Raw genomic sequence first — 55282 nt, forward strand, 5'->3', positions numbered from 1 at the left:
CTTCACGCCTGCACACCCAGCACCTACTACCGTCACCGCGTCTGAACCTTACATTCCCCAACAGCCCCGCACGCCATCGCCGAGCGGCGGTTCAGTCCATCGACGTTTATCTGCCGCCGCAACACCAGCGCGCTCGATCAGCGTCGGCACGGCGTCAGATAAATGCTCTCCGATAGTACGCGTTCGACGCCCACACCCACGGCCCTCGTAGGAAACTGAAATGTTGGCCTTTGGAGATCAGTGAAAAGTGTGTGCCTTGGCTTTTGAGGCACCCAGGAGCGGTACTGAAATGTTCGCTGCTTTCCTACACCAGCCAGGGGTGTAGGAACTCATCGAACTTTTCAGTCAATCAATCATTCAAGTCATTCAAGTTTTCAGTCAAATTGCAGTAGCCGGGCTCCGGATCATCATCTTTTCAGTTGCCTGCCGCAGGTGGTCACGAGTGTCTCAGTTGCAGCGGGAGCACTCCTGACCCGCGCGCCGACCGATGACTCATGTCGGCCAACTGCCGACGTTACTGAGGGACCTTCATCGGAACGCGGCCAGGCGCATACGTCCCGGGGCATCCTGGCTTCGGCGCCGCCAGGCCCGACGCGACCTAAGACGTCGAACTCTGGTGAAGGTCTCGTGCGAATGCAGCTGCAATAAAGTCCACAAACGCGCGCACCCGCCCCGCGAACTGGTGCCGATGTGGATATACGGCATAAATGTCCGCGGGCGGAGTTTCGTAGTTCGCCAGCACTTGCTTGAGACGACCAGTGAGGAGGTGCCTTGCCAGATCCCACTCGGCGCGCAGCAAGATGCCGTGACCGTCCAATGCCCACTTCACGGCAATGTCCCCGTCGTTGGTGCTCATCGCACCTTGAACCTTCACCACCTCCTCTCGACGCCCAGAACGCAGACGCCAGACGCCATAGGCATCCTCCCCATGACGGATGCTGATGCAGTTGTGCGCTGCAAGCTCGCGTGGTGACCTGGGGGTGCCGCGGCGTTCGAGGTATGACGGTGAGGCGCACAGCAGCCGCCGATTCGGGGCAAGGAGCCGCGCCACGACGCGTGCATCCGGTGGTTCCCCGAATCGAATGCAGACGTCGAACGAATCGTCCGTCAATGGGGGAGGATTGACAGACAAGTGCAACTGGACCTGCACCTGGGGATGCGCCTTGCAGAACTTGGACACTAGAGGCGCGATCTGATTGCGCCCGAAGCCCAAGGTGGCGTTGATCCTTAGAAGTCCTGTTGGCTTGGTCGTCGATTGCGTCAACTGACGCTCGACGTCATCGATGTCCGCGAGGATGCGTCGCGCACTCGTTAGGTAGAGTTCTCCTTCGGTGGTCAGCCCGATCCTCCGAGTGGTCCTGTTCAGCAAGGTGACGCCAAGCCGTGCCTCCAGTTGGCCCAGCCGTCTCGACACGACGGGGGCCGTGACGCCCAGCTCCCGAGCCGCCATGGCGAGACTGCCGCTGCGCATCAGCAGGCTGAAAAATTCCATCTCCGACGACGCGGATGATTGACCTGACATTCGTAGCCTCCAGCACAACAATGCATTGCATTTTCCGGCGATCCTTAGGTGCTGGCCAGCTTTAAAGTTCTCTCGCCGGTTTCGAGACGGCATCTGTACCGACAAGCCAGAGTGCTGTTGTGCGGGTTTGGAGACCATGAATCAGGAGACATCGATGACCCGTCCGTTCAGCTCAAGCAGGCGCGCCGTCTTGGCCATCGCTGCAGCACTACCGCTCGCAGCATTGGCCCAAGCCCCCAACTATCCGACAAGGCCTGTGTCCATTGTCGTGCCGTATTCGCCGGGCGGAACGACCGATTTCGTCGCTCGCGTGGCGGCGACATACCTCGGTGCCGCTACAAAAGGTACCTTCATCGTCGAGAACAAGCCGGGCGCCAGCGGCACGATCGCCATGGCATATGCCGCGAAGGCCGCACCCGACGGTCATGTGCTCTACATGAACGAGATGACGTCGACTGCCGTCGGTGCGCTTATCCCCAATCTCAGCTTCGACCCCGACAAGGCCTTCACGCCCATCGCGATCCTGGCCGAGACCCCTTACGTGCTGGTGGTGAACGACAAGGTTCCCGCGAAGACCTTGAAGGAATTCATCGCCTACGCGCGTGCCAATCCCGGCAAGCTCAGCTACGGCTCGGGCGGCGTCGGCAGCGGGCCCCACCTGGCGGGCGAGCTATTCAAGTCGCTAGCTCAACTCGATATTCAGCATGTGCCCTACAAGGGTTCTGGGCCGGCGCTGCAGGATTTGCTTGGCGGTCAGATTGACATGCTGGTTACAGCAGCGCCAACCGTCGCGACGCTCGCCGGCAAGTTGCGGCCGCTAGCAGTCGCCAGTGACAAGCGCTTGGCCATCTTGCCCGACGTTCCGGCCGCCCCTGAAGCCGGGCTTCCTGGTTTTGTGGTCAGCAACTGGTTCGGCTTGGCGGCGCCGCGCGGCACGCCAGAGGCTGTCATCAAGACGATCAGCACGGCGGCAGACGCTGCCCTGAAGAATCCCGAGGCAATGCAAAAGCTTGTCACTGGCGGCGCAGAACCGCTCTACATGGGCCCGGAAGGCGCGCGCCGCAAGGTCGAGTCCGAGACTGCGAAATGGTCGGCCTTGATCAAGAAGGCCGGCATCAAAAACGACAACTGAAGCGCACTCAAGTCGAATCCACGCTCTCAAAGGCAAATCATGAAGATCACCAAGGTTGAACCCCTTCACGTCGGGCAGTTCATGTTCGTCAAAGTCTCTACCGACGAAGGCATCGTCGGTTACGGCGAAGCCGGTACCTGGGGCCACATTGAGGCCGCGGGCGCGTGCATGCTTCGCTTCGGGGAATATCTGGAAGGCAAGGACGCGTTCGCGATCGAGCACCACTGGAACGTGATGCACCGCTTCAGTTACTTCCAGGGGCTGGCCATCAATGCGGCCATCTCGGCCATCGACATGGCGTTGTGGGACATCAAGGGCAAGGCACTGAACGTGCCGATCTACGAGCTGCTCGGTGGCGCCGTGCGCACCAAGGCGCGCATCTACGGCCACATCTACGAGCACTCGATCGAGAAGATGCTCGAAGAGTGCCAGATCAAGATGGAAGCCGGCTTCACAGCATTCGGGCACTTGAATCCTTTCCTCGACGAAGGCAATGATCAGGTGTACTTCAAGACGCACATCAAGAAGATGCGCGATGCCATCGACAACACTCGTCGGATGCGCGAAGTCGTCGGCGATCGAGTCGACCTGCTGATCGAAATTCATCGCCGCCTCACGCCGGCCGAGGCCGTCGTCTTCGCGCGCGGTATTGAAGACACGCACCCGATGTTCATTGAAGATCCGATTCGTCCAGAAAGTGCAGATGCCATGGCACGAGTGGCCGAGAAGATCCATATTCCGATCGCCACCGGCGAGCGGTTCTCGAACATCTACGAGTTCCAGGCGCTACTGTCGCGTGGTGGGGTCGAGTACGCACGGGTGGACCTGTGCCTGTGCGGAGGCATCACCGGTGCCAAGAAAGTGGCCGCCATGGCGGAAGCCCACAACGTCCAGGTGGTGCCGCACAACCCGCTGTCGCCGATCGGCCTGGCCGCATGTTTGCAACTCGACGCCGCGATCCCGAACTTCGCGATCCAGGAGTACGCCACGGGCTTCGAGGCTGGCGTCTTCGAATCTCGCCCGGAGCACTTGGGCAGCAACGTCGTCGACAAGGTGCCGCTCCCGCTGAACGGCTTCGTGGACATCCCGACCGGCCCGGGCCTCGGCATGAACCTGCTGCCGGATGCGCAGAAGATCCGACCACCGTTGTCCAAGCCGATCACGATGCGGCCGCACTTTGACGGCTCGATGGTCGATCAGTGACCAGCGCCAGCTGAGTGCAATCCAAATGAGTGGCCAAGTGCTCGTTGCGTCTGCTGATGCCAGCGATTGGCCAAGATGGCCGGATCATCCGAAGTCACGAAAGGGATCTTAGTTCGATTCCGAACCAGGCAGACCTTGAGATCGTCAACGCTGTGCATCGACTGCGCGAAGATGCGCATAGCCAAGAGAACGGCCTCTCGGATTTTCAGTCGAAAGCTCGAACTATCGATGCCCGCGACAGTCTCAGTTGCGTGAGCCATCTCTACCGACCTTTGGGACGCTTGTTCCGTACGGAGGTGCTGCAGCAGCCAGAACTTTCTTAGCGTGTCGCGATGCTCGTCGAGGAGGATATAGCCAGGCGAAAGCATTTGCCGAAGCGCATTGGCGTACGCGCTCTCGACTGATTGGATCGCCGCTTCCAGGAGCGGATCCTGTCCGTAGAAGTAGTCTCCCGAGCACTGATGTTTGACGGGCGCTCGCGGGATGAAACGCTTTCGATCTACGTTGTACAAATTGATGGCCGCATCAGCACCGTCGAGGGTGAACGGACGCAAGTAGCATCGCGGGACAAAGTGTTGGTTCTTGTTGGTTGCCACTGCTTGCAGTCAGGAACGATCGAGATCGGCGGCGAGGGGCTCCCCCGCAATTCGGATATGCAGCGCAACCCCTCAGAATGACTTCCTCGACACTACGTCAATCATTGGCATCCGCCGGGCTGGCCTTCTTGCGTCGCGGCTTGTGTTCTCCTCGTCATTGTCTTGCATGGCAGCGTCGACCGGTTTGCCCGGCACTCTAGCGACGGAGGCGCTATGTCGGCGATTTCGTTGGATATCAGGATCGATTTCGTGATTATTGCCACATGATGTGGATCTCATATCGGCGCCCAAATCAGGGACATGCGACTATCGCGTTCATTTGCGCGACGTTTCGACTTCGGAGCTGGCTCAAGGGCAGTGTCATAGAGATCACGATATATGCATGGCGACCGTGGTTCGGCCAGGGCTTGGTCCATACGGCTGTCGTAGTATTCGTGATTGCCCGGTACGTAGACCACCGGCTTGGCGGCGAAGCGCGCCTCTGCCCACTCGACGGCGCGCCGGCCTGGCGAATGGATGTCTCCGGCGAGGACCACGACATCGAACTCGAGCCCCTGCGGAGGCTCGAAAGTCTCGAACTCCAGATGCAGGTCAGACAGGATGAGCAGCTTCAAAAGTCGTCTCCTGGCTCCCGCTCCCGCCATTGAACGCCGGGGTTGAGCCACCTATCCATCGTCAATGGATCGATGGCAAGCCACTTCCCGATCGGGTACTCACCCTTGACGGCATCCAGGATCTCTCCAGGTGGCGGAAAGTGCGTCAATGCCCAACGCGCGGCCATTTGGAGGTTGACAGGTACCGGCCCGCCGAAAAGCTCGTAGTGGGCGTACGGTTGAAATCCTATCTGGGCGATCAGTTCGCCAGCCTCAATCACAGCCTGCAAGCGCAACGCAGGCGTGGTGCTGTAGTTGGTGGGCATATGCCCTAGCTTCATGATCCTTTCATCCGACGTCCAAGGTCGTGGCGGGGGGAACTTCTCTTCAAGCGTCATTGCTGCTCCTCAGAGATCAATCCTTGCAATCAAGGGCGCGCACATCACACCTCGTGCCCAAACTCGAGGTGCGGGTCGGACTGAATCAGGGTCTTCATGGGAGAGATCTTTCGAAGTGAACGCACGTAAGGCCGCCTCGGCTTCACTGTCAAAGCCAACGAAGGATCCGCAGACGACCAAGTGGTCCTTGTGCCGGTCGAACTGCCATTCGGCATCGTCAAGGGCCACCCACGGCTCATCGACCGCGTCGTGAAGGTGGAGCCAGGCGAGGATCTCTTCTTCGCGATGGGCGAACGGGTGAGGACGGCCGAACGTCCTGGGGGGCGTCGCGCCGAGGATCCGAGCGCGGATGTCTTCCGCGAACGGCTTCAGCAGCGTCTCGTAGGAAAGCCGCTCGCGCCAACTCGAGCTGATGACGATCCTCACGTGCGGGAACTCGCGCAGTAACTGCTCCAGGCGTGGCAGGAAGCAAAAGTCCGAGCCGTCGTTGGGCAGGTGCCCCTCCCCCTCCGGGTGCAGCACTCCGTCAAAGTCGAGAAACAGGATCACCTGGCGCGTGTCCATCCTCAACTCCTGACCACAAAAACAGAGATCTCATCACCGTCGCCATCCTTAGGCCTTTGAGAGGTCGCTGGAGCCACCGCGCGCGGCCTGGGGGCATCGAAGTCGTGATCCTCGAAGTGACGACGCCCCTCGTAGGCGGCCGCACCCAAGGCGCGCTCGCTGACCATGCGGATCTGGCGCGGCGTCATCCACGCCAGGCGGCAGATCTGAAGGTCCGTTGGCCGAGCGAACGTTGCCCGCACCTCTTCCCGCGGCACCATGCGTTCGAGCGTCGCCTGGAAGATGCTGTGCGCGAGCACCAGACGACCGTCGACGTCCGGCTCCTCGATGAAGAACTCAAGAAAGCGCGAGCGCACCGGCTCGCTGATGCGCTCGGCGTCGTTTGCCGTGGCCACATAGACCACGTGGCTCGCGTCGAACTCGAAGTCGACACTGACATCCTTCACCTTCGACGCCGTGGCCGGCTCGAGCAAGGAGAGCAACGCATCAACCGGGCGGTAGTGATTCCCTCCATGGGCGCCCTTATCGAGCTCATCGAGCAGGACCACAGGGTTGGCCCTTTTGCCAAGAACGATGAGCTCCCAGAGGGCGCCTACGGCCGAATTTGCCCAGTGCCGCTCCGAGCCGCGCAGGGCCGAGTTGGACTGCGGGTTGTCAAACGGCTGCCGGTGGATCGTGGTCTGCAGGACCTCTGCCAGACGCTGCGTGAAGTGCGTCTTTCCGACGCCTGGTGCGCCAAGCAGAAGGACGGGCTGAGGCGTTGCCGGACGGCCCGACAGATCAGCCAGAGCCATCGCACGCTGGATCGCATCGACAACTGCCGCAAAGTTTGGCATCTCAGCAGCGAGCCGCTTGAGATCTTCCCGCCAGGTCGCAACACGCGCGACCGAGCGCCACGGTCCATTGGCCATGGCCTTGGCAAAGTGCTGAAGATCTCTGGTGATGATCTCTCGCTCGACTGCGGAGGGGTGCTTCTTCAACGACTCGAACCGTTCACGTGCCGCATCCCAGTCGAATACCGCGACGGTATCCGGAGGCGCCTGCGGCACCTCGTTTGGGACGGTCAGCGCTTGTGCCGCCTGAAATGGCGTCAGGTTTCTAGCGACTGGGGGCGGTGGAGGCGTTGGAGGCCGGGAGCGCCAATCCTCTTCCACCCTTGCCTTGTGAGCTGCATCTGCTTGAGCTCTTTTGCGTGCAACCTCTTCACGCAGCAGTCGATCGAGTTCGAGTTGTTCGATCTCGAGTTGCTCTAGCACCCATAGCGGCAAGAGGAGTTCAGAAGGCTCGGAAAAGTCGCCGGCGGCTTTGTGAACGCCGAATCCCGGGGGAACTTTGCTTCGTTTGTTCTTGCTGACCATTCGGGGCTCCTTGGCGGAGCCGACTGGTCAGCTCCTTAAGACGGGGACACGAGGTGGAGGAGAGGCGACGTCGCCGCTACTGCCCTATTCGAGGCACGGGTCGAGGAACCCGAGCAAATCGACATGCGCACAGCCATGCGCGCGTCGATAGCGACGCGTTTGGCGGTGAGGGTCGAGAACTGCAGCATGGCGCGGTCTTGGTAAGGCTTGGGGAGCTGGGTGCACCAAAATTCTATCGCCCCTCAAGCCAAAGCCGCAAGCTGCTACCTCCCAGGTCCCACCTAACGTCAAGTCGGTCGCCGCAATAAGCGGCACCCTCAGCCGGTCTTGAGCCCAGGTGCCCTCATACAGCCCCAAGCACGGCAAGCTGAGCTACGGATCTCTCGGATCTTCTTGTCGCGCGCCCAGCACCCGAATCCTTTCGACGGCAAGTAAGGTCTGCGCGGGCACGATCCCAAATGTCGGATGGCGCTCGTACCCAACGTACAAGGCCCTGCAGATCCGCTTTTCGAACGCCATCCGCTCCCGACGCCTCTGCACACTGGGCGGTTCGGGGGAGCTCAGCCCCCACAACGAGCTACTTTGAACTTCCGCGCATTCCAAGCTCGCTAGCGACCGCCCCCCATTCACCCGCATCAAGGTCGTTCCATGTTTCGGACAGAGGCGAACGAACCCAAATCGGCACTCGATCCGGTAGTGAACGACACGACTTTCGGCGACACACGCTCGGCAAAGCGAGAACAGAGGCACCTTGCTGTCGCCCGTCACAACGCCATCTGGCCGTGCCTGGGCAATGAAGCTGCATCGCCAAGCCATCAACTGGGCGAGTTGATCGGCTGTGGTCGCGAGGAAGCGAGCCGACGACTCCAGTTCCCAAGGCCAGCCGAAATCCGGATCCAACCCGCTGCCCAACCCGAGCAGTCGACGGAAGCCGGTCCATGGAATCCGATGGGCCTTTGCCACCCGTTGCAACCACGAAGTCGCTGCCTCCTTGGGTACTGGTACAGGAGTCAAATAGAGACTACCGTGATGAGGAAACGGACGGCCCTTCATCCGTCGCCGAGCGGCCTCGGCGTAGAGGTTGTCAGCGGGCGTCATTCTGGTTGCCCCAGAAACAGCAGGCTCACCGCATGCGTCACGTGCGGCACTTCGACCGTGGATGACTTGGTCAATGCGGCGATCTTGATCGCCTCCCGCCCGATCTTCACCAGCAGCCTCGGACTCGCACCTTCTCGCCTGGCCAAGAACTCAAGCACGGCCTCCACAGCGTCAGCGGTAAACGGTATCGGCGATCCCGCCAAGACCGCGCGGCCGAAGGCTTTCGTCTCGTTCCCCTTGAAATCGAATCGCAGCGTGAGTTCGCCGCTTATCCGAGAAGCCAGCTGCTCATCTGACTTCTGCAGTGGCTTCGCTGATTCGATGCCCGCGAGGATCAGGCAAACGTTGGTCTCGTCAACGAGACGCTTCAGGAAATCGCGGATCTCTCGAAGGTGGGCAACCCGGTTGCCTTCGCAGACGTGTTGGACCTCATCGATGAAAATGACCCTGACGTGGGCGGAGCGAATCGCTTCGAACAGAACGTCCACGCGTTCCACGAAAGTCCGCGACGAGGAGATGGGGTAGTCGAGTGCTAAGAGAAGCTGGCGCACGATCGAGTACATGGTCGGACCAGGCAGGAGGGTGATGAGCAACGCAGAGCGCGTCGAGCGCAACCCGGGTCTCGCAGACAATCTGCGGCAAGCCTCCTTCAAGGCTGTGGATTTTCCCGCGCCAGCAGCCCCGAAGAGCCAGACGCCTTCGGCAGGAAGTCCGTGCGCGACGCTCATGGCTGCGTACTCCACTCGTTTGAGAAAGAGTTCGAGGGCAGGCGTCTCGTGGAACTTTTCTGCCATCTGAAGAACCTGAACGGCGGCTTCGAGCCAAGTCGCGCCATCAAAGACAGCCTTCGGTTTGATTTGGGTTTTCATGATCACTCCTTAGAACAAGATGGCATCAAGCACGCCCTGGTTGGAGTTGACGGCGGGCACCGTCGAGACAGCCGATTTCGCCGCAGGGGCCTTTTGGCTCGACTGCTGCATGCGCTCGCTCTTGATCGCCAGCGCGGACTTCTTCTTGCCCAGCCGTCCCGCCTCGAGCTCCTCTTGAATGCGGCGTTGCAGACCTATCAGGGCTGACAGCCGAATCCGCTCACGATTTCTTCTCAGTTCACGACACAGGAGTTGATGCTCCGGCAGCGAGATTCCACCCGCGTAGCCGGGCCACGTGCAATGCGCCCGGATGGGTTCGCGAGTTAGCGGATCCACCACTGATACCTCACCCAGATCGCCAGGGTTGACGAACACGGTGACCTTGGCGCCGTGCCCAATGCGTCGCACCACGGCAGCGAGTTCATCGCTCACGTAGTGGAGGTTCTCCCACCGAATCCCTTCTTGGTTGACGCTGCGCTCGATAGGCATCGCCGTCAGGAGGTCGATGGCTCGGGAATCACAAGGGATTGCAGGTGGGTGATCGGCCAGCCAGGCGGACATCTCCTGCGTGGGGGTCGTTCGGTGCCCTGGTCGCGGAACGCCATTGATGACATTCACGAAGAAGTGGACCAAGATGCGGATCAACGCGCTCAGCGGGATGACCGCCTTGACGTCTGCCTTGTACGATCGAAAAGACTGCACGTCATCGAAGAGCCGGCCGGGCAGCTCATTGGCGATGTACTCCAAGATATATCCATGCAAGCGTTCCACGAAGGGCTTGCCCCAAGGGGTCCGACGCGGCAGGAACTGCACCGCGGAGCCCATCGCGACGGCTGCACGGACAAAGCCTTCGGCGGTCAGATTGGTTCCGCGGTCGGTGGCGATCGTGCCGAAGGGGCCGGTGTACGGCCAAGCATCCAGTGGAAGGTCGGCCTTCTCGAGGTAATGTGTCTTTTCAGTGAGCAGGTTCCTGAGGGTGGCCAAGCTGGTGAAGGTCGAGACGTCGCCACACCACAGGAAAAATGACGGAACAAACCCCGTCCCCCGATCTCTCAAGGATGTCAGGCGCGGAACTCCAAGCGCCCGCGTGAAATCGTCACTCACCACCATCAGAGGCAGGTAGCAGTCGTCCATCTCGCCGATCTCCATGGGATCGACATCGATGTATGCGCCGCGGGAAACGCGATGCGATCGTCTTGCCTCGTCTAGTCCTTGCCGCCGCTCGGTCCGCTGAAAGCTGTCCAACCGAGCAACACGCCGCTCGAAGGTCCGCAACGAGGCAGGCAGTCCTTTGAATGGCCCATTGATCCGCTCATCGTCTTCGCGCAGGCGCAGATAGTGACGATGAGCAGAGGCAATGCTTGGCTGCTCCTGTTTGAGGTAGTGCTCGTCGATCGCGGTATTGAGGAGCCCTTCATCTCGAGCGTCGATACGGTAGCTTCCGGTCGTTGTCCCCTTTCGCTGAGGTGTGCATGCGTATAGAACGTCGCGGTGGCGGCAGACCCTTTGATGGATCACGATAAGTTGCCACGTGGTGACAGCCTTGAAGCCGCCGGCCTCGCAGGCCTCGGAGACGAGAGACTTGACCGCGGGAGCGTCTTTTCTCAGGTGAAGCCCGGACTTCTTCCAGGTCATATAGGCGAACATCCGACGCGCTTGTTCCCGACATTCATGCTCTGTCAGACCGATGAGCATGCTCTCGTGTCCGGTCGGGGGCTTGTCGATGACCTGGATCGAAGTCGAGGTCGCAACGGTCGTGATCTGAGTGATCTCGCCGGCAGCGACCGCATTCCTGAACTCCTCGTGGGTCCACTTGAAGAGCTCCCCAGTTTCAACGGCTTCGAACTGCACCAAGCCGCTAGGAGCGGAGTGAAAGAGCAGTTGCTGTCCCTGCATTGCGATCATCGTTCCGGTAACGGGTTGAATGAACATGACAGATCTCCTTGGGATTTGGGCAGGCGCGCCTGCAGGGAGACGAGCGCCTGCGCAGTCATTTCTGAGAAACGCCCGGGTCGTCGTGCGAGCACGACCACACCGCGGCGCGCGATCAGGATTCGGAGTTGCTCGACGAGCAAGCAGCGCACGCGACCGTCCGTGAGCCGGCGCAGTCGCAACTGCGCACCGATCGAGAGGGTCACGTGGTAGATGCCGTCGTCGAGCGCGACGACTAGGCCCACCATGTGTTGACGAGGTCAGCGAGCCTGAGCGCAGGCCGTTCGGGCGTCGGCAGCCACAGGTGCGAAGCTCGGGATAGAGGCGCCTTCTCAAGATCCACGGCCAACTCTTGGTTGGCGATGGCTGCATAGACCTTGTTCCACTGAGCGACATCCACGCGATCAAACAGTTGACCCAAGGTGATCGTGCGTCGGCCGATGCGTGAGAAGGCATCTGTGGCAATGCCTTCCGGTTCAACCGCCCAGTAGCGTGAGAGCCGCGAGACGTTGCGCGCGAACACGCTATTGGATCTCCATTCCACCAAGCCGAACCGGTATCGACCTTCCACTTGAAGGTAGCTACCGATGGCTTCGTACTTGCGTCGCAGGACATGCTGCCAATCAAGCATTCCCGCCGGCTTGATTTCGAGGAAGGTCGGCGGACCGTCGTAGGGCCACGCCAGCGCATCGGGGCGGTACTGGCGCTTCTGCATGGTTGAGTCGATCCAATCGATCGGAGCCGGTTTGGCAACGATCCTTAGCAGATCGACAGCCATTCGCAGCGCTTCGAATGTGACGCGCTCGTTCACGCTGGCGAGTTCCGCGTGGACATCCCGGCCAAGCGCCAGGATTCCTGTGGTGGCCCAAGACATGCGGCGCACTTGCGCCAAAGCTGCTTTCATGGGTTTCTCCGGAAAAAGTTGACCCACAGAGAAAGCGCAGCTAGATTTCAGTTCTCTAGGCTGAAGGCTGCCGCTAGCTTTCTCTGATCTAGGCCCCAGCAGCAGCTCCAACTGCGGCTGGGGTCCGGTGAGGATGCTGGTGAATCGCCGTAGTGATCTACCTCCTTTCTTGCCAGGGGGTGCGATGAACGAAGCCCTCGCCTCGCGGACCTGGGATAGATAGGCAAGGGGCTGCCAACACTGAAGCGAAGGCCTGCCCTGGCCAGTTGCTTTCGACAAGTCGACGTGCCCTCGAGGACTGAGCTGCTTGGCAAGTCATGCGCCCAGTATTTCGTGGTCGCCAGTGGCGTCGCAAGTAGCTAAACGCCTCTACTGCTCGACAAAAATGTTGGACTCCGCTGAGGCAGTCTGGCACGGACAATCGGAGAATTCTCCGACTGGCACCGCCGTCTGAACTACGCAGACGTACTGAAAGCGTGGACAAGAAAACCGGAACATTCCGGTTTTTTTCATAGTTGTTTTCTCTTGTAAGTCCCGTCACCGAGGCGTTTCATGACCAAGAGGAACTTGCTCCTTTTGCTTGTTCAAGCCGGTGGGCTCGCGGAGATGATGCTCTGCAATGCTGCCGCGGCTGCGGGGCTTAGGAACACCACGCAACTGTTGATCTGTCTGCATCTACTCGACGCAACCGGCCACCACACTCAGCGTGCAACGGCGTCGGAGCTTGCGATTCGCATGCGAACGCCAGCGGATCGCGTCCGCAAGCAGGCTAACGCGTTGCTCGCAAGCGGTCACATTCGGCGCCTCACTGACGACGACCGTATGCGCGGAGATTGCCATGATCTGCGCAAGCGGCCTTACGTATTAACGCAGCAAGGTTCATGCGCTGCGGCAAGGGGGCTGCATGCAGCGAAAGAGATCGATGCGATCTTCGCGGCGCTCATGCCAACACACTTGGCTGCCGGCCTAGTAACCTTCGACGCTTGGGTCGAAGCTCCGCTACGGCGCGCAATGCTCGACACCCCTGATTCCCTCAAGAAGGCGCTTGATTCAGGTCGCCTGATCACAAAGCGCCGCGGCCTCCTACCAGCCAGCGGCCTTCGAGCCTGAGAATGGCCTCGTGATGTCCGGTCTTAGGTCGCCTTGGCATGCCACCCCGCTTGTCGGTGGCTGGCCGCCTCGTCAGGGTCTATGTAGGGAGCAGTGGGTGCTTGGTCGCCATGCTCCAAAGTGAAGGCGTCAGGCGCGGAGCACATTTCGCGTTTCTGGGGCCATCGAGGCGAGCCAAGGACCGGTGATTGCGTGTTTTGGGTACTGGCGTCGGCTGCCGTGAGGTCCATGCGCCTGGCGAGCGACATGTGGAATCCAAGCAGGCGCTTGTCCGCTTCCAGCCAGCTCCACAGGGCGGTCAAGCGAGCGGCCCCACCTGAGCCTGAACCGCACTGCGGAGGCCGTGAGAAACGGACAAGCCCCTTCAAGCAGCAGCAATCGACCCGCTCGCGGCTTGCCGCATGCGCCGTGCAGAGGCGACCTTGTCGATGACGGAGCGATGTACCACGCATTCACAACTCGGGTCTGCTCGCGTCAGCACGCCAAGAGAAGCCTCCGGTCCGATGACGAGGCTTTCCATCTGAAAGCGCTGCGTGAACTCAGCGTCTGGGTAGAGCAGCGACTTCAGCGCCTGCGTCACCACAAGCGCCGCCGACGCGGTGGCCACGAACGGAACTGACGGGTTGAATCCCTCCTCAATGCCCAGTCCCAAGGAGCGTGACTGGGCCTCGCCGATGGTCGCGCAGACGGTCTTACCTTGCGCCAGCCGTTCACTCAGCCAAGTGCGCTTGGATTCCTCCGCGTCTGAAACATCCTGCTCCGTCAGAGGCCGGCTCAGGTCGGAGCTGAGCGATGTCATGCTGAGCCCGGTCGCCCTCGCTTGAAGCTTGCGTTCGTCGCCGACCGGCAGGCGAAACGAGCACCGCATGCAGGCACCGTGCGGGCGGTCCAGACGATGTGTCATGACCGCCGCGCCGACGGCATTGATGCCTCCGTCGACGAGCACAGAAGGCCAAAGCAATTGGGCGTCGTGCCGGGCGCCAATGTCGTCCAGGCCGTTCAGCACCAACTCGACGGACATGGCGCGCACAAACTCACCCGAGCGCGCGTCCGCCACCAAAGCCTGTTCTCCGGTACAGCGAAGGCCACCAGGACGGTTGAGCCACGCGGCCAAACGCTCGGCCTTCGAGGTGGCGAGCCAGGATTCATCGTCGAGCACGGTGCAGGTGCCCAGGTTCTCGCGCCCGTAGTCTTGCTTGTCGATGATGAGAAGGCGGCCACGCACCGCGAGTTGCGACAGCAGTAGGGCGATGCCGTTGCCGATGGCACCTGCGCCGACCATCACGGTGTCAGGAAGCGAAATCGCGGTGGATAGCGGCGGGCCGAGACCCGTTGGCGACGTGCTCAGCTCGAACAGCGAGAACTGCGTTGCATCGAGCAACGGTGCTTTGTTACGGGGAACTGCGTACACGCGCTTGAAGACCTCGGTGACACCAAAGGATGCCGCCATCAGCGCCGCCATCGGATTGCTCTGGTCGCCGTCCGGAGGCAGGGGCGTCGGCCCGGATGACACACGCGCCACCCACCCGTTCGAGTTGATGGAGGTCCATGGCAGACGAGGGTCGAAACGAGCACCAATGTTGAGGATGGCAGCCGCGGACTCCAGTGCGACCGGAGCGCCTTCGCCTACGATAGTCACCGTGCCTTTGGTCCAGACGCGAGCGGCAAGCTGCCGAACCTCCGTCTCGAAAGCTTCGAGACCGCCCGGCAGCACCACGGTCAAAGGCCCGACGATGCGCGACAGTAGTCGCAGGCTGTTGAGCAGGCACCAGCGCCCGTTCTGGGTGGCGAGCATCTGGCGCTCGCCGGTCAGGATGACCGGCCGAGAAAAGATGATGGCCTCGTCAAGCAGCGAACTTCCCAGGCCTTCAGCAACACCCAGGGGCCGACTCGACGCCACATCGCTAGCGGAATTCATGCCGGCACCTCCAGGTTCACAACATCCACCGTCGCGGCAGAAATCTCGATGCGCCGCGCAACCTCGGCCGTGCCGAGACGTCGGTAGCCGCCACCATCGAAGAGATGGACGCCGCACTCCTCGAGGCCCGAGACCGTACGCTGGGCGTAATGGGGGCACACGACCGACAGGAAGTCCTGGCATCGAATGCCGTACTTCCGATCGACGTCGGACAAGTCGACGAAACGTCCAGGGTGCGAGTGAATTTGGCCCACCAGGTAGGTGCCGAGTTCGTCCGCCAGGTCGGTCAGCCGCGACATTGCATTCCAAGACAGCCGCAGTTGGACTGGCGACGCATGAAAGCCGCCGCCACGCAGCGCCACCAGGTGCGTGACCCGCGCCTGGTTGCCGTCTGAGCTGCCGAGCCAAAGTGCGAGGCCCTCGTTGCCGATGAGACCGTGTGGCCGCATCACGTCGACCGACACATCAAGCAGGTCGGCCGGCAAGGTCCAGGTTGTTTCATGCATCACGGTCCCCTTCCTTGAAACGAGTTGTCCAGCGATGACTGGACATGGAGCAGTGCGTACTGCACCGGCGCCTCGACCTTCGGGAAGGCGTTGGCGGCGGAATGGGCCCACTCGCTGTGCAGACCGTGCCCTTCCGCGGTCCACGGCAGGCAGGCGTCCAGGCAGCCAGGCCGAAACCCGAAGCACTTCGGCCACGCCGCCGGGTTGTTCTCCCCTCCGGTCGTCATGTCGATGAACTTCAGCGACGGCGCCTTCATCAGGTCGTTCCAGCGCAGCCGGGCCTTGAAGAGCTCCTCGGGGTTGCTCAGCGGATGCATGATCGCGAAGACCCCGAGCGGGACGGAGATGTCCCGCTCGAGGCTCCAGCGACATGCCTCTGGCAACGCGAGGACTTCTTCAAGCTGCTGCTCAAAGAGCGCCAGCTCGAAGTCGGTTGCCATGGCCGCTACCCCTGGATGAACTGCTCAAGCAACTTCAGTTCAAGCTGGTGCTTGCCCTGGGCCAGATTGCCCAGGGTTTCGGCCAGGTTGCTCTGAATGACGCCATGGGCGGAGAACGCGTATTCCTTGCGTCCACCGTCCACCGGGCCTTCGACGAGACCGAAGTGGTTGAGTACCACCGGCTTGAGGGTCCCCAGCGTTTCCGTCAGGAGTGCTTTGGGGTCGACATAGGGCTTCGGCGAAGCCAGGTAGCGCACACGCAGGACCAGCGTGTCGTGATGGTGAGCGACATCGTCGCCCGCAGATTGGACTGCTTGCATATAAACCTCATGAATGTTGAAAAACACTACGCCGGCTGCCAGGCCGGCACGGACGTTCCTTGACATTGCAGAGGTCACTGCAGACAATCGCTCCCGCCTACCAAGCAAGGATGAACTGTTTACGCAGCGAGTCGTCCGCGGTCGAGTACTCCGGTATTCGGCCGCTTTCTACTTCTGGGGCATAGAACTCCGTTCATGGCTTGCTACTTGGGCAACCCGGCACGTGGCCGCGATGCGTGACGTATCGTTCATGCGAGTTGCTCCTCGAAGTACTGGCGCACAGAACCTGCATCGCTTACCAGGCTTGAGAGCAGGCGCCAGTTGCCGGTTTCGTGCCGTAGCCGGCCGGCGATGATGGCCGGATGGACGCCCGCCTCACGGGCGAGGTCGAGAGCGTCGCTCAGTTGGTGCGAGGTGGTCACCGCAGCCTTGGACCACAGCTTGGCTGGTACTAGAGCCTCTTGTGCGCCCGCATCGGCCTCGTCTTCCTCTGTCTCACCCTTTCGGGTCTTGTCTTCGAGGTTGTCGGCGATGAACAGGTGATTCCCACGCAGGTGCTTGGCAACGTGCACGAGCTCATGAAGCAGCGCGAACCAGAAGTTGTCCAATCGGTCATGTCGAAGCGTCAACGCCACGATGGGCTGCTCGCCATCCAGCATCGCGGCTCCATCCAGGTAGGTCTTGGAGAAGTGCTTCTCGAAGACTAAGCAGATGCCGTGTTTGCTGAGGAACTCGTGCGCCAAGCGGGGGCCTCCGTCGAAGGCGGAGAGCTTGGCCAGGTCACGCAGCCATGCGCTCGTGACGCTGCCAGGCTTGAACGGTGCGCGCGGCGGTGACTTGCGGGCCTTGTTCACCACCAGCACGCGCCAGACCAGCAAGGCGTGTTCGTCCATGGTGCGCGAACCGCTCTGATGAAGCGGTGCGCGCAGCAGTGCTGGCGCGTGGGCATTTCCGCAAAGCGGGCGCAGCAGCGGCGCGACCAGTTCCTCGGCGTTCTCGCGCAGCTTGGCCAGGCCGTACTTGATGCCGCCGAAGCAGCCGCGGTCCATCATCTCCACCAGCGGGAATTTGGTGTAGTCGTAGTCCGGGGCCTCGCCGCCGACTTCTTCACCGAGGTCGCCATCGCCAATCAGCGATGCCGCCGGAATCCCTAGCCCCTTGTGCAGGCGACGCATCATCGCCACGGTCAGCTGACGCCGGCCGGCCAGGACGTCCGACACTCGTGGCATCGACCCGATATAGGGCACCAGGTCTTTTTTGGTCAGACCCTGTTGCTCGAGGCGGAAGTTGATGGCCTCAATGGGGTCGGTGGGCGGGCGTTTGGCGTGCTCAGCTTCGTAAGCGCCGATGACCAAGCGCAGCAATTCGAACTCGTTTTCCTGTTCGGAACCTGGGTTGAAGTCGCCATCCATCAGGGAGCCCAGGCGCTTGAGTGATTCTTGGTACTCCCCTTGGGTCCTGATGATGCGCACTTGTGAAGTCATGGTGCTGCCTCTCCGTGTGCGGGTTATTTCTTCGACGAGCGGGTCGCGGCCTTCGCCGGCTGGCCGTCGACCCATGCGTTCTGGACAAGGACGATGCCCTTGTCGCACCTGACCTTCGTGTCCACCATGTACAGACCTTGGAGCAATCGGAAGACGACGCGCCCGCTCTTGGCAATTTGGGCGGTGATGTAGCGCTCCTGCAGTTGCCGCAAGTTTGTCCAGGTCGCTGCTTCCACTTCACCCCGCCACGCGGCGACGTGCCCGCGGCACTCCGGGTGCGCGGCAGCGAACTCGTTCAGGATGACGACGCCGTAAAGCTGCATGATGGTTCTCAATATGGGGAATCATACTACAGCCCAAAATGGAGAAGCAATATCGGCTTGGGCCTTCTGGGAAAAAGGGAAGTTTAGATTTGGGCCGGCGTCAACTGCCACGGCGCTTGGGGGCGGCATCAGGCTCGGTGCTGGCGCCTGTGGGGCGCGCTGTCCGATGCGCATCTACTACTGCCGCCACAACTGTGGCGCGCTTGGCGACAGTTACTAGTGGCGCAGCGCGCGGGGGCGAGGCGCCCTCTCGACATACCGACCGACTACTCAGTCCGAGCGGATAGCTGATTGTCTCCTCGCCTTCTGGCGGTGTTTCTGTGAAGTCGATAGGAAACGGGCGCGGACAGCCGCGAGCTTGCGAAGTTAGTGCGCGCTTGCACGGTGCCTCCGTACCAACACATCAGTCGTTGGGAGCACGAGGAGTTTCTCGGCCAGCGAGCCCTCCGTCGGCCGCGGGGGGCGAGGCATCTTGAGCTCCGCGGCGACAGCGTTCCGGTTTCCGGCGCGAACAAGCTCGTTGAAGCGCTGCTCCACCTCAGACGCGGTGCGGCCTGATGCCCTCGTCCATGCCAAGAACTTTCCCCATTCCCGGCCGTCCAGTTCTGTATCGGAGTCCCTTATGAACTTCGACTTGGACATACATGCCTCCTCGTTCGACAGGTCTAAAAAAGCGGGTTGCGACGCGCGAACCAACTCGAGGGACGACTGTAGTCGGGGTTCAAGCGCCCGTGGCAACCAATGGCAGGCAGCAAAACTGGGAGCGTCGTGATGAACTTCCGGGTTTGGGCGATTCCTTCCCTGGCTTGGGGTCCCACTTCGGGCAACTCGGCTCCGGGACCCCTGGCGCCGATACCCGATTAAAAGATGGACAGTTCCGTTCGCGATCCGATTGCACCATCTTTTCTGGACCGACCTGGGCGAACGTTCCACGCGCCGCCGGCGGCCGAAGGTCGAACAACCGGCCTCCTATGTCACCGCGGCGAGGTCTTGTCGTTGGAGTTTCTGAATTGCCAGTCGAGTACCAGGCCACGCATTTCTCGCGGAGCATGGCGATCAAGGTGGCCCCTACTCGGGAGCGACTTTGCCAGCAGCAGCTTGCAGCAAAACTCGCCCCGGCCGAGATGAACCCCGGCATAGCCCCCGTGGCCATCGGTCTCCTGGAAGTCCCACTCCTGCCGAAAGAGCAGTCCCGGACCAGTTCGTCCATGATGGCACTCGAACGATCTGCGCGCGCGACACCCGGATCGATGATTGGCGCGAGCAGAAGGTGAAACTGTACTCGCCGCGGGTCCAGCGTTCATCGGCCCTTGGACGGCGGATGTTTTCACCATCCGAGAACTGGAGCACAAACAGTGTCGCGTCGGCTCAACTACTGTGTCGCATGACACCCGTGTCACGCGACACCGATCCTTCAATTGGCTCATAAGACGCGACAAGGACTTACCCGGCTTTGGTGACGCAAGTCGAGCGTGATTGCGACAGTATTTGTCCGCTCACCACGGGTTTGCGACACTAAAAGCGTCTCGAGCCCCCTATCCGAAGGTTGGGAGCCCTCACGCCTCTCCGCGAGAGGTCCATCAACGGATCGTCGGAGAAATCCGAGAAAAATCAGGCCGGTTCTTGAAGCAAGCACTACCATTTTTGAAGCAACTGGGTCTACTTTCCGAAATGAAGCGAGTAACGGTTCTGGACGTCGCACGTCACGCTGGAATTTCCCCAGGAACCGTGTCCAGGGTGCTAGCGGGAAAGAACTGGGTTTCTGACGTGCGCCATCGACGAAGACCTGCCTGAAGCCGCCGACCTGGCCTAGAACGAGCAGGTCCACATCTGGAACATCAACAACGGCGAACGCTTTGTGACCTATGCGATCCGTGGCGAGCGCGGCACCGGCATCATCGCGACTTGCGCTACATGAACCGCATCGCGTACTCAACTGCGTGAACAAGTAGCCTCTCTCAGACCGCGATGCGCTCGAACAGCGCCTCCCGGTCCGTCGCCACGTCGGCACGCCCCGTCGCCACCACCTGCCCGCGCTCGATCGCATAGAAGCGTGTGGTCAGCTCGATCGCGCGGCGCACGTTCTGCTCGACCAGCACGATCGGAATACCGTCGCGCCGGAGCCCCTCCATCAGTTCAAAAATCTCGTCGACGATCTTCGGTGCCAGTCCCTCGGTCGGCTCGTCGATCAACAGCAGCTTTGGCTGTCCCACCAGCACGCGCGCCATGGCCAGCATCTGCTGCTCGCCGCCGGAGAGCGTGGTGCCGAGTTGTGTGCGGCGCTCGCCGAGGCGAGGGAAGCGAGTGTAGATCTCGTCCAGCCGGCGCCTGGACTCGGTGCTCGACCGGCGCGGCACCTGCATGAAACCGAGCATCAGGTTCTCCTCGACCGTCAGGCCGGGGAAGATGCGCCGGTCTTCCGGCACGAAGCCGATGCCCTGGCGGCAGATGATGTTGGACGCGCTGCCGCCGATGTCGGTACCGTCGAAGGCAATGCGTCCTTCGCTCGGCGCCAGCCAACCGGCGATGGTTTTCATAACCGTGGTCTTGCCCACGCCGTTGCGGCCGAACAGGCCGACCACCTCGCCGGCCTTGACGCTGATCGAGATGCCCTGCAGCACATGGCTCAGGCCGTAGTGCGCATGGACGTTGCTGAGTTCAAGCATGGTTCGCGTCTCCGAAGTAGGCAGCCTGCACCGCCGGGTCGCTGCGTACCTGCTGCGGTGGTCCTTCGGCCAGCTTCTGGCCCTGGTGCATCACCACCACGTGGTCCGACAGGTTCATCACCAGGTCGACGTCGTGTTCGACCAGCAGGATGCTCAGCGATTCGGCCGCCAGGCCGCGGATCATGGCCGCCGTCTCCTGGGTGTCGGTGTGGCTCATGCCCTGCGTCGGCTCGTCGAGCAGCAGCATGCGCGGCCGTGCCGCCAGCGCGACGGCGATCTCGAGTCGGCGCTGCTCGCCGTGCGACAGGAAGCCCGCGAGTTCGTCAGCCTTGGCTTGCAGGCCGAAGCGCTCGATCAGCTCATCCACGCGCTGCAGCGCCGCGCGACCCGAAGCGACCGGCCTCAGCAGCCCGCGGCCCTTGGCGAGAAACTGCGCAGCCAGCCGCAGGTTCTCGCGCACCGGCAGCTCGAAGAACAGGTTGGTGATCTGGAACGAGCGCGCGAGGCCCGCCGCGAGCATGCGATCCGGGCTCGCGCCCGTCACCTCGTGCCCGTCGAACACCACGCGTCCGGCGCTCGGCCGGAAGGCGCCGCTGATCAGGTTGAACAGGCTGCTCTTGCCCGCGCCATTGGGGCCGATCACCGAAGTGATGTGGCCGCGCCGGGCGTCGAAGCTCACGCCGTTCACAGCCACCAGCGAGCCGAAGCGCACGGTGAGGTCACGCACCGAAAGAATGGCGTCGACGCGCGCCGCCGACGCCACTGATTGACGCACCGCGCTCATGATGGGTTCTCCTTGCGCGCCCAGCGCCGTTCGAGCGCCGGCACCAGATAGCCGATCAGGCCCTTCGGAAAGAAGATCACCGCCATCACGAAGATCGCGCCGATCACGAGCTGGTGGTGCGCGGTGAACGAGCCCACCACCGACTTCAGCACCGTGAGGATGGACGAGCCGTAGAGCGCGCCGATCAGCGTGCCGGTGCCGCCGACGATGACGTTGATGACCGCGTTGCCCGACACCTGAAAGAACATCAGCTCCGGCGAGACGAATCCGCGCAGCATCGGGTAGAGCGCGCCCGACAGGCCGGCGACGTTGGCCGCCAGAACGAACGCTGCGAGCTTGTAGCGCCACGGATCGAAGCCGAGGAAGCGCACACGGTGCTCGTTGGCGCGAATGGCGGCCAACTGGCGGCCGAACGGGGTTTCCATCAGGTAGGTCAGGCCGGCGTACAGCGCGGCGATGAAGACCAGCACGAACAGGAAGAATCCGCCCGGGCTGGCGGCATCGACGCCGACCAGGCCGAGCGAGATCTGCGGCACCGGCACGCCGATGAGGCCGTCCGATGCGCCTAGTTCGCGCGTGTTGAACACCACCTTGGAGACCACCTGCGCCAGGCCGAAGCTGATCAGCGCGAAATACACGCCCTTGGCGCGGATCGCGATCACGCCGCCCACCAGGCCGGCCAGCGTGGTGCTCGCCAGCACCACCGCCATCGCCAGCCAGAACGAGGGCAGGCCCTGCTTGAGCACCAGCGCCGAAACATAGGCGCCGAAGCCGAAGAACAGCGCCTGGCCGAGCGGCAGCAGGCCGGTGCGGCCCAAGAGCAGGTCGACCGAGAGCGCGAGACCCCCGAAGATCAGTGCCTCCGTACCCAGCCGGAAGAAGAACACGTCGCCCTGCACGCCCGCGATGGCGGCGAACACCAGCGCGAGGCCGAAGAACAGGAACGCGAGCCAGCGGATCGGGTTGCGCCTCTTTGCCGGCGTGGTAGTCAGCACGCCTGCCGTTGCCGTCAGTTCATGCATGGCCAAGCCTCCCGAACAGGCCTTGCGGCCGCCACATCAGCGTGAGCACCATGATCCCGAACAGCAGCGGATCGCTCCACACCGGCGAGATGTACAGGCTCGAGATGGACTGCACCTGCGTCAGCAGCAGCCCGGCGACAACCGCGCCCTTGATCGACCCCATGCCCCCGATGATCACCACCGAGAACGCGATGAGCACGAAGTCGCGGCCCATGGTCGGAAACACCGAATAGATCGGCGCCAGCAGCACGCCCGCCAGCGCCGCCAGCGCAACGCCGAACGCAAAGGTGCCCGCATACACCACGCCGACCGGCACGCCGAGTGAAGCCGCCATGTGGCGGTCGAACGCCGCGGCGCGCACCATCGCGCCGAGCCGCGTGCGGAACACCACCAGCCATACCGCGCCGATCACCACCGCACCGAAGGCCATCAGGAACAGCCGGTAGTTCGGGAAGAAGAGGCCGAACATCTCGGTCGCGCCCGCGATCGGCGACTCCAGCCGCAGCGGATTGGCACCGAACGCGAGCTTCAGCACGTCTTCCAGGATGATGGCCAGGCCGAAGGTGAGCAGCAGCGTGAGCGTGTGGCGTTCCCGCGAATGGAACACCCGCTGGATCAGCACCCGCTCGCAGGCATAGCCCACCACCGCCATCAGCACCGGCGTGAGCGCGAGCGCCCACCAGAAGGGCAGGCCGACGGCCAGCAGCGCCACCGCGGCGTAGGCGCCGATGGCGTAGAACTCGCCGTGCGCCATGTTGATCACGTCCAGCAAGCCGAAGATGATCGTCAGTCCCAGCGCCATCAGCACCACCGCGACGCCGATGGACGCGCCGTTGATGGCCTGTGGCGCCAGGACAAATTGCAACCAGTCGAGCAGTTCGCCCATGGTGTGTCTCCTGAAACGAGGCGGACCGGCTCAGAACCGGGTGCAGGTATCGGCGCCGATCGCCGCGACCGCGCCGACCTTGCTAACGATCTTGAATTCACCGCCAACCACGCGCACCGCATACATCTCCTGCATGGCCTGGTGGTCGCCGGCGCGCAGGGTCTTGGTGCCCTGCGGCGTCTGCCATTCGATGCCGCGCATGGCCGTGCGCACCTTGTCGGTGTCGGTGCTCTTCGCCTTCTCGACGGCCGCCTTGTAGAAGAACAGCACGCCGTAGGAATCGGCGCCGTACAGGTCGGGCTTGGCCTTGGCGGCGGCTTCGAACTCGCTCACGAACTTCCTGTTCTCGGCGCTGTCGATGCTGGGCGAATAGCCCACGCCGGTGACGAAGCCGTCGGCCGCCTTGCCGATCGCGGCCAGGTTCTGCGAGGTCACGGTGCCAGAGGCGCCCACGATCTGCACGTTGCGCGACACGCCGAACTCGGCGAGCTGGCTGAACAGGCGCACCGTGTCGTTGCCGGCGACCGAGGTGTAGATCACGCCCGGCCGCGACGAGCGCACCTGGCCGAAGAAGGGCGAGTAGTCCTTGTTGTCGAGCGGCGCGTAGACCTCGCCCACCGTCTTCGAGCCCTTGGCTTCGGCCGCCGACTTGAAGGCCGCCACCGTGCTGCGGCCCATCTCGTAGTCAGGGCCGAGGTAGAACACGTTGGCCTGCGGCTTCTCCTTGGCCAGCCACTCGGCCAGCGCCGCCGACTGCATGCCGGCGCGCGCATTGACGCGGAATACATTGGGCGAGCACTTGTCGGTGGTGATCGAATCCGCGAACGACACCGTGGTCGCGATCAGCTTGTTGTTGCGCTCGGCCAGCTGGCCTACGGCGAGCGTCGAGCCGGAGTTGACCGTGCCCGTCAGGAAGTCGACCTTGTTGACCTGGAACAGCTTCTCGGCCTTCTGCGTCGCGACGGCAGGGTTGGCCTCTTCGTCTTCGTAGATCAGCTCGAGCTTGCGGCCCATCACGCCGTCGCCCGCGTTGATCTGCGCGGCCGCGAGGTCGAGGCCCCACTTGACCTGCTGGCCGATGCCGGCATAGGTGCCCGACAGCGGCGTGACCACGCCGATCCTGATCGGGGCGGTCTGCGCCGCGGCGACGAGCGGTGCGGCCAGTGCGGCAAGGAAGGCGGTGCGTGCGAGTGTCTTCATGTCTGTCTCCTTGGGGTGGTTCTTAAACAAAATGGGAATCACTTGCCGGTGAAGTTGGCGCGCCGCTTGGCATGGAAGGCCTCGACGCCTTCGCGAAAATCTTCGGAGCTGCGCAGCCGCGAATAGCAGTGGCCTTCGAGTTCGATTGCGATCGACAGCGGCGAGTCCTCGGTGTCGTTGAGCAGCTTCTTGGCGGTGCGCTGGGCCAGCGGCGAGAAGCTGCGCAGTTCGTCGACCAGCGCATCGGTCGCGGATTCGAGTTCAGCGTCGGGCACGCATTCGGTGGCCACGCCCCAGTCGAAGGCCTGGCGGCCGCCGATGCGGCGCGAGCGCATCACGATGTCCTTTGTGCGCGTGATGCCGACCATCTTCTGCAGCCGCGCCGAGCCGCCCGAACCCGGGATCTGGCCGAGCTTCTGTTCGGGCAGGGCGTACAGCGTGGTCTCGGTGGCGAGGCGGAAGTCGCAGGCCAGCGAGATCTCGAAGCCGACACCGAAGCAGTAGCCGCGGCCGGCCGCAATCACCGGCTTGCTGCAGCGCGTCGGCGCCGCCACGTTCCAGGCCAGCTTCGACACATGTTCGGGCGACGCTTCCAGAAAGCCGCGGATGTCGCCGCCGCTGGAGAAATGCTCGCCCTCGGCGCGCAGCACGATCACGCGCACCCGAGCGTCGGCATCCAGCGCCTCGAAGGTGATGCGCAGCTGCTCGCGTCCGCGCATGCTGATTACGTTGAAGGGCGGGCGCGCGAGCACGATGTCGGCGCGTTCGCGCTCTGCATCGATGTGCACCGAGAAGCCGTCGAGATCGACCGGCAGCGTGAGCGCCGGATGGCCGAGTTCATTGAGTTTCATCTGGCGTTTCCTTGGGGTGAAGGGGAGGGGTCGGTGGCATGGGCGCGGCCTGCTCGAACTCGCCGGCGACGAGCTTGCGGCGCAGCACCTTGCCGACAGGGGATTTCGGTATTTCGTGCACGAACACGTACTCGCGCGGACGCTTGAAGTTGACGAGGTCGGAGACACGGCAATGGGCGTCGAGCGCGTCGGGCGCGACCGGTGCGCGCATCTTCACGAAGGCCACCACCTTCTGGCCCCAGCGCTCGTCGCGCAGGCCGGCCACGGCCACTTCGTCGACCGCCGGGTGCAGCGACAGCACCGACTCGATGTCGACCGGCGAAATGTTCTCGCCGCCGCTGATGATCATGTCGTCGACACGTCCGGTCACGTACAGGTCGCCGTCGGCATCGACATAGCCGGTGTCGCCGGTGAAGTACCAGCCGTCGCGCAGGCTTTTCGCGTTCGCGTCAGGGCGGTTGTGATAGCCCTCGAAGGCTTCGTCGCCGAGGAGGTCGGCAATGATCTGGCCCTCTTCGCCCTGCGCGACGTTCCGCTCCGGCGTCTCCGCGTCGAGCGGAATCACCCGCAGTCGCGTGTTCATGCCGGCCCGGCCCGCGGCGCCCGGCTTGGCCACCGCGTTCTGGCTGATGGCGAAGGTGTAGATCTCCGAACTGCCGTAGTGATTGACGAACAGCTCGGGCCGGAACGCCGCGTCGAGCCGCTGCAGCAGTCCGTCGTGCATCGGCGCACCAGCGAAGCCGAGCTTACTCACGCTCGTCACGTCAGTCTGCGCGAAGTCGGTATGCGACAGCAGGTCGTGATAGAGCGTCGGCACCAGATAGAGGTGCGTGATCCGCTCCCGTTCGATGGCGGCGAGCGCCGAGCGCGCATCGAACTTCGGTATGCAGACGAAGCAGCCATCGAGCAGCGCCAGCGCGAGCAGCGAACGCACGCCCATGGTGTGATACAGCGGCATCACGCCGAGCGTGCGTTCACTGATGGCGTAGCGGTTCTGCGCGACGTGGGCGAGCGCGGCGATGCGCTCGGCGCGCTGGCGGCGCGGCACGCCCTTGGGCTTGCCGGTCGTGCCCGAGGTGTAGAGCATCAGCGAGAGGTCGTCGGCTGCGGCGCGCGGTATCGGTTCGCACGGCGCGGCGAGCCATTCCTCGAAGGCGATGGTCGCGCCCTGCACCTCGCCGACGCCGATGCGGATGCGCTGTGCCGTCAGTGCGGAACCCGCCAGCGCGGCTTCGGCCGCCGGCTCGCAGACCAGTGCCCGCGCGCCGGAATCGGCCAGGCAGTAGTCGATGTCCTCGCTCTTGGCGCGCCAGTTCAAGGGCGTGATCACGATGCCCGCGAACTGGCAGGCCCAGTGCAGCGTGGCCATCTCCCAGCGGTTCTGCATCACGACCAGCAGGTGGTCGCCGCGTCGCAGGCCGGCCCGGGCCAGGCCCTGCTGTACGGCGCCAACGCGCAGCGCCCAGTCGGTATAGCTCAAGCGCAGCGCGCCGTCCACCAGTGCCGTGGCGCGTGGGCTGCGTTCGATGCTTTGGAGCAGCGTGCGGCCGAGGTCAAGCATGGGTGGCTTCCTTCGCCGCGTGGCGCGCGCGTGCCACCTCGAGCACGGCGGCGACGATCGGCGTGTAGCCGGTGCAGCGGCACAGGTGGCCCGAGAGCATCTCGCGCACCTCGCCCTCACTCGGTTGGCTCACACGGCCGAGCCAGTCGGCGCACGACATCAGGATGCCGGCAGTGCAGAAACCGCATTGCAGCGCGTGATGGCGCTTGAAGCCCGCCTGCAGGTCGTTCAGCAGGCCCTGCGCGTCGGCCAGGCCTTCCACCGTGTCGACACGCCGCCCGTCGGCCTGCACCGCCAGCGTCATGCAGGCGCGCTGGGCCACGCCGTCGATGCGCACCGTGCAGGCGCCGCAGACGCCGTGCTCGCAGCCCACGTGGGTGCCGGTCGCGCCGAGCGCGTGGCGCAGGAAGTCGCTCAGCAGCATGCGCGGCTGCACCTGGGCGCTGCGCGCGCTGCCGTTGAGATGGAGGCGCACCGGATGCAGTGCGTCGCGGGCCAGGACGGTCATGAGGAACTCCGGTTCGATAGGGCTTGATCGGCGGCGCGCCGGCCGAGGCGTCGCACCAGTTGGCGGCGCAGCGCGGCGCTCGCCTGCGGTTCGTCGCGCGCGTCCAGCGACCACGCAAATTCGTTGAGTGCGTCGTCCAGGGCGCTGCCGTCGAGCAAAGGAAAGTCGCGCGCGGTCGGCCGGTCGGCGACACCGCCCACGGCAATGCGCAGGCGCTTTGCATCGGCCATCGCGGCCACCGCGCAGACCGCGAAATCGCCGTGGCGCATCGAGAACTCCTCGAAGCCGTGGCCCGCGCCCGGTTGGCCCAGCGGAAAGCGCACCGCCTCGAGCAGCTCGTCGTTCGCGCGCGCCGTGCTCAGCATGCCGGTGAAGAAGTCCTGTGCCTTCACGCGTCGCGTGCGCTTCGCGTTGCGCAGCACCACTTCGCCTTCGAGCGCCAGCAGGCACAGCGGCAGCTCGGCCGAGGGGTCGGCGTGCGCGATCGAACCCGCGACGGTGCCACGATTGCGAATCTGGAAATGCGAGATGTGCGGGAAGGCCAGCGCCAGCAGCGGCAGCTCCTGCCTCAAGCCGGGGCGCCATTCGATGCTGGCCTGCGTGGCCGCAGCGCCGATGCGCAGCCAGCCGCCCGGCTCGGTGCTCACCTTCGCGAGCGGCGCCGAGCGCGAGATGTCGATCAAGAGCGACGGTTGTGCGAGGCGCATGTTCAGCACCGCCATCAGCGACTGGCCGCCCGCGAGGATGCGCGCGTCGTCGCCGTGCGCGGCGAGTGCGGCGACTGCCGCGTCCGCGCTGTCGGCGCGCAGGTAGTCGAAGGCTGCCGGTTTCATGCGTGCTCCTTCGCACCGATGCCGAGACGGCGCCGCAGTCGCTGCCACGCCGTGAGCGGTGCGGCGCCCGTCGCCTGCCGCCCGAGCGATTCGAACAACTGCGCGAGCACGATGCGTGCGGCGCCTTCGAGCATGCGGCTGCCAACTGCGGCCACCTTGCCGCCGACCTGTGCTGCGTAGTCGTAGTGCAGGCGCGTGCCGCTGCCGCTGCGCGCGAGACGCACCGTGCCGCTGCCGGCGCCGGTGCCCAGCGAGGAGCTGCCTTGCCCGGCGAGCCGCAGGCTGTGCGGCGGGTCGATCTCCGACAGCGCGATCTGTGCCTCGTAGCGCGCCTTCACGAGCCCGACGCCGACCGTGACGTCGGCGCGATAGCGGTTGGCGCCGATCGCGTCGAGCGCATGGCAGCCCGGAATCACTTTGGCCAGCGCCACCGGGTCGAGCAGCACCGCGAACACGCGTTCCGGCGGTGCGGCGATGTCGACCACGCCGCTGGCGCGCAGCGCAAGGCCGTCGCCCGCCGGCAGCGCGGGTGCTGCTGCTTGCGCCATCGAGGCCGGCGGTGCGGGTTCATCCGCGCCGATCGCGGCCAGCACGCGCGAGGGCGTCAGCGGCAGCCGCACATCGTCCACATCGCGCAGCGGTCGCAGCGCATCGGCGAACGCATTGGCAATGCACACCGGCGTGCTCATGTTGTTGCCTTCGCCCAGCCCCTTGGCGCCGAGCGGCGTGAAAGGCGAGGGCGTCTCCATGTGGACGATCACCGGGTCGGGCACCTCGCAGGCCGTGGGAATCAGATAGTCGGCCAGCGTGCCGGATTGGAAGCCGCCGTCCGCCGCGTAGCGGAACTCCTCGTACAGCGCGGCGCCGAGGCCTTGCGCGAACGCGCCGCAGATCTGCCCGTCGGCCAGTGCCGGGTTGAGGATACGGCCGGCGTCGTGCGCCGTGATGTAGCGGTCGACGCGCACCCGGCCAGTGTCCGGATCGACCTCGAGGCCGCATATGTCGAACACGAAGCCATACGCGGCCGAGGTGTTGACGCGGTCGTTCGCGTCCGGCGCGGCCAGTGTCTCGGGGGTCCAGAAAGCGGTCTCGCGCAAGCCGGGCACCATGCCTTCGGGCAGCAGTGCGGGCGCCCAGTGAGAGCTCGCGGCGAGGCGGGTAAAGGGCTGGCTGCGCTCGGGCTGTCGGCTGTCCATCACCTGGCCCTGGACAAACACGATCTGGTCGAGCGCACAGTCGAACTGCGCCGCCGCGATACGCGCCAGCTTGTCGCGCAGCTTGACCGCGGCCAGGTGCACCGTGCCTGCGACCGCGCCGGCGAAGCGGCTGGAGTAGTTGCCCGCCGCCACCGACCATGCGTCCTTGGCGGTGTCGAACTCGACGTTGACGACGACCTGTTCCGGCTTCAGGCCGAACACGTCGGCCACGACCTGTGCGCACACCGTCATGTGGCCCTGCCCGGCCGGCGCCGAAGCGATGCCGACGTTGATACCGCCCAGCAGGTCGATCGACACCGTGGCGCTCGCGATCGCGCCGTTCTTCGGCCCGGCCTTGGCGCGCTGCGCGGGCGTGAGCACCGTGCTGATGTAGCCCATGTTCGACACCGATGGTTCGACGATGGCCGCGCAGCCGATGCCGTAGAGCTTGCCGGCCGCGCGGGCCGCATCGCGCCGCGCGACCAGCGCGGGCATGTCGGCCGCGGCGCGGGCCAGGTCCAGGGCCTGCACGTAGTCGCCGGAGTCGAGCACCGCGCCCGCTGCGGCGTGGTACGGGAAACGGTCCGCCGCCACGAAATTGCGACGCCGCAGCTCGAACGCGTCGATGTTCAGCTCGACGGCGATGCGGTCCATCAGGCGTTCCAGCGCGAAGTACACCTGCGGACCACCGAAGCCGCGCACCAGGCCAGTCGGCGTCTTGTTGGTCACGACCACGCGGTTGCGCACCTCGAGGTTCGCGATGTCGTAGGCGCCGGTCAGGGCGCCGTGCATGCGGTAGAAGGTGGCCGGCTCGGGCGCGCGCAGGTAGCCACCGACCTCGTCCATCTGGTCGTAGCGCAGTGCCAGCACGCGGCCCTCGGCGTTCACCGCGGCCTCGATCGTGGTCAGCCGGGCGGTCGCCGAGGTCGCGGCGGTCAGGTGCTCCAGCCGGTCCTCGACCCACTTGACCGGGGCGCCGGCCTTGCGCGAGGCCAGGCACATCAGCACCACGTACGGAAACACCGCCTGCTTGACGCCGAAGCTGCCGCCCGAGTCGCGCGGGATGCGATGGCGCAGCTTGTTGCCCGGCACCTGCAAAGCCAGTGCCATCACGGCATGCAGCGAGAACGGCCCCATGAAGTTCGACAGCACGTCGTAGCCCTCGTCGCCCGGCAGGTGCTCGGCGACGACGACACCGCATTCGATCGGCGTGCAGGTGTTGCGCGGGTAGTGCACCGTGAGCGCCACGCGGTGCGGTGCGTAGGCAAAAGCTGCGGCGGCATCGCCGTAGGCGAACTGCCGGTCCGACACCACGTTGCTGCCAACGCCGGCGTGCAGCAGCGGCGCGTCGGCTTCGATGGCGCGTTCGATGTTCACCACCGCGAGCAGCGCGCGGTACTCGACGCGAATGGCGTCGAGCGCGTCCTCGGCGAGATAGCGGTCTTCGGCCACTACCACGGCGACCGGCTCGCCGGCATAGCGCACGCGGTCCACCGCCAGCGCCCAATGCTGCATCGGTTGTTTGACCCCGACCACGAAAGGCTGCGACCAGCGCTCGACGTCTTCTCCCGTGAGCACCGCGCGCACGCCGGGCATCGCCAGCGCCGCGGCCGCATCGACCGCGACCAGCTCGGCGTGGGCATGCGGCGAGCGCAACACGGCGGCGTGCAGCGTGCCGGGGGTCACGCCCAGGTCGTCGCCGTAGCGGCCGCGGCCGGTTAGCAGGGCTGCGTCTTCGAGCCGCTCGATCGGCTGGCCGAGGAGGGGCCGGCGCAGTTGCTGCGCGAGGGCCGGTTCGCTGTGCATTTCGCTGGTCTCCTGCTTGCTTTGTCTCTGTGCACAGAGCGTAGGCAGGGCCGTTCATCAGCGTGAACGCCAGCGTCCAGTGAAGGACCAATTCGTCTGATTTTGGTTCGCGAAGTCCGGCGATTTGCCTGCTGCAGCGCGGAAAGCGGCTAGATCTGGGGCTCGCGCGTGGTCGAAGACTGCGCGGGGGGATCGAACAGGTTGACGACGCGTCGGTAGTCGGTCGGCGTGATGCCCTGGTGTTGACGGAAGAAGCGCGCGAAGTGCGTCGAGGCCGAGAAGCCAAGGTCATGCGCCACATCGCCGACCGGCTCGCTCGAATGCGACAGCCGCTGCACCGCGGCCTCGAAGCGCAGCACGTTGGCGTACACCGCCGGCGTGACGTGGGTGTCGCGCTGGAACAGCGAGAAGAAGTGTGCGCGCGACAGGCCGGCATGCGCTGCCAGGTCTTCCATGTCGAAGTCGCGCGAGAGGTTCGCGCGCATGTGGGAGATCACCTTGCGCGTGCGCGGGTCCATCGCCGTGGGTGGCCGGGTGCGCAGCAGGCCGGCGAGATCGCGCCAGCCCGAATAGCTGTCGATGACCGAGATCACCAGGTTGAACAGCAGGTCCTCCAGCCGCGCGGCGGCCACCTCGTCGGCCCACCACAGTTCGAGCACGAACTCCTCGACGATCTTGCGCGTGCCGGGCCGGATGCCGACACACGATTGGGGAAAGAAGCGGGGGTGCGCCGACAGCGACAACGAACGCTGGATGTCCGCCAGCCACGACGGCTCGATGTACAGTGCCAGGATCAGCGTCTGCGCCTCAGGCGGCGCCTCGTGGATGTAGGCGTGCGGCTCCCAAGCATTGACCAGCACCGCCGTCTCGTCGGTCAGCGGCTGGCGCTCACCGCGCACGGCGAAGGCGCCGTCGGCCCCACCGGCCTTGATGAGGATGTGGCAATGGTGGTGCGCGTGCGGCACCAGTGATGCCGTCATGTCCAGCAAGGCGACGCGGCCGAAGCGGCCCTGGAAGATCTTGATGGCTTTGGACAAGGGAGCGGCTCGGATGGGTCAGGTGGACGCTGGCAGCATAGTTCGCCCGGAATCTTGCGCCATCGGGGGAATCCGCACCCGCTGTGGCGACATTCGGTCCGACAGGCGGACGCACGACAACCCGGCGGCAGTGCCGAGGTCCGCAGCGAGGTGGGCACAGGCACCACCGTCATGCTGCGGTTTGCGCTGGCGGCAAAACCCGTTGACACAAGATCTCGCGCGTTTCGCTTGGTGGAGGTCCGCTGAGGTCACGGTCAGGCTGGCCCCGTCCACTCATCTGGTCGATCCCAGCCGCCTATCCCGCTGCCGTCGGGTCCCATCGCACGGCGCATGGCTGGAGGTATTGGGCCGGTCCGGCTGGCGGCGGCCCCGCCACCCTGCCCTACTCGCTCTTGCCCTGCCTTCCCAGTGCCTGCGCCTGGGCGGGCCTGGCTCCCATCCCCGCCGAACCCTTCGCATGGCGTCGCGCCAGCAGGCCGGCGTATCGCCAGACTCAGCGCAGTGCGACAGCGCACGCCTCATTTCACCATCCGAGAAATGGAGGACAAATAGTGTCCTCAACTACTGTGTCGCATGACAGTTTTCGCCCGGCGGCCCGCGCTTTGCGGCGACACGGATTTCCATCCATCCTCGTTTCCTATCGAACTGGGAGCCATGTGGCCGCGCTGTGACGGTAGCCTTAAGGCTGCGACCATCGGGGTTCACGCTTAACGAACTGGATCCGTTGTTGTCGCCCAGCTTCTCGACGGATGCCGACAGAAGTTTGCCGTTTGCTAACGAGGCTCCGCCTCAGACCGACGAGTGATACGGGTGCGCTCGCGGCGGTGGGGGCCGCGGTGTAAGGTGGCTCCGGTCGAGCCGGCTGGGCCAGGCCCAGAGATGTACGAGCTCGAAGCTCAATGGGGTCCGAAGACCCCGTGGACGACCGGAGCCGGCCATGAAATTACCACACAGCGTCTGCGAAGTGCTGCGCAACCACGTCGTGCTCGAAAGCGAGTGCATCGACCGCATGTATCTCAACGTCTACGTGCCGCAGTTGCAGCGCATCGGTGGCGTCGTGTGGTACCTGCGCGGCCATCTGGGCCAGCGCTTTGCCTCGACCGCCGGGGTGGCGCCCAAGACCGAGGCGTTCGTGGCCAGCATCGAGCGCTTTGTCGCCGATCAGGGCGTGGAGCTAGTGAGCTTCGGCAAGCACCAACGCAAGGACGACGTCACGCAGCAGTACCTGCAGCAGTTCGATGCCGACGAAGGCGTGCTGTACGTCGGGCGGGCGCAGGAGAAGGCCCGCGTCGTGCGCACCGAACGTCGACGCAGCGCCACCACCGGCATGACCTACCCGTGGGTGGTGGACGGTTCGGCCATGGTCAACCACTACTACTTCTACTGCGTCGACGAGGACTTCGGTCCCTTCTTCCTGAAGTTCTGCTCGTACTTCCCCTACAACGCCAAGCTGTGCATCAACGGCAACGAGTACGCCAAATGCCAGCTGCGCAAACGCGGCATCGAGTTCGAGGCGCTCGACAACGGTGTGCTGTCTTGCGCCGACCCCAAGGCGCTGCAGCGCATCTGCGATGGGCTGGACGACAAGAAGATCGACCGGCTGCTGCGCAAGTGGCTGGCGCGACTGCACCATCCGTTCGATCGACACGATCGCAGGGCTGGCTACCGCTACGGCGTGTCGATCCTGCAGGCCGAGTTCGCGCTGGCGCAGGTGCTCGATCGGCCGGTGGCCGGGCGCATCTTCTTCGAGCAGGTCATCCGCGAGAACCTGGACATCGGGCGGCCCGGCCAGGTGCAACTCATCTTCGATCGCCGGGTGAACCGGCGCACCCCGGGAGGGTTCCGCACCCGGGTGATCACCGAAGGCGTCACGCCTTCGCTGCATGTGGACTACAAGCGCTCACGTATCAAGCAGTACCACAAGGAGGCTCAGGCCTTGAGGACCGAGACCACCATCAACGACACGCGCGACTTCGGCGGGCGGCTGTTGAAGAACCTGAGCGAGTTGCGCCGCATCGGCTTTGCCGCAAACCGGCGGCTGCTGCAGATCGAGCAGATCAGCCACGACTGCGCGCTGGGGGACGATACCTTCCAGCACCTGCAGCGACCGCGTCAGATCGAAGGCCAGCGGGCGAGCGCGCTGCGCTTCGGTGACGTCAATGCACAAGCCGTACTCAACGCGGTGCTGATGTTCGTGTTCGTCGCGCGCGGGTTCACGAACAAAGACCTGCGCCAGCACTTCGCCGTCCTGCTCGGCAAGCGTGCCGACGAAATCTCGCCGGGGCGGATGAGCTACGAGCTGCGACGCCTGCGTCTGCACGGCCTGATAGAGCGACTGCCCAAGACCCATCGCTATCGGCTCACCGACGAAGGGCTGCGAACGGCGCTGTTCTACACCCGCGTGTACTCCCGCATCTTGCGTCCGGCAATGGCTCCCGTCGTACCCGCAGCGCCGGGCAATTCACCGCAGGCCTTGCGGCAATTCCACGCCACCGAAGCTGCCGTCAATTCATGGTGCGACGAGGCCCACATTGCGGCGTAGAAAACTTGACGCAATCAATACAAATTCAGGTTGGTCAAGGAATCTAGTGCGGTGTAGTTGCATTCCTCCTTTTGCTCTGGCGCTCTGAGGTCTTGCCATTCGGCGATCACCTTCAGCGCGCTACAAGCATCGACGGTTCGTTCGACCAACGTGGTCTTCCGGGGAAAGGGGTTCTCCTTCTGCCATTGGATGAACTGCTCTGGATCAGCCCGACCGGTAAAGCGGTCTGCCGTTCGAAGGTGATCGCCCTACACCAATCCAAGGCGCTCAAGAGCGGGGGCGAGCTTTAGCAGATCAACCGTCGACGTCCCTGACTCGATGGCCCTGCGCTGACCGCCTTCCTTTTCCTCGCGCATCACACTGCTGGCAATGACAGAGCGCACCTCGTCCTGTGCCACGACCACCACGCCGTCGCGGTCGCCGACGATGATGTCGCCGGGACTGATCAGCACGTCGCCGATCGAGATCGGAACATTCACCCGGCCTGGCTGGTTCTTCCCGGTGCCCTTGATGGACAGGCCGCGACAGAAAACCGGAAAGCCCAAACCCACGATCAAATTGGCATCGCGCACGCAACCGCTGATCACGAGACCGGCGATACCCAGCTTCATCGCTTGGGCCGTGAGGACGTCGCCCCAGGGGCCGGCTTCCATGAAGCCCTTGGCGTCGACCACGAGCACATCACCAGGCTTGGCTTTCTGCACCGCGTAATGAAGAATCAGATTGTCCGCGGGGCGCGCGTCGACGGTCAGCGCCGGCCCCGCAAGGCGAGATGCAGGGTCGATCGGCTTCATGCCGCTGTCCAGGGCGCCTTTGGCGCCCTGCGCCTCGTAGATGGTTGCTGCACCCAGGTCGCGCAGCGTCTTGAGCATGTCGGATGAGATGGCGTTCGTCATAAATGGATGAGGAAACAGGGAGGGCGGCCTCAGCAAGCCGGATAGCCGGGCATTTCGAATCCCGCGGCTTGCAGTTGATGGAGCACGCCGTTGGCGGCGTCGTCGCTCAACCCGGTCAGCGGCGGGCGGACGATGCGCCAGCTGGGCGCGGTCGAAAACACCGAGACCACCTGCTTCATGGCGGGGATCATGGGAACCGCCTGGAAGATCTTCCGGATGGTGTCGGCTCGCGCCTGCAGGGACTGGCCGTCTGGGCCGTTCCACGCCTGGTAGAGCGCATGGATGCCCGACGGATTCATGTTGACCGTGGCGCTGATGCAGCCTGCGCCGCCGATCGGAAGGGCTTTGGAAAGAAACGCCTCGCTGGCGGGGAACACGTCGAATCCGCCCCCCGCGAAAGTCTCGATCATTGCCTTCGAATTATTCCAGTCGCCCGACGAGTCCTTGGCGCCGGCGACGACGGTCGGATAGCGCTTGAGCAATCGTTCGATAAGACCGAGCGTGATCGGCGCGTACGACATCTGGGGGATGTGGTACAGGTAGACGGCCAGGCGTTCATCGCCGACACGCTCGATGACCTCCGAGTAGTAGGCGAAAAGCCCGTCGTCGGAAACACCCTTGAAAAAGAACGGCGGCAGCATGAGCACACCTGCTGCGCTGTTCGCGACGGCATGGCGCGTCAAGGCGACCGCGTCGACCAGCGAGCAGGCACCCGTGCCCGGCATCAGTTTGGAGGCGGGGATGCCGGCCTCGAGCAAGGCATCGGTGAGCGCGATCCGTTCCGGGACGGAGATCGATGCGGCTTCCGAATTGGTGCCGAAGATGGCCAGCGCAGCGCTGTTCTCCAGCAGCCAGCGGCAGTGGGCGACGAAGCGCTCGCTGTCCGGCTCCAGGCTGGGTTTGAATGGCGTCAGTACAGGTGCGAGAACGCCGCGCAGTTGGGTTGTCATGATCACTGCGGCGTGATCTTGGCTTCCTTGACGATCTTGGCGTAGTTGGCCGAGTCGTTCCGGATGTAGGCCGCGAAGCCTTCGGCCGTGTCTCCCACTGGAATCAGGTTGATCTCCGTGAGCTGCGCACGGAAATCCGGTGTCATGGCCTTCTTGACCTCCGCATTGAGCCGCGCAATCACCTCGGGCGGCGTGCCGGCGGGTGCGACCACACCAAGCCAGGTGTAAGCCTCGTAGCCCGGCACCCCGGCTTCGCTGATGGTGGGAAGCTGAGGCAACGTGCTCACCCGTTTCGAAGTCGTCACGGCCAGGCCGACGAGTTTCCCCGACGTCACGAACGGGACCGCCGTCGGGGAAGTTTCGAACATCATGTCGATCTGCCCGCCGACCAGATCTGCCAGTGCCGGCGCGCCGCCCTTGTAGGGGACGTGCATCATGCTGGTGCCGGTCTTCATCATGAAGACCTCGGCGGCGATCTGCTGCGCCGCTCCCAGACCGGCCGAACCGAAGGTCAGCTTGCCTGGCTTCGACTTGGCAAGGGCGATCAGCTCCTGCACATTCTTCACGCCAAGGGAAGGATTTACGACCAGCACGTTGGGCTGGTCCGCAACGCGGATGATCGGCGCGAAGTCCTTGATCGGATCGAAGGGAATCTTGGCGTAGAGATGCACGTTGGCAGTCAACGCGGCGCTCGCCATCAACAAGGTGTAGCCGTCGGGCGTCGACTTGGCGACGTAGTCCATGCCGATGTTCCCCGAGGCGCCGGCGCGGTTGTCGACGAGAACCGGCTGGCTCATGCTCTCGCTCAGCTTCTTGCCCACCAGCCGCGCCACCATGTCCACGCTGCCGCCCGCGGGAAACGGGACGACCAGACGGATGGGCTTGCTGGGATAGCCTTGAGCAAAGGCGCTGGCGCTGGACCATGCCAGGGCCAGAATGAATACGCGGAGTCGGTTGAGCATGCGATGTCCTTCGAGAAAAAACATTGGAGACGGTGGCTTTCAATCGTTAGCCGCGTCGCGCAAGGCGGGTGCGCGCAGATGAAAATCGGTGCTGTCTTGAAAGCGGGTCGCGATGGCGATCAGCTGCGCGTCGCGACCTTCCAGCGCCCCGATCTGAATGCCGATGGGAAGCCCCTGGCGGTCGACTCCCGCGGGCAGCGAGACACCGCACATGTCCAGCAGGTTCAGTAGTCGCGTGTAGCGCACCGGCGCCTGGTCGTGATCGACCTCATCGATCGGGATCGCGGTGGACAGCGTCGTGGGCGTCACCAGTGCGTCGACCCGCGACAGCAAGGTCGCAAACTCCTGCTTCCACGCGGTGCGCTGACGCATGGCACGGACGTATTGCACCGCGCTGACACGCATTCCGGCCGCGAGGCGCGGCCGCACCGAACTGTCGACCGGCGCGGCTGGGTCGGCAGTGAGTTCGCCGTAGTCGACCGCGCCTTCGGACAGCATGATCGCACTGGCTGTCTGTGCGAACGTGTCCAGCGAGCGGGGCATCTCGACGACGGTGAGCTGCGCGCCGCCGCGATGGAACACATCGAGCGCTGCCTCGTAGGCCGCACGGATGTCGGGCGCCACGCCGTCGAGATCGGTCTCGGCGAGGCGGCCGACGCGCAGTCCGGCGAAGGCGCCGCCCTTCTCGCGCGCGGGCTCCTCTGCAGCAACGCTGGCGTCATCGGCCAGCACTGCATACAGCAATGCGGCGTCGGCGGCCGAACGGGCGAAGACGCCAATGCTGTCCAGCGTCGTGCTCAGGGGCAGCACGCCCGCGGTGTCGATGCGGCCGGCGGTCGCCTTCAGGCCGGTAATGCCGCAGAAGGAAGCCGGCACGCGCACCGATCCACCGGTGTCGGTGCCGATGGACAAGGGCACCAGGCCGGCGGCCACCGCCACGGCCGAGCCGCTGCTCGAGCCTCCGGGCGTGCGATGCGTCTTGTGATCCCACGGGTTGCGCGGCGTGCCCATGTGTTCGTTGGTGCCCCACGCGCCCAACGCGAACTGGACCATGTGCGTCTTGCCGACGATGATCGCGCCCGCGGCATGCAGGCGTTCCACGATCCGCGCAGACCGTTGGGCACGGCGGCCGGCGAAAAGCGGCGAGCCGCCGGTGGTCACCTTGCCAGCGATGTCGATGAGGTCCTTCACCGCAACCGGGATGCCATGCAAGGGGCCGAGCCAGCAGCCGGCCCGCATCATCCGGTCTGCGGCATCCGCGGCGGCCAGTGCTTCCTCTTCGTAGATGGCCGTGAAGGCGTGAAGCCATTCATCCTGCGCGCGAATGCGCGCGAGGGACGCCGAGACGATCTCGACGGACGTCAACTCGCTGCGACGCAACGCGCCCGACAGGGCGACGACGTTGTCGAGCGGAATGGCTGGTCGAGTGGGCACCTTCATCATCAGCGCTGCCCCATCCTGTCCATGATGACCTTCGTGGTGCCGAGAATGTCGGGATACTTCTCACCCGCATCCACGCGCGCGAGCGTGAGCTTTTCGTCCTTGCTCATCTGGATCGCGCGGGTCGCCGCTTCGCGGATGTCGGCCGGGGCGAGCACCAGGATGCCGTTCTCGTCGGCGAGGATGGCATCGCCCGGATTGACCGCTACGCCGCCGCAGCTCACCGGGATGCAGAACTCGCCGCCCAATCCGAGCGTCTTGGTCGTGACCGCGGAGGTTCCGCGCGACCAGACGGGCACGCCGTACTGGCGCAATTCACCGAGATCGGTCACGAGCCCGTCCACGATGATGCCGGCGACCCCTGCGGCCCTGGCGGCATAGGCGACCGCACCGCCCATCGCTGCGATGGCCATGTCGCCGCAGCGATCCACCACCAGGAAATCGCCCGGGCGCGCTTGCCCGATTGCGTAGTGAACCATCGCGCCGTCCATGCCGGGCACGCGGATCGTGACGGCCGTTCCCGCAACACGCCGGTCCTGAAAGTGGGCGCGAATCGAGGGGCTCATGAAGCCGGTGTGGCGGAAGTGGCCGATGACGGCCGGCTCTGCTTGCACGAGCAGTTCCAGAAGAGCGCTGTCGATCGGCGTCGGCGGGGGATTGAGGACGTACATAGAGTTTCAGAGCATCGAAAAAGCAAGCGGTGGCTGAAGTTATCCCAGGAGGACTTGAAAGAAAACTCAGTTATCTGGACGAGACTTGATAAGATTTTGTGATCATGAAAGTCACGCTCCGCCAAATCGAAGCTTTCTACTGGACGGCCAAGCTCGGGACCATCCATGGCGCAGCGCATCACTTGCACTTCAGCCAACCGGCCATTTCGGCGCGGATCAAGGAGCTGGAGGCTGTGCTGAAGATGGAGTTGTTTTCGCGCAGGCAGCAGCGCGTCGAACTCACGGTCGCGGGCCGGAACGCATTGAGTCACGCGGAGCGGGTCTTGAGCGCGAGCCAGGACTTCGAGCGGCTGGGCGGAGGGGCGCCTCCTCTGGAGGGCCTGCTTCGCCTGGGGTCCGACGAATCCGCCGCCATGGTGGGACTCACCGAGATCCTCACTCAGCTCAAGCTGCGTCACCCGAAACTGATCGTCGAACTCAGCATCGAGGTTGGAACCGTGTTGACCGAAAAGCTGCGAAAACGGCAACTCGACATCGCGTTCCACACGAACTTCGGCGCCGGCTCCCACGTGATCGACGAACTGATTGGGTGGGTGGAGTTTCAGTGGCTGGCCTCGCGCGACCTGGACATCCCCACCGGCGAGTTTCTGCCCGCGCATGCGGCTGAACTGCCCATCGTCACCAACTCGCCGCCGTCCACGCTCAACGGCGTCGTGCAGAAATGGCTGAGAAGCGGCGGCTTCGATTTTGACGGCGTCAACTCCTGCAATTCGCTTTCGCTGATGCTGCGCCTCGTGAGAGCCGGCCACGCGATCGCTGTATTGCCGGTCGCTGTATTGCGCGAGCAGTTGCTCTCGGGTGAACTGAGAGTGCTGCCGGCAAAGCCGCCGCTGCCCCCGACGCCGTACTACGTGTCTTATCTGGACGAAGAGCGGGGCCCCGGCATCGCGGCGGTCATCGAGGTTGCGAGAACGGCGCTGGAAAGAGAGCGGTTCTTCATGAAAGTGGCCGAACCGGACGCGCGGGCCGCCACCTCCGCGAACCGCGAGCGGGGGGCTCGCGCATGAGTCGAACCAATGCCCAGGCGCAGAGGCCCAGGTCCGCGTGACAAATCGGCTGGGTTGCAGTACCTTGACCAAGGATCACGCGTTGCCGGCGCAACCGAGAAGGCGCACTCCGGCGGCGATCCTCGGAGTTCAACCCAATGCCACTCAATCATCTGACCGATTCTGGCCAGCCGATCGAGCCATCGCCTGACGTACAGCGCACAACGCTTGGGCTGGATGCGCTAGGCCGATACGTGTGCAGCACCTGGGACGAGGCGACCGGGTCAGGATCTCGCGAATTCGACGCCATCGTGGTTGGGGCAGGTATGTTCGGGAGCTACTGTGCCGATAGATTGTTCCGCTGGGGCCAGGCCGCGCGCCTGAAGGTGCTTGTTCTCGATGCGGGAGCGTTTCTGCTGCCCATGCACATTCAGAATCTTCCCAACATTGGATTCAATGTTCCCAGAGCGCTCGCGCCTTCAGCGGATCCAGGCGTCGCCAGGGAATTGGTATGGGGAATCCCGTGGCGAGGGAATACCGATTTTGTCGGCCAGGCCTATTGCATCGGAGGCAAGTCCTTGTATTGGGGAGGCTGGTGTCCGCGCCTGCTCGACGATGATCTGGCGGACTGGCCTGCTTCTGTCGTCAGCTACCTGCGGCAGAACTACTCGCTTCTCGAACAGCAGACCGGTGTCGACGTCCGGACCGACTTCATTCAGGGAGACCTCTTCGAACTGCTCAAGGCACGTCTCTCCGCGATCGTCGGCACCACCCCGGGGCTGAACCTTGACGTCGTGGAAGATCCACCGCTGGCCGTTCAGGGCCAATCGCCGGCGTCGGGATTGTTCAGTTTCGACAAGTACAGCAGCGTGACCAGTCTCATCGAGGCCGTGCGAGAAGCCGCCCGCGAACCTGATTCCGCACGGCGCCTGTTCATCGTGCCCAATGCCCACGTGACTGACTTGAGCGTTACCGACGGTGCCGTCTCTGCCATCAATGTCAACGTTGCGGGAATCCCCAGATCAATCCCGGTGCGCTCTGGATGTGCCGTGGTACTTGCCCTTGGAACGATTGAATCAACGCGGTTGGCCCTGACGTCGTTTCCGACCAGCCCGACAGATCCATCGCAAGAGTTGATGGGCCGGAACCTGATGGCTCACTGGCGATCCAACATCTTCGTCCGCATCAAGCGCGAAGCGTTGGACACGACGTTGTCTCTGCCCAGTGAACTTCAAGCTGCCGCGCTTCTGGTGCGCGGCTCGACACCGCTGGGCCGTTTTCACATTCAGATCACCGCCTCGGCCGATCCTGGCGGGAATGCGGACGCGATGCTCTTTTCGATGATCCCCGACATCGATCAGCTCCAGCAAATGCTCGCCTCGCAGCGAAGCGGCTGGATCACCTTGGGATTTCGCGGCGTTTCGCAGCATTTCGGCGAGAAGCAGCAAGGCGTCCTCAACCCCGACGGTCGATGGATCAATTTGAGCCCTTTCGAGACCGATGAGTTCGGCAGGCCTCGTGCGTATGTGCATCTGACAACGACTTCGGTCGAGGACGAGCTGGCCGATGCAATGGACGAAGCGATCCTGGCACTGGCTAACCGCCTGGCTGGCGACGACCCTGCCAACATCCAAGTGGTTAGCAGGGTGCGAGATGGCCTGGGCACGACCTACCACGAGGCCGGCACGCTTTGGATGGGCTCCTCGCCAGCAGACTCCGTGACCGATACCAATGGACGGTTTCACCATATAGCCAACGCGTTCTGTGCCGACCAGGCTCTCTTTCCTTCGGTAGGTTCGGTCAATCCAACTACAAGGGCTTCCCGCAAATGCAAGCAACGCCCGATGTCGGCGGCTGCGCATGTGAGCAGTCATCGGTTCGGAGGATCGAAGGCATGACGCTCGAACGAGCAGCATGATGGACGAGACAAGGTGCGGACTGGCTGAACTACAAACGGTCATGCTGCAGCACACGATGGCTGCGGACCCTGATGAGAGACGCGCGCGGAGACCTCATTCGCTTATCGAGGATGGCGTTGGCCTCCTCCGTCAATTGATCAGGCACTCTCCGCGCAGGTCTTACCTTGCTTCATCACTTCAGGCCGTCAAGCGGCGGTAGAAATCGGTAGAAATCAGTCGTGCAATTCCTCTGGTTTCAGTGGGTTGGGTTGCCGATCCAAGGTCATGCCGGCATCGTGAATTGCTCTCCTCGCGACATTACGGCCCAGGCCATGCGTGCGTTCTTGGCGGCGATGGCCACGATCGCTCGCCAGTAGCCGCGACGCTCGGCCAGCGCCGCGGCCCATCGGCTGAGCCCGTCCGTTTTGTTCTGGGCACCATTGAGCACCGATCGCGCGCCCAGGACCAGCAGCGATCGAATGTACGAATCCCCCGCCTTCGTGATGTGGCCCAGGCGTGCCTTGCCTCCCGAGCTGTACTGGCTGGGCACCAAGCCGAGCCAGGCCGCAAACTGGCGACCACACTTGAACTCATGCCCGTTGCCAATCGTTGCCAGCAACGCGGTAGCGGTGGTTTGGCCGACCCCGCGCAGGCGCATGAGCTGCTGGGCGCGGGTATCTTCGCGCGCCATCTGCGCGATGTGTTGGTCGTAGAGCGCGATCCGTTCGTCCAAGCGCATCAACTCGCTGAGCAGATCGCCGATGACCATGTTGCTCCATCCGGGCAGATCCTCCAGGCACGCCATGGCTTGGCTGCGCACGGTCGATGCCCTCAGCGGCAGCACGACACCGAACTCACTGAGCAGCCCGCGGATCCGATTGATGGTTGCCGTGCGCTGCTCGATGAATCCTTGGCGCACGCGATGCACGCTCAGTTGCGATTGCTGCTCCAGGCTCTTGACGGGCACGAAACGCATGTTCGGGCGTTGCACCGCTTCGCAGATCGCTGCTGCATCGGCGGCGTCATTCTTGCCACGCCTTCCGGAGAGACGATACGGGCTGACGAACTTGGGTGCCATGAGGCGCACCGTGTGACCATGGACTATGAAAAGGCGCGCCCAATGGTGTGCACCGGAGCATGCCTCCATGCCGATCACGCAGGGCGGCAGTGACGCGATCAACTCCAGCAACTTGGCGCGCGCCACCTTGGGCGATACGAACTCGGGCTTGCCGGCTTCGTTGACGCCGTGAACGGCAAAAACAGACTTGGCGAGATCGATACCAACGTACAAAATAGTCACGGGCTTCCCCTTTCCGAGTGAGTAGATGGCAGGTTCGCAACCCCATCGTGGCACTCAGTTGCCGGCAGCCGCAACTCGCAGCGGCTTAATCGGGACGGGGAAGGCCCTTTCATTCGCTTACCGGACTGGTGCTGACACGCAAGATCGCAGCGGCGGCAATGGCTCTCGCGACGGGCGCAATCGCGCCGCCATGAAGCGGCGGCCGGCGATTTGAACCAGGTCCTGATTTCTCTCGGCGACGCGGAGTATGGCGTGAATGGCCCACGCTTGCGTCAATGGATGTCTTCCGGCGACCCTGAGAGCAGACGCTTGATACGTGCGCCGAGTCTTGCAAGGCGGTCTTTGACCGAACCTGCCGACATCCTTCGAGCCTCGTGGGAAGCGCGCTCATGGTGAAGCGCTTCCCTGAGCGCCCCGAGGCTTTGCGGGCAGCGCTTCCAGATCGCCTCCACCGTGAAGTCGCCCCTGCCCGAGGGCGAAAGGTTGGGGATGATCTGGATGTGCTCGGCAGATATGCGACCCAGCATCTGCGCACGGGCACTCGCGACTTTCAGGGCGTCGTGCCGCCCTTCGAAGGGCGTATTCAAGGTGAGCCTGATCGTCGCCACCGTCTCGAACTGCTCGGCCAGGAACGTGAGCACCTCCACGAGCACGAGCTTCCTGGGCACTCCCCTGTTCCGGGTTGAAATGGGCGAGGGGGTGAAGCGATCGAGGCGAAGCTCGTGTCCATCCTTTGAGATCGCTGCCTCGATGGTTCCCACCAGGGCGTCACCATCGTAGATGTGCAGGGATTCCGCCAGCCGATACGGTGAACGCTCTTTGCCTGCAATGAGAAGTGTAGACGTGGCCATGGTGTGTCGACTTCAGCAAACAGAGGATTGTCAGCGCGGCAGCGCCGCGCAGGACCAGCTGGCGCGCTGCGATTCGCCTGGCTCGAGCACGGCCGCGGGCAGCAGGCCTTCATCGCCCAGTCGGCCAGGCAGCACCGTGACGGGCGCGACGCACAGGTAAGCGCCTTGCCGTGGCCGATGCAAGACCAGGTGGTGTCGGTCTTCGCCCGCAACGCGGATGCTGACTTCGGGACCCACCCGCAGCACCAGTTCGCCCGCCCAGCCGCAGAACGCAGCAGTCTCCCCCGGGTTCATTCGGTAGACAGGCGCCTGCGCGCAGTGCAGCACGCGGCCTTGCGCATCCGGGTCGCCCCGGTGCCTGGCGGCAAACGAAAGGTGCTCCGGCCCGGCGCCCTGCACCAGAGGATGGCATGGGTGCCAACCCAGTCCCGCCGGCATGGGATGCCCGCTACGCCGCCAAGTCTGCCAGCAACCCTTTCAACTCCTTCTTCTGCTCCAGTCCGAAGCCAGGCGCATCGCTGGGCTGCACGCTGCTGCCGCCCAGCGCGCATTCGCCCGGGTAGCCGCCGAAAGGCTGGAACACGCCGGGGTAGGCCTCGCAACCGCCCAGTCCCAGACCGACCGCGATGTGCAGGTTGATGAGGTGACCGCCATGAGGATAGGCCTGCGCGCGATCGAACCCGCGTGATTCGAGCAGCTCGATCATCCGCACATATTCGGTCAGGCCGTAACTCAGGCCGGCGTCCATCTGGAAGATGTCCCGCCCGGGGCGCATGCCGCCGAAGTTCAACAGGTTCTTCGTGTCGGCCAGCGAGAACAGGTTTTCTCCGGTGGCGATCGGCCGGTCGTAAGCCTGTGCCACTTCGGCATTGAGCGCGAAGTCGAGCGGGTCGCCGATCTCTTCGAACCAGCGCAGCCTGTAAGGTGCAATGACCTCGGCGTAGGCCAGCGCGGTCTGGATGTCGAAACGGCCATTGGCATCCACTGAGAGTCTGCTCCCGTCCCCGGCGATCGCCAGCGCTTCTTCGATGCGCTTCAGGTCATCAGCCAGCGGCGCGCCGCCGACCTTGATCTTGAAGGCCGAGAAGCCCATGGCCCGGTAGGCGTTCAGTTCATCGGACAGCGTCTTGCCCCGCCCCGGCTCGTAGTAGTAGCCGCCGGCGGCGTACACATCCACGCTGCGTGCCGCCGTCGGCCGGCCGTAGGCGCGGGCGATGTTCACGTACGCCGGCTCGTCGTCGAGCTTGGCATTCAAGTCCCAGACCGCGAGTTCGATCGCGCCGACGGCAGCCGCGCGGTCGCCGTGGCCGCCGGGCTTTTCGTTGCGCATGGCGGTGGCCATCACCCTGGCCGCGTCGAAGTGCCGGCCATCGCTGGCCAGCAGCGATTCGGGCGCCGCGGCCAGCACACGGGGAATGACGCGGTCCCGCAGGATGCCGCCTTGCGCGAAACGGCCGATCGAGTCGAAGGCGAAGCCGATGACCGGCTTGCCGTTGCGAACCACGTCGGTGAACACGGCCACGAGCGATACGGTGTGCTCTGCGAAGCTGACAAGGGAGTTGGCGATGTCGCCTTCGAGTTGGACCGTGAGTTCGCGGATGTCGGTGATCTTCATGTTCAGTCTGCCTTGATGCCGCCGGTCTTGATCACGTTGCCCCAGCGCGTGTACTCGCTCGCGATGTATTTGCCGAAGTCGTCCGGGCTGCCGCCGACCGTCTGCATGCCGATCTTCGCCATGTTCTGCTGGACCGCCTCGGTCGCCAGCACGGCCTTCAGGTCATCGTTGATCCTGTTGCGGATCGCCGGGCTCAAACCGGCCGGCGCCACCACGCCGAGCCAGCCCAGCACGTCGAAGCCGGCCAAGCCGCTTTCATTCAGCGTCGGCACATCGGGCAAGGCCGTGTCGCGCTTCATGGTGGAAACCGCGAGGATGCGCACCTGGTTCGACTTCGCAAAGGGCATGGCGCCGGGCAGCGAATCGAACAGCGCATCGAGCTGGCCGCCGAGCATGTCCGTGTAGGCAGGGGCCGAACCCTTGTACGGAATGTGCTGCAGGTCCGCGCCCGAGCGCTGTTTGAAGAGCTCCATCGTCAGGTGCTGCGTGGAGCCACTGCCGCCGGAGCCGTAGTTCAGCTTGCCGGGCGCGGCCTTTGCGCCCGCGATCAGGTCCTTCACCGTCTTGTATTTGGAGTTGGCCGGCACGACCAGCGCCTGCGAGACGCCGGCCACGTTCATGATCGGCGTGAAGTCCTTGCGCGGGTCGTAGCCCACGTTCTTGAGGTGCGGCGCAATCGCGATCGGCCCGCTCGAACTCAGCAGCAGCGTGTAGCCATCGGCCGGAGCCCGCATCACGATCTGGCTGCCGAGCGCACCGCCCGCTCCCGGCTTGTTGTCCACCACCACGCCCACGCCCCACTTCTTCCCCAGGCCGTCGGCAAGGATGCGGGCCAGGATGTCGCCCGACTGGCCGGCAGTGAACGGCACCACCACGGTGACCGTCTTGGTGGGATAGCCATCCGCTTGGGCCCAGGCCAGCGCGGGCGCAAAGGCCAACGCAACAAGGGATTGGACGAGAGTGCGACGTAAGGTCATGAACAGGTCTCCAGAAGTTTGTGAACACAAATCGAATATGTCATGACATATTAATATGTCATTACTTTTCTATCAAACGACCGCTAAACTGCCTGCTCGATGAGCAACACTCTCTACAGCCAAGTGGCACGATCTCTCGCCGACGGCATCAGTTCGGGGCGCTATCCGGTCGGCAGCCTGCTGCCCACCGAATTGGCGCTGTGCGAGCTGCATGGCGCCAGCCGGCCGACGATCCGCGCGGCTTTGGCGGAGTTGCAATCGATGGGTCTGGTGTCACGCCGCAAACGCGTCGGCACCCGCGTCGAGGCGGCCTCCACCTCGACCGGCTACAGCCAGTCGCTGGCTTCGTTGGAAGACCTCACCCAGATGGCCGCCCATCAGGCGCGCATGGTTCAGAAGACCGAGACTGTGGTGGCCGATGCTGTGCTGTCGCAGGAGATCGGCTGCGCCGCCGGCAGCCGCTGGGTGCGCATGGACATGCTTCGGCTCGGTGTGGATGAAGACGTCCAGCGGCCGATCGGCGTCTCTCGCGTGTATGTGGCGGCGGCCTACGCCGACATCCCGAAGCTATTGAAAAAGTCGCCGCGCGCGCTGATCAGCACCCTGATCGAAAACCACTACGGCCGCCGCATCGCCGAAGTGGAGCAGACCGTTCAGGCGATCGCGATGCCTCCGGAACTCGAGATTCCCCTCCACGCCCCGGCGGGATCGCCCGCGCTCAAGATCGTGCGCCGCTACCTCGACCACGCCAATGATCTGGTTGAGGCGACTATCACGGTGCACCCGGGTGATCGCCTGGTCAGCAAATCACGGCTGAAACGGCAGCATAGCTAGGAGTCCAAAATGTGCAGCTTCATCCGTCGCCGAATGGATCGAGGAGCGCTCACACCGTATCTGCCTACAGCTTGCAGGCAGCCGGCTTCGAGGTCACCAACATGACGAAGGCGCCGCCGAGCTACCCTTGCATCGCCGCGACGCGCACATCAATAGCGCCGTCGATGCACACCACAGTTCCGGGTTCAGTTCAGGCAAAGCCAGAGCAGGCAAGGCCTTGCCTGTCTCGCCGCGGGCGTACTGCAAAGCCCCAGTATCTGACCTACGGCTTGCAGAGCAGAAGACCCCGCCGCACGCACTCAGCGGCCTTCAAAGCCAAAGTGGCGTTGGCTGCTGTGCGAAGCAACAAGACCCTGGCCGAATTGGCGCAGCAGCGGATGTGCATCCCAACCAGATCACCGACTGGAAGAACCAGTTGCTCAGCCGGGCGGTTGACGTCTTTGGCGGTAAGCCGCATGCCGCAGAGCCGGCGGTTGACCTGAAGGCGTTTCACGCCAAGATCGGCCGACTGGCGCTGGAGAACGATTTTTCAGGAGGCGCGCTCATCCAGGCCGGCATGCTGAGCGCAAAGCGATGATTGACCGAGGCCATCACTTGCCGCTCAAGCGCCAAGCCGAGCTCGTGAGCATCAGCCGCAGCGCGGCGTATTACATGGCCAAGCCAGTGAGTCCCCATGCGACGGGCTTGAGCACCCTATCCGTTTGATTCCAGTGCGCGACACCATTGTGGTCAATAGCAAACTGACCAAGGAAATGGCGGCCGTGCGTGTTGGTCTTCTCGATCGCATGTAGCCCGCGGGTCACTCGGCTGCTTCGGTTGGCTTCGATGCAGTTTCGTCGGAGTTCTTGTCACGATCAAGAATCGAACTCGCCTTCGAATGAGGCCGCTCACTGTTCTGATGTCGCCGAGCAGCGCGCGTTCCGCTCCTGTCTGGACGGAACTGTTTGTGCGTGAGCACGAGGGCATCCCGCGGCCCGGAGGCCAATTCAGTCGCGCGGCTTACGCAGTGCCTCGCCCGGCTCGGGCCCCAGCTCCGGCGCATTGCCGGTCATCATCTGGCTCAGCAGGTCCGACAGCACACCGCGCTGAGGGGCATCGAACATGCGCAGCAGGTGCAGCTCGGCCGCTGCATGCCGCGGCATCGCCTCGTCAGCCAGCCGAATGCCCTTGACCGTGAGCTTGACCAGCACGCCGCGCCCGTCGTTCGGGTCGATCGAGCGCTTGATCCAGCCTTCCTTCTCGAGCCGCTTCAGCAGGTTCGACAACCCTCCCGAGGTAAAGAGCAGTGTGCTCTGCAAGCGCGAAGGCGAAAGCCGATAAGGCGCGCCCGCCACCCGCAGCGTGGCGAGCACCGCGTACTCCTGGTACTTCAGGCCAAAGGGCTCCAGCACGAGGTTGAGCGTGCGCAGCACGACTTCCTCGAGCCGCAGCAGTCGGCCGACCACGGCCTTGCCGCTGCTGTCGATGTCGGGCCGCTCGCGCCGCCACTGCCGGATGCCGCGCTCGACCAGGTCGCCGCCTTCCGCGGGCGCCTCGCGGGCCGGCGGGTGCAGGTCGGTGGCATCGTCGAGAAGCCTTGCATCGCCTTGGGGCGGACGTCGGTTCGACGCTTCTATCTTGTGCGGCATGACGTACTTTTCATGGAAAGTGAAGACGATACGCTGCCATTCTGGTGCAACGCCGCGGCGCGGGTTCGCACCTATCTTAAATGCCTTGCCTTTATCTTTCATGAAAGATAAAGTGAATTCCATTGCAGCCTTTCGGTCCTCTGATTCACAGGAGCTCTCGATGAAACCCACGTTCTCGCGCTGTCTTGTCTCCGGCCTCGTGGCTGCCTTACTGTGCGGCGCCGCGCAGGCCGAAGATCTGGTCGTCGGCATCTTCGGCGGCTCCTTCGCCGAAGACTCCAAGACCTGCCACATCGCTTCCTTCGAGAAGAAGACCGGTGCCAAGGTCGCGCTCAAGCTGGGCAGCTCCTCGCAGTTCGCGGCCGCGATCCGGGCGACCGGCGGCAAGTCGGACTTCGACGTGGTCTACATCGACAACTCACTCGCGACCCAGCTGAAGAACGAGAAGCTGCTGGAGACCATCGACAAGAGCAAGCTCACGCACGCGGCCGAGGTGTCGCCGCGCGCCCTCGACAAGGACGGCCAATACGTCGTCTTCATGACCGGCGCCACCGTCATCGTGTACGACACCAAGCAGATCAAGACGCCGCCCACGTCGTGGGCCGACCTCGCGAAGCCCGAGTACGACGGCCGCCTCGCGATCGGCGACATCAGCGGCACCTCGGGCTCGCAGTTCCTCATGGCGCTCAACCGCATGAAGGGCGGCACGCTCGCCAACATGGACCCGGGCTTCGCCGCCATCAAGCCGATCGCCAAGTCCTCGGTCACGCTCTACACGCAGGCCGACCAGATCGTCTCGCTGTTCGAGCGTCAGGAAATCGCCGCCGCCGTGTGGTACCCCGACCGCGCCGGCTCGGCCATCGACAAAGGCCTGCCGCTGGCCATCGTCTATCCGAAGGAAGGCGCGGTGGGCATCCTGCCCGCGCTGGTGATTCCGAGGGGCACCAAGTCGCCGGCGCTCGCGCTCAAGTACATCGACGAGGTTCTCTCGAAGGAAGGCCAGACCTGCTTCGCGGAACGCAAGTACGCGGGCCCGGTCAACACGCAGGTCAAGCTCAGCGACAAGGCCGCGAAGATCGTTCCCTACAAGGAGACCTTCGACAACCTCTGGCTGCCCGAGCCCGAGGCCGTGGCGAAGTCGCTGCCGGACTGGACCAAGCGCTGGCAGCGCGAAGTCGCCCGCTGATCGTTCGCCCCTTCGGCCGCAGGATCCGACCGAATGCCAGCACTGACGCTCGACCGCCTCGAGAAACGCTATCCCGGCCACACGGCCGCATCGTCGGTCTCGCTGTCCGTCCACGACGGCGAGTTCATCTCGCTGCTCGGCCCTTCGGGCTGCGGCAAGACCACCGTGCTGCGCATGGTGGCGGGCCTCATCGAACCGACCGGCGGCCGCATCCTGGTCGACGGCCGCGACATCACCGCGCTGCCGACCAACCAGCGCAACATCGGGCTGGTGTTCCAGTCGTATGCGCTCTTTCCGCACATGAACGTGTTCGAGAACGTCGCGTTCGGGCTGCGCCGCCGGGGCATGCAGGGCAGTGAGCTCAATCGACGCGTCGAGCAGGCGCTGGCGAGCGTGCGGCTCTCCGCTCTCGGCGGCCGCATGCCGCGCGAGCTGTCTGGCGGCCAGCAGCAGCGCGTGGCGGTGGCGCGCTCGATTGCACCACGGCCCAGCATCCTGCTGTTCGACGAGCCGCTGTCCAACCTCGACGCCTCGCTGCGCGACGAGATGCAGATCGAGCTCAAGCGGCTGCAGCGCGAGGTCGGCATCACCACGCTGTTCGTCACGCACGACCAGGGCGAGGCGATGTCGATGTCCGACCGCGTGTGCGTCCTCGCACACGGCGTGGTGCAGCAGTTCGACACGCCCGAGGCGATCTACCACCGCCCCGCCACCGGTTTTGTCGCGAGCTTCATCGGCCGGCCCAACCGCCTGACGGGACAGGTGCTGCGCATGCCGGAAGGCGCTGCCGGGGTGCAGTTGGACAACGGCCCCGTGCTGGCCGCGACGGGTGCAGAGGGCATGGCGCCCGGCACCGCAGTCGACGTCGTGGTCCGCCAGGAAGACATCCGCTTCGCCGACTCACCATCGACAGCCGCCTTCACGCTCGCGGGCCGGGTCGCCATGCGCTCCTTCGTCGGTGCGCGCGTGCAGTACCTGCTCGCCTTCGGCGGCACCGAGCTGATTGCCGAGGCCGTCACCAACGGCCCGCACGCCGGCCTCGAGGTGAATGCGCCGGTGGGCGTGACCATCGAGCCGCAGCACGTGTACGTGACGCCCGCCGCGCAACGGGAAGCCGCATGAACCAGCGCAAGCTCACCGGCACGCTGCTGGCGTCGCCGCTGCTGCTGGTGCTGCTGCTGGCCTTCGTCGCGCCGGTGCTGCTGATGGTGCCGCTGAGTTTGCACCCCTACGTGCCCGGCACCGGCATCTCGGCTGGCTGGACCCTGTCCAACTACACCAGCATCGTCACCGACGAGTACTACCGCGAGGTGGTGGTGCGCACGCTGGTGCTGGGCTTCGGCGTCACGGCCATCTGCCTGCTGCTGGGCTACCCGCTCGCCTATTACATCGCCAACGCGGGCCCGAAGATGAGGCTCACGCTCACGATGCTCGTGATCTTTCCGATGCTGCTCAACCTGGTGGTGCGCTCCTTCGGCTGGATCGCGCTGCTCGCCAACCGCGGCCTGGTGAACAACCTGCTGACCGACATCGGCCTGATCGAGCGCCCGATCAGGATGATGTTCAACCTGTTCGGCCTGCTGGTGGGCATGTCGCACATCTTCCTGCCCTTCATGGTGCTGATGCTGGTGCCGGCCATCCAAGCCATCTCGAAGGACGTTCAAGCCGCCGCGTACACGCTGGCCGCGAGCCGGCTGCGCGTGTTCTGGTCGATCACGCTGCCGATGAGCGCGCCGGGCATTCTCTCGGGCTCGATCCTGGTCTTCGTGCTGACCATCAGCGCGCTGGTCACGCCGCGCATGCTCGGCGGGCCCACCTACAAGGTGATGGCGACGCTGATCTATGACGACTTCCTGCAGACGCTCGACTGGCCCGCGGGCGCCGCGATGTCCTTCGCGCTGACCGCGCTGACGCTGGTGGTGATCGGCCTGTCGAGCCGCGTGCTCAAGCGCTGGGGAGGCCACGCATGAGCGGCGAACGCAACCGGGCGCCCGTCCTCGCGGCCACGGCCATCGCGGTGGTGGTGTTCCTGCAGATCCCAGTGCTGGTGGTCGTACTCGCGGCCTTCAGCAAGACGGCCTACCTCACCATCCCGCCGAAGGGCCTCACCTTCCACTGGTTCGACGTGGTGCTGCGCGACCCCGAGTACCTGAGCGCGGCCTGGACCAGCCTGTGGCTCGCCGCCGCATCGACGGCCGCCGCGCTGGTGCTGGGGCTGATCGCGGCCTATGCGATCCACCGCCGCATGGTGCCGGGCGCAGCGGCGCTCACCTCACTGTTCATGGCGCCTCTGATCCTGCCCTCGGTGGTGCTCGGCGTGGCCCTCCTGCAGTACTACACGATGACCGGCCTGCGCGGCAGCTCGTTCGGTCTGTGGCTCGCGCACGTGGTCATCACCGTGCCCTATGTGATCCGCGCTAGCCTGGGCAGCCTCTCGGCGGTTGACGAGTCGCTGGAAGACGCCGCCCGCGTACTGGGCGCGAACGGCCTCACGAGCTTCCGCCTCGTCACGCTCCCGCTGGTCAAGCCCGGGCTGGTGGCGGGCGGCCTGTTCGCTTTCATCACCTCGCTCGACAACGTGCCGGTCTCGGTGTTCCTTCTGTCGGCGAGCCAGACCACGCTGCCCGTGAAGATCTTCACCTCGGTCGAACAGGGTGTCGATCCGAGCGTGGCCGCCGTCTCCACCCTGCTCATCGTGACCACCGGCATCGTACTGCTGCTGGCCGAGCGATGGACGGGTTTCCACAAGCACGTCTGAACCGTTTTCTCCAAGGAGTTTTCCGATGCCGACCACGAGCAAAGGCTTTCCGCTCATGCTGACCTTCGACCTCGATGCGGAGACCATGTGGACCGGCCGCGACCCGGCCAATGCCCAGCGCCCCATCCTCATGTCGCAGGGCGCCTACGGCTGGAAGGTGGGCATGCCGCGCATCCTCGCGCTGCTGGCGCGCTACGGCATCTCGGCCACCTTCTTCATTCCGGGCGAAGTGGCCGACAAGCACCCGGACCTCGTGCGCGAGGTGGTCGACAAGGGCCACGAGGTCGCGCACCACAGCTACAGCCACCGCTGGATCGTGAGCCTGAGCCCCGCGGAAGAGCGCGAGGAAATGGACCGCGGCATGGAAGCGCTCACGCGCCTGGCCGGCACGCGCCCGCGCGGCTGGCGTTCGCCCGCGGCGGAGTTCAGCAGCATCACGCTCGACCTGATCAAGGAGTACGGCTTCGACTACTCTTCGAACTTCTTCGACGACGACTCGCCCTACCTGCTGGAGATCGGCGGCAAGCGTACCGACATCGTGGAGCTGCCGTTTCGCTGGGTGCTCGACGACGCGCCCTTTTTCCAGTACTCGATCACGCTGCCGGGCCGCACGCTGCAGGCGCCCTCGGCCGCGCTCGAGGCGTGGACGAGCGAGTTCGACGTGCTCTACGCCGAGGACCGCATGATGATGATCGGCATGCACCCCCAGCTCATCGGCCAGCCCTCACGGCTCAAGGTGCTCGAAGGGCTGATCGAGCATGCGCTGTCGCACTCGAACGTGTGGATCGACCGCTGCGACCGCATCTCCGACGACATGCGGCCGCGCCTGAAGGCGGCCGTCGCGACATGAGCGCCTCGCCGACCGGCCTGCGCCTCGCCGTCAGCGGTGGCGCCAGCGGCATCGGGCTCGCGGTGGCCCGGCTCGCGGTCGAGCGCGGTGCGCGCGTCGTGCTGCTGGACCGCGATGCCAAGGGGCTTGAAACCGCAGTCGGTGTGCTCGGCGACGCGGCCCTTCCGCTGGTGTGCGACGTGACCGATGCTCCCGCCGTCAAGGCCGCAGTGGACAAAGCGGCAGCGTGGCTCGGCGGCCTCGACGCGCTCGTCAATT

54 protein-coding genes and 2 pseudogenes (1 of these 56 cut by a window edge) are annotated in these 55282 nt (G+C 64.2%); 16 read left to right on the plus strand and 40 right to left on the minus strand.

The window, feature by feature from the left end:
- Positions 1-598 precede the first annotated feature (598 nt).
- Complete coding sequence (locus tag ACSQ89_RS29845) at positions 599-1522, minus strand: LysR family transcriptional regulator (RefSeq protein ID WP_436296637.1); 924 nt, start codon at positions 1520-1522, stop codon at positions 599-601.
- Between the two features lie 154 nt (positions 1523-1676).
- Here ACSQ89_RS29845 and ACSQ89_RS29850 point away from each other — a divergent pair, with 154 nt between their 5' ends.
- Positions 1677-2654, plus strand: a complete 978-nt coding sequence (locus tag ACSQ89_RS29850) for a Bug family tripartite tricarboxylate transporter substrate binding protein (RefSeq protein ID WP_436296638.1) — start codon at positions 1677-1679, stop codon at positions 2652-2654.
- Positions 2655-2693: 39 nt separating this feature from the next.
- Positions 2694-3857, plus strand: a complete 1164-nt coding sequence (locus ACSQ89_RS29855) for a mandelate racemase/muconate lactonizing enzyme family protein (protein WP_436296639.1) — start codon at positions 2694-2696, stop codon at positions 3855-3857.
- On the opposite strand, the gene ACSQ89_RS29860 is transcribed toward ACSQ89_RS29855, so the two are convergent.
- The 10 genes from ACSQ89_RS29860 to ACSQ89_RS29905 form a co-directional block, all read right to left on the minus strand.
- A complete protein-coding gene (locus ACSQ89_RS29860) occupies positions 3851-4453 on the minus strand; it encodes a DUF4238 domain-containing protein (RefSeq protein ID WP_436296640.1) in 603 nt (200 codons plus the stop codon). The genes ACSQ89_RS29855 and ACSQ89_RS29860 overlap by 7 nt on opposite strands.
- Positions 4454-4728: 275 nt before the next feature.
- Entirely contained in the window at positions 4729-5067 is a 339-nt protein-coding gene (locus ACSQ89_RS29865; protein WP_436296641.1) for a metallophosphoesterase, read from the minus strand.
- Complete coding sequence (locus ACSQ89_RS29870; protein ID WP_436296642.1) at positions 5064-5444, minus strand: hypothetical protein; 381 nt, start codon at positions 5442-5444, stop codon at positions 5064-5066. The genes ACSQ89_RS29865 and ACSQ89_RS29870 overlap by 4 nt, the downstream gene beginning before the upstream one ends.
- Positions 5445-5453: 9 nt before the next feature.
- The gene (locus ACSQ89_RS29875) at positions 5454-6008 is read right to left on the minus strand and encodes an HAD domain-containing protein (protein ID WP_436296643.1); all 555 of its coding nucleotides are present in this window, start codon (positions 6006-6008) and stop codon (positions 5454-5456) included.
- 2 nt (positions 6009-6010) lie between these two features.
- A complete protein-coding gene (locus ACSQ89_RS29880) occupies positions 6011-7366 on the minus strand; it encodes an AAA family ATPase (protein WP_436296644.1) in 1356 nt (451 codons plus the stop codon).
- 372 nt (positions 7367-7738) lie between these two features.
- Complete coding sequence (locus ACSQ89_RS29885) at positions 7739-8464, minus strand: TniQ family protein (protein ID WP_436296645.1); 726 nt, start codon at positions 8462-8464, stop codon at positions 7739-7741.
- Entirely contained in the window at positions 8461-9333 is an 873-nt protein-coding gene (locus tag ACSQ89_RS29890; RefSeq protein ID WP_436296646.1) for a TniB family NTP-binding protein, read from the minus strand. Before ACSQ89_RS29890 ends, ACSQ89_RS29885 begins: the two co-directional genes overlap by 4 nt.
- A 9-nt stretch (positions 9334-9342) precedes the next feature.
- Entirely contained in the window at positions 9343-11265 is a 1923-nt protein-coding gene (locus ACSQ89_RS29895; RefSeq protein WP_436296647.1) for a Mu transposase C-terminal domain-containing protein, read from the minus strand.
- Positions 11235-11513, minus strand: a complete 279-nt coding sequence (locus ACSQ89_RS29900; RefSeq protein WP_436296648.1) for a hypothetical protein — start codon at positions 11511-11513, stop codon at positions 11235-11237. Before ACSQ89_RS29900 ends, ACSQ89_RS29895 begins: the two co-directional genes overlap by 31 nt.
- Positions 11501-12169: a hypothetical protein gene (locus ACSQ89_RS29905; protein ID WP_436296649.1), complete on the minus strand. Its 669-nt coding sequence runs from the start codon at positions 12167-12169 to the stop codon at positions 11501-11503. Before ACSQ89_RS29905 ends, ACSQ89_RS29900 begins: the two co-directional genes overlap by 13 nt.
- 552 nt (positions 12170-12721) lie before the next feature.
- On the opposite strand from ACSQ89_RS29905, the gene ACSQ89_RS29910 reads away from it, so the two are divergent.
- Complete coding sequence (locus ACSQ89_RS29910) at positions 12722-13279, plus strand: hypothetical protein (RefSeq protein WP_436296650.1); 558 nt, start codon at positions 12722-12724, stop codon at positions 13277-13279.
- Between the two features lie 364 nt (positions 13280-13643).
- Here the strand turns inward: ACSQ89_RS29910 and ACSQ89_RS29915 are convergent, their stop codons facing one another.
- The 6 genes from ACSQ89_RS29915 to ACSQ89_RS29940 all read right to left on the minus strand — a co-directional run bounded on the left by ACSQ89_RS29915 (position 13644) and on the right by ACSQ89_RS29940 (position 18270).
- Positions 13644-15197: a ThiF family adenylyltransferase gene (locus ACSQ89_RS29915; RefSeq protein ID WP_436296651.1), complete on the minus strand. Its 1554-nt coding sequence runs from the start codon at positions 15195-15197 to the stop codon at positions 13644-13646.
- Entirely contained in the window at positions 15194-15682 is a 489-nt protein-coding gene (locus tag ACSQ89_RS29920; protein ID WP_436296652.1) for a hypothetical protein, read from the minus strand. The genes ACSQ89_RS29915 and ACSQ89_RS29920 overlap by 4 nt, the downstream gene beginning before the upstream one ends.
- A 20-nt stretch (positions 15683-15702) precedes the next feature.
- Positions 15703-16143, minus strand: a complete 441-nt coding sequence (locus ACSQ89_RS29925) for a hypothetical protein (protein ID WP_436296653.1) — start codon at positions 16141-16143, stop codon at positions 15703-15705.
- Positions 16144-16148: 5 nt separating this feature from the next.
- Complete coding sequence (locus tag ACSQ89_RS29930) at positions 16149-16529, minus strand: hypothetical protein (protein WP_436296654.1); 381 nt, start codon at positions 16527-16529, stop codon at positions 16149-16151.
- Positions 16530-16711: 182 nt separating this feature from the next.
- Positions 16712-17947: an ImmA/IrrE family metallo-endopeptidase gene (locus tag ACSQ89_RS29935; RefSeq protein WP_436296655.1), complete on the minus strand. Its 1236-nt coding sequence runs from the start codon at positions 17945-17947 to the stop codon at positions 16712-16714.
- Between the two features lie 23 nt (positions 17948-17970).
- Positions 17971-18270 carry a hypothetical protein gene (locus tag ACSQ89_RS29940; protein WP_436296656.1) on the minus strand — a complete coding sequence of 100 codons (300 nt, stop codon included), beginning with the start codon at positions 18268-18270 and terminating at the stop codon, positions 17971-17973.
- Between the two features lie 1671 nt (positions 18271-19941).
- Between ACSQ89_RS29940 and ACSQ89_RS29945 the strand changes: the two genes are divergently transcribed.
- Together ACSQ89_RS29945 and ACSQ89_RS29950 are read left to right on the plus strand one after the other, a co-directional pair.
- Positions 19942-20064, plus strand: a complete 123-nt coding sequence (locus tag ACSQ89_RS29945; protein ID WP_436297257.1) for a LacI family DNA-binding transcriptional regulator — start codon at positions 19942-19944, stop codon at positions 20062-20064.
- A pseudogene (locus ACSQ89_RS29950) lies at positions 20036-20173 on the plus strand (aspartate 1-decarboxylase); the annotation flags it as partial. The gene ACSQ89_RS29945 and the pseudogene ACSQ89_RS29950, both read left to right, overlap by 29 nt.
- 55 nt (positions 20174-20228) lie before the next feature.
- On the opposite strand, the gene ACSQ89_RS29955 reads toward ACSQ89_RS29950, so the two are convergent.
- The 11 genes from ACSQ89_RS29955 to ACSQ89_RS30005 all read right to left on the minus strand — a co-directional run bounded on the left by ACSQ89_RS29955 (position 20229) and on the right by ACSQ89_RS30005 (position 32620).
- Entirely contained in the window at positions 20229-20936 is a 708-nt protein-coding gene (locus tag ACSQ89_RS29955; protein ID WP_436296657.1) for an ABC transporter ATP-binding protein, read from the minus strand.
- Positions 20929-21720 (minus strand): ABC transporter ATP-binding protein, encoded by a 792-nt coding sequence (locus ACSQ89_RS29960; RefSeq protein WP_436296658.1) that lies wholly within the window; start codon positions 21718-21720, stop codon positions 20929-20931. Before ACSQ89_RS29960 ends, ACSQ89_RS29955 begins: the two co-directional genes overlap by 8 nt.
- On the minus strand, positions 21717-22742 hold the full coding sequence (locus ACSQ89_RS29965) for a branched-chain amino acid ABC transporter permease (protein ID WP_436296659.1): 1026 nt from the start codon (positions 22740-22742) through the stop codon (positions 21717-21719). Before ACSQ89_RS29965 ends, ACSQ89_RS29960 begins: the two co-directional genes overlap by 4 nt.
- Positions 22735-23628 carry a branched-chain amino acid ABC transporter permease gene (locus ACSQ89_RS29970; RefSeq protein ID WP_436296660.1) on the minus strand — a complete coding sequence of 298 codons (894 nt, stop codon included), beginning with the start codon at positions 23626-23628 and terminating at the stop codon, positions 22735-22737. Before ACSQ89_RS29970 ends, ACSQ89_RS29965 begins: the two co-directional genes overlap by 8 nt.
- Before the next feature lie 30 nt (positions 23629-23658).
- Positions 23659-24828 carry an ABC transporter substrate-binding protein gene (locus ACSQ89_RS29975; RefSeq protein WP_436296661.1) on the minus strand — a complete coding sequence of 390 codons (1170 nt, stop codon included), beginning with the start codon at positions 24826-24828 and terminating at the stop codon, positions 23659-23661.
- A gap of 38 nt (positions 24829-24866) precedes the next feature.
- A complete protein-coding gene (locus tag ACSQ89_RS29980; protein ID WP_436296662.1) occupies positions 24867-25679 on the minus strand; it encodes an enoyl-CoA hydratase/isomerase family protein in 813 nt (270 codons plus the stop codon).
- Positions 25666-27240, minus strand: coding sequence for an AMP-binding protein (locus ACSQ89_RS29985; protein ID WP_436296663.1), 1575 nt, complete (start codon positions 27238-27240; stop codon positions 25666-25668). Before ACSQ89_RS29985 ends, ACSQ89_RS29980 begins: the two co-directional genes overlap by 14 nt.
- Positions 27233-27748 carry a (2Fe-2S)-binding protein gene (locus tag ACSQ89_RS29990; RefSeq protein WP_436296664.1) on the minus strand — a complete coding sequence of 172 codons (516 nt, stop codon included), beginning with the start codon at positions 27746-27748 and terminating at the stop codon, positions 27233-27235. Before ACSQ89_RS29990 ends, ACSQ89_RS29985 begins: the two co-directional genes overlap by 8 nt.
- The gene (locus ACSQ89_RS29995; RefSeq protein WP_436296665.1) at positions 27745-28581 is read right to left on the minus strand and encodes an FAD binding domain-containing protein; all 837 of its coding nucleotides are present in this window, start codon (positions 28579-28581) and stop codon (positions 27745-27747) included. The genes ACSQ89_RS29990 and ACSQ89_RS29995 overlap by 4 nt, the downstream gene beginning before the upstream one ends.
- On the minus strand, positions 28578-31583 hold the full coding sequence (locus ACSQ89_RS30000) for a xanthine dehydrogenase family protein molybdopterin-binding subunit (protein WP_436296666.1): 3006 nt from the start codon (positions 31581-31583) through the stop codon (positions 28578-28580). The genes ACSQ89_RS29995 and ACSQ89_RS30000 overlap by 4 nt, the downstream gene beginning before the upstream one ends.
- A gap of 149 nt (positions 31584-31732) precedes the next feature.
- Positions 31733-32620 carry a helix-turn-helix domain-containing protein gene (locus ACSQ89_RS30005; protein WP_436296667.1) on the minus strand — a complete coding sequence of 296 codons (888 nt, stop codon included), beginning with the start codon at positions 32618-32620 and terminating at the stop codon, positions 31733-31735.
- A gap of 937 nt (positions 32621-33557) precedes the next feature.
- On the opposite strand from ACSQ89_RS30005, the gene ACSQ89_RS30010 reads away from it, so the two are divergent.
- On the plus strand, positions 33558-35162 hold the full coding sequence (locus ACSQ89_RS30010; RefSeq protein ID WP_436296668.1) for a hypothetical protein: 1605 nt from the start codon (positions 33558-33560) through the stop codon (positions 35160-35162).
- A gap of 14 nt (positions 35163-35176) precedes the next feature.
- On the opposite strand, the gene ACSQ89_RS30015 is transcribed toward ACSQ89_RS30010, so the two are convergent.
- The 6 genes from ACSQ89_RS30015 to ACSQ89_RS30040 all read right to left on the minus strand — a co-directional run bounded on the left by ACSQ89_RS30015 (position 35177) and on the right by ACSQ89_RS30040 (position 40081).
- Complete coding sequence (locus ACSQ89_RS30015) at positions 35177-35311, minus strand: hypothetical protein (RefSeq protein WP_436296669.1); 135 nt, start codon at positions 35309-35311, stop codon at positions 35177-35179.
- 99 nt (positions 35312-35410) lie between these two features.
- A complete protein-coding gene (locus ACSQ89_RS30020; RefSeq protein WP_436296670.1) occupies positions 35411-36034 on the minus strand; it encodes a 4-carboxy-4-hydroxy-2-oxoadipate aldolase/oxaloacetate decarboxylase in 624 nt (207 codons plus the stop codon).
- Between the two features lie 53 nt (positions 36035-36087).
- Entirely contained in the window at positions 36088-37008 is a 921-nt protein-coding gene (locus ACSQ89_RS30025; protein WP_436296671.1) for a dihydrodipicolinate synthase family protein, read from the minus strand.
- Between the two features lie 2 nt (positions 37009-37010).
- Positions 37011-37970 (minus strand): Bug family tripartite tricarboxylate transporter substrate binding protein, encoded by a 960-nt coding sequence (locus ACSQ89_RS30030; protein ID WP_436296672.1) that lies wholly within the window; start codon positions 37968-37970, stop codon positions 37011-37013.
- A gap of 39 nt (positions 37971-38009) precedes the next feature.
- Entirely contained in the window at positions 38010-39413 is a 1404-nt protein-coding gene (locus ACSQ89_RS30035) for an amidase (protein WP_436296673.1), read from the minus strand.
- Positions 39413-40081 (minus strand): RraA family protein, encoded by a 669-nt coding sequence (locus tag ACSQ89_RS30040; RefSeq protein WP_436296674.1) that lies wholly within the window; start codon positions 40079-40081, stop codon positions 39413-39415. The genes ACSQ89_RS30035 and ACSQ89_RS30040 overlap by 1 nt, the downstream gene beginning before the upstream one ends.
- 104 nt (positions 40082-40185) lie before the next feature.
- On the opposite strand from ACSQ89_RS30040, the gene ACSQ89_RS30045 reads away from it, so the two are divergent.
- Both ACSQ89_RS30045 and ACSQ89_RS30050 read left to right on the plus strand, forming a co-directional pair.
- The gene (locus ACSQ89_RS30045) at positions 40186-41148 is read left to right on the plus strand and encodes a LysR family transcriptional regulator (RefSeq protein WP_436296675.1); all 963 of its coding nucleotides are present in this window, start codon (positions 40186-40188) and stop codon (positions 41146-41148) included.
- A 137-nt stretch (positions 41149-41285) separates the two neighbouring features.
- On the plus strand, positions 41286-43025 hold the full coding sequence (locus ACSQ89_RS30050; RefSeq protein ID WP_436296676.1) for a GMC oxidoreductase: 1740 nt from the start codon (positions 41286-41288) through the stop codon (positions 43023-43025).
- 283 nt (positions 43026-43308) lie between these two features.
- On the opposite strand, the gene ACSQ89_RS30055 is transcribed toward ACSQ89_RS30050, so the two are convergent.
- The 5 genes from ACSQ89_RS30055 to ACSQ89_RS30075 all read right to left on the minus strand — a co-directional run bounded on the left by ACSQ89_RS30055 (position 43309) and on the right by ACSQ89_RS30075 (position 47768).
- A complete protein-coding gene (locus ACSQ89_RS30055; protein ID WP_436296677.1) occupies positions 43309-44325 on the minus strand; it encodes an IS110 family transposase in 1017 nt (338 codons plus the stop codon).
- Between the two features lie 272 nt (positions 44326-44597).
- Positions 44598-45176, minus strand: coding sequence for a hypothetical protein (locus ACSQ89_RS30060; RefSeq protein WP_436296678.1), 579 nt, complete (start codon positions 45174-45176; stop codon positions 44598-44600).
- Positions 45177-45206: 30 nt separating this feature from the next.
- Positions 45207-45614 carry a hypothetical protein gene (locus ACSQ89_RS30065; protein ID WP_436296679.1) on the minus strand — a complete coding sequence of 136 codons (408 nt, stop codon included), beginning with the start codon at positions 45612-45614 and terminating at the stop codon, positions 45207-45209.
- A gap of 10 nt (positions 45615-45624) precedes the next feature.
- Positions 45625-46791, minus strand: a complete 1167-nt coding sequence (locus tag ACSQ89_RS30070) for an enolase C-terminal domain-like protein (protein WP_436296680.1) — start codon at positions 46789-46791, stop codon at positions 45625-45627.
- Positions 46792-46793: 2 nt separating this feature from the next.
- A complete protein-coding gene (locus tag ACSQ89_RS30075; protein ID WP_436296681.1) occupies positions 46794-47768 on the minus strand; it encodes a Bug family tripartite tricarboxylate transporter substrate binding protein in 975 nt (324 codons plus the stop codon).
- A 99-nt stretch (positions 47769-47867) separates the two neighbouring features.
- Here ACSQ89_RS30075 and ACSQ89_RS30080 point away from each other — a divergent pair, with 99 nt between their 5' ends.
- Together ACSQ89_RS30080 and ACSQ89_RS30085 are read left to right on the plus strand one after the other, a co-directional pair.
- Positions 47868-48602, plus strand: a complete 735-nt coding sequence (locus ACSQ89_RS30080) for a GntR family transcriptional regulator (protein WP_436296682.1) — start codon at positions 47868-47870, stop codon at positions 48600-48602.
- Positions 48603-48871: 269 nt separating this feature from the next.
- Positions 48872-49271: pseudogene (locus tag ACSQ89_RS30085) on the plus strand (transposase); the annotation flags it as partial.
- 317 nt (positions 49272-49588) lie between these two features.
- On the opposite strand, the gene ACSQ89_RS30090 reads toward ACSQ89_RS30085, so the two are convergent.
- The gene (locus ACSQ89_RS30090; RefSeq protein WP_436296683.1) at positions 49589-50230 is read right to left on the minus strand and encodes a MarR family winged helix-turn-helix transcriptional regulator; all 642 of its coding nucleotides are present in this window, start codon (positions 50228-50230) and stop codon (positions 49589-49591) included.
- 160 nt (positions 50231-50390) lie between these two features.
- Here ACSQ89_RS30090 and ACSQ89_RS30095 point away from each other — a divergent pair, with 160 nt between their 5' ends.
- The 6 genes in view from ACSQ89_RS30095 to ACSQ89_RS30120 are tightly spaced (at most 33 nt apart) and all read left to right on the plus strand, a layout consistent with a single transcriptional unit that may run on beyond the window.
- A complete protein-coding gene (locus ACSQ89_RS30095; protein WP_436296684.1) occupies positions 50391-51416 on the plus strand; it encodes an ABC transporter substrate-binding protein in 1026 nt (341 codons plus the stop codon).
- 33 nt (positions 51417-51449) lie between these two features.
- The gene (locus ACSQ89_RS30100) at positions 51450-52538 is read left to right on the plus strand and encodes an ABC transporter ATP-binding protein (protein ID WP_436296685.1); all 1089 of its coding nucleotides are present in this window, start codon (positions 51450-51452) and stop codon (positions 52536-52538) included.
- Positions 52535-53386 (plus strand): ABC transporter permease, encoded by an 852-nt coding sequence (locus ACSQ89_RS30105; protein ID WP_436296686.1) that lies wholly within the window; start codon positions 52535-52537, stop codon positions 53384-53386. Before ACSQ89_RS30100 ends, ACSQ89_RS30105 begins: the two co-directional genes overlap by 4 nt.
- Entirely contained in the window at positions 53383-54174 is a 792-nt protein-coding gene (locus ACSQ89_RS30110; RefSeq protein WP_436296687.1) for an ABC transporter permease, read from the plus strand. Before ACSQ89_RS30105 ends, ACSQ89_RS30110 begins: the two co-directional genes overlap by 4 nt.
- Positions 54175-54199: 25 nt before the next feature.
- Positions 54200-55024: a polysaccharide deacetylase family protein gene (locus tag ACSQ89_RS30115; RefSeq protein WP_436296688.1), complete on the plus strand. Its 825-nt coding sequence runs from the start codon at positions 54200-54202 to the stop codon at positions 55022-55024.
- Positions 55021-55282, plus strand: partial view of an SDR family NAD(P)-dependent oxidoreductase gene (locus ACSQ89_RS30120; protein ID WP_436296689.1) — the 5' portion only. It continues 497 nt past the right edge of the window; only the first 262 of its 759 coding nucleotides appear in the window; the start codon lies at positions 55021-55023; the stop codon falls past the right edge of the window. Before ACSQ89_RS30115 ends, ACSQ89_RS30120 begins: the two co-directional genes overlap by 4 nt.

The sequence above is a fragment of the Variovorax sp. LjRoot175 genome (assembly GCF_964253805.1).
Taxonomy (GTDB): domain Bacteria; phylum Pseudomonadota; class Gammaproteobacteria; order Burkholderiales; family Burkholderiaceae_C; genus Variovorax.

Coding starts and splice junctions, on each gene's coding strand:
- ACSQ89_RS29845 (WP_436296637.1), bottom strand. CDS start 1,522: ATGTCAGGTCAATCATCCGCGTCGTCGGAGATGGAATTTTTCAGCCTG.
- ACSQ89_RS29850 (WP_436296638.1), top strand. CDS start 1,677: ATGACCCGTCCGTTCAGCTCAAGCAGGCGCGCCGTCTTGGCCATCGCT.
- ACSQ89_RS29855 (WP_436296639.1), top strand. CDS start 2,694: ATGAAGATCACCAAGGTTGAACCCCTTCACGTCGGGCAGTTCATGTTC.
- ACSQ89_RS29870 (WP_436296642.1), bottom strand. CDS start 5,444: ATGACGCTTGAAGAGAAGTTCCCCCCGCCACGACCTTGGACGTCGGAT.
- ACSQ89_RS29875 (WP_436296643.1), bottom strand. CDS start 6,008: ATGGACACGCGCCAGGTGATCCTGTTTCTCGACTTTGACGGAGTGCTG.
- ACSQ89_RS29880 (WP_436296644.1), bottom strand. CDS start 7,366: ATGGTCAGCAAGAACAAACGAAGCAAAGTTCCCCCGGGATTCGGCGTT.
- ACSQ89_RS29885 (WP_436296645.1), bottom strand. CDS start 8,464: ATGACGCCCGCTGACAACCTCTACGCCGAGGCCGCTCGGCGACGGATG.
- ACSQ89_RS29890 (WP_436296646.1), bottom strand. CDS start 9,333: ATGAAAACCCAAATCAAACCGAAGGCTGTCTTTGATGGCGCGACTTGG.
- ACSQ89_RS29895 (WP_436296647.1), bottom strand. CDS start 11,265: ATGTTCATTCAACCCGTTACCGGAACGATGATCGCAATGCAGGGACAG.
- ACSQ89_RS29900 (WP_436296648.1), bottom strand. CDS start 11,513: ATGGTGGGCCTAGTCGTCGCGCTCGACGACGGCATCTACCACGTGACC.
- ACSQ89_RS29905 (WP_436296649.1), bottom strand. CDS start 12,169: ATGAAAGCAGCTTTGGCGCAAGTGCGCCGCATGTCTTGGGCCACCACA.
- ACSQ89_RS29910 (WP_436296650.1), top strand. CDS start 12,722: ATGACCAAGAGGAACTTGCTCCTTTTGCTTGTTCAAGCCGGTGGGCTC.
- ACSQ89_RS29915 (WP_436296651.1), bottom strand. CDS start 15,197: ATGAATTCCGCTAGCGATGTGGCGTCGAGTCGGCCCCTGGGTGTTGCT.
- ACSQ89_RS29925 (WP_436296653.1), bottom strand. CDS start 16,143: ATGGCAACCGACTTCGAGCTGGCGCTCTTTGAGCAGCAGCTTGAAGAA.
- ACSQ89_RS29930 (WP_436296654.1), bottom strand. CDS start 16,529: ATGTCAAGGAACGTCCGTGCCGGCCTGGCAGCCGGCGTAGTGTTTTTC.
- ACSQ89_RS29935 (WP_436296655.1), bottom strand. CDS start 17,947: ATGACTTCACAAGTGCGCATCATCAGGACCCAAGGGGAGTACCAAGAA.
- ACSQ89_RS29940 (WP_436296656.1), bottom strand. CDS start 18,270: ATGCAGCTTTACGGCGTCGTCATCCTGAACGAGTTCGCTGCCGCGCAC.
- ACSQ89_RS29945 (WP_436297257.1), top strand. CDS start 19,942: ATGAAGCGAGTAACGGTTCTGGACGTCGCACGTCACGCTGGAATTTCC.
- ACSQ89_RS29955 (WP_436296657.1), bottom strand. CDS start 20,936: ATGCTTGAACTCAGCAACGTCCATGCGCACTACGGCCTGAGCCATGTG.
- ACSQ89_RS29960 (WP_436296658.1), bottom strand. CDS start 21,720: ATGAGCGCGGTGCGTCAATCAGTGGCGTCGGCGGCGCGCGTCGACGCC.
- ACSQ89_RS29965 (WP_436296659.1), bottom strand. CDS start 22,742: ATGCATGAACTGACGGCAACGGCAGGCGTGCTGACTACCACGCCGGCA.
- ACSQ89_RS29970 (WP_436296660.1), bottom strand. CDS start 23,628: ATGGGCGAACTGCTCGACTGGTTGCAATTTGTCCTGGCGCCACAGGCC.
- ACSQ89_RS29975 (WP_436296661.1), bottom strand. CDS start 24,828: ATGAAGACACTCGCACGCACCGCCTTCCTTGCCGCACTGGCCGCACCG.
- ACSQ89_RS29980 (WP_436296662.1), bottom strand. CDS start 25,679: ATGAAACTCAATGAACTCGGCCATCCGGCGCTCACGCTGCCGGTCGAT.
- ACSQ89_RS29985 (WP_436296663.1), bottom strand. CDS start 27,240: ATGCTTGACCTCGGCCGCACGCTGCTCCAAAGCATCGAACGCAGCCCA.
- ACSQ89_RS29990 (WP_436296664.1), bottom strand. CDS start 27,748: ATGACCGTCCTGGCCCGCGACGCACTGCATCCGGTGCGCCTCCATCTC.
- ACSQ89_RS29995 (WP_436296665.1), bottom strand. CDS start 28,581: ATGAAACCGGCAGCCTTCGACTACCTGCGCGCCGACAGCGCGGACGCG.
- ACSQ89_RS30000 (WP_436296666.1), bottom strand. CDS start 31,583: ATGCACAGCGAACCGGCCCTCGCGCAGCAACTGCGCCGGCCCCTCCTC.
- ACSQ89_RS30010 (WP_436296668.1), top strand. CDS start 33,558: ATGAAATTACCACACAGCGTCTGCGAAGTGCTGCGCAACCACGTCGTG.
- ACSQ89_RS30020 (WP_436296670.1), bottom strand. CDS start 36,034: ATGCTCAAGACGCTGCGCGACCTGGGTGCAGCAACCATCTACGAGGCG.
- ACSQ89_RS30025 (WP_436296671.1), bottom strand. CDS start 37,008: ATGACAACCCAACTGCGCGGCGTTCTCGCACCTGTACTGACGCCATTC.
- ACSQ89_RS30030 (WP_436296672.1), bottom strand. CDS start 37,970: ATGCTCAACCGACTCCGCGTATTCATTCTGGCCCTGGCATGGTCCAGC.
- ACSQ89_RS30035 (WP_436296673.1), bottom strand. CDS start 39,413: ATGATGAAGGTGCCCACTCGACCAGCCATTCCGCTCGACAACGTCGTC.
- ACSQ89_RS30040 (WP_436296674.1), bottom strand. CDS start 40,081: ATGTACGTCCTCAATCCCCCGCCGACGCCGATCGACAGCGCTCTTCTG.
- ACSQ89_RS30045 (WP_436296675.1), top strand. CDS start 40,186: ATGAAAGTCACGCTCCGCCAAATCGAAGCTTTCTACTGGACGGCCAAG.
- ACSQ89_RS30050 (WP_436296676.1), top strand. CDS start 41,286: ATGCCACTCAATCATCTGACCGATTCTGGCCAGCCGATCGAGCCATCG.
- ACSQ89_RS30060 (WP_436296678.1), bottom strand. CDS start 45,176: ATGGCCACGTCTACACTTCTCATTGCAGGCAAAGAGCGTTCACCGTAT.
- ACSQ89_RS30065 (WP_436296679.1), bottom strand. CDS start 45,614: ATGCCGGCGGGACTGGGTTGGCACCCATGCCATCCTCTGGTGCAGGGC.
- ACSQ89_RS30070 (WP_436296680.1), bottom strand. CDS start 46,791: ATGAAGATCACCGACATCCGCGAACTCACGGTCCAACTCGAAGGCGAC.
- ACSQ89_RS30075 (WP_436296681.1), bottom strand. CDS start 47,768: ATGACCTTACGTCGCACTCTCGTCCAATCCCTTGTTGCGTTGGCCTTT.
- ACSQ89_RS30080 (WP_436296682.1), top strand. CDS start 47,868: ATGAGCAACACTCTCTACAGCCAAGTGGCACGATCTCTCGCCGACGGC.
- ACSQ89_RS30090 (WP_436296683.1), bottom strand. CDS start 50,230: ATGCCGCACAAGATAGAAGCGTCGAACCGACGTCCGCCCCAAGGCGAT.
- ACSQ89_RS30095 (WP_436296684.1), top strand. CDS start 50,391: ATGAAACCCACGTTCTCGCGCTGTCTTGTCTCCGGCCTCGTGGCTGCC.
- ACSQ89_RS30100 (WP_436296685.1), top strand. CDS start 51,450: ATGCCAGCACTGACGCTCGACCGCCTCGAGAAACGCTATCCCGGCCAC.
- ACSQ89_RS30105 (WP_436296686.1), top strand. CDS start 52,535: ATGAACCAGCGCAAGCTCACCGGCACGCTGCTGGCGTCGCCGCTGCTG.
- ACSQ89_RS30110 (WP_436296687.1), top strand. CDS start 53,383: ATGAGCGGCGAACGCAACCGGGCGCCCGTCCTCGCGGCCACGGCCATC.
- ACSQ89_RS30115 (WP_436296688.1), top strand. CDS start 54,200: ATGCCGACCACGAGCAAAGGCTTTCCGCTCATGCTGACCTTCGACCTC.